The organism is Klebsiella sp. JN_Kp121, assembly GCF_040062145.1.
GTDB lineage: Bacteria > Pseudomonadota > Gammaproteobacteria > Enterobacterales > Enterobacteriaceae > Klebsiella > Klebsiella aerogenes.
In genome coordinates, this window is record NZ_JBEAHX010000026.1 from 57672 (window position 1) to 113127 (window position 55456).

Annotated in this window: 61 protein-coding genes (2 of these 61 only partly in view); 25 read left to right on the plus strand and 36 right to left on the minus strand. The window is 57.7% G+C overall.

Translation table 11 applies throughout. The features are described from left to right. Positions 1 to 283 carry the 5' end (the start) of a FliC/FljB family flagellin gene (locus ABLU86_RS17980; RefSeq protein ID WP_348796253.1) on the minus strand. 1013 nt of this gene lie to the left of the window's left edge, so only the first 283 of its 1296 coding nucleotides appear in the window; its start codon is at positions 281 to 283; its stop codon lies beyond the left edge, outside the window. Positions 284 to 326: 43 nt separating this feature from the next. Then, complete coding sequence (locus ABLU86_RS17985; RefSeq protein ID WP_020079192.1) at positions 327 to 572, minus strand: hypothetical protein; 246 nt, start codon at positions 570 to 572, stop codon at positions 327 to 329. Between ABLU86_RS17985 and fliD the strand changes: the two genes are divergently transcribed. From fliD to ABLU86_RS18005, 4 genes are all read left to right on the plus strand, one after another. Further along, complete coding sequence (fliD, locus tag ABLU86_RS17990) at positions 566 to 1969, plus strand: flagellar filament capping protein FliD (RefSeq protein WP_348796254.1); 1404 nt, start codon at positions 566 to 568, stop codon at positions 1967 to 1969. The two genes, ABLU86_RS17985 and fliD, sit on opposite strands and share 7 nt — an antisense overlap. Before the next feature lie 24 nt (positions 1970 to 1993). Continuing rightward, a complete protein-coding gene (gene fliS / locus ABLU86_RS17995) occupies positions 1994 to 2404 on the plus strand; it encodes a flagellar export chaperone FliS (RefSeq protein ID WP_015704959.1) in 411 nt (136 codons plus the stop codon). After that, positions 2404 to 2811: a flagella biosynthesis regulatory protein FliT gene (gene fliT / locus ABLU86_RS18000; protein WP_015367285.1), complete on the plus strand. Its 408-nt coding sequence runs from the start codon at positions 2404 to 2406 to the stop codon at positions 2809 to 2811. The genes fliS and fliT overlap by 1 nt, the downstream gene beginning before the upstream one ends. A gap of 280 nt (positions 2812 to 3091) precedes the next feature. Beyond that, complete coding sequence (locus tag ABLU86_RS18005; protein ID WP_046884173.1) at positions 3092 to 3877, plus strand: DUF4225 domain-containing protein; 786 nt, start codon at positions 3092 to 3094, stop codon at positions 3875 to 3877. Here ABLU86_RS18005 and ABLU86_RS18010 read toward each other — a convergent pair whose 3' ends face one another. Continuing rightward, on the minus strand, positions 3878 to 4201 hold the full coding sequence (locus ABLU86_RS18010) for a hypothetical protein (RefSeq protein WP_046884172.1): 324 nt from the start codon (positions 4199 to 4201) through the stop codon (positions 3878 to 3880). A gap of 1027 nt (positions 4202 to 5228) precedes the next feature. Then, a complete protein-coding gene (gene fliE / locus ABLU86_RS18015; protein ID WP_015367290.1) occupies positions 5229 to 5543 on the minus strand; it encodes a flagellar hook-basal body complex protein FliE in 315 nt (104 codons plus the stop codon). 299 nt (positions 5544 to 5842) lie between these two features. Here fliE and fliF point away from each other — a divergent pair, with 299 nt between their 5' ends. The 14 genes from fliF to sra all read left to right on the plus strand — a co-directional run bounded on the left by fliF (position 5843) and on the right by sra (position 16903). Next, positions 5843 to 7519: a flagellar basal-body MS-ring/collar protein FliF gene (gene fliF / locus ABLU86_RS18020; RefSeq protein WP_348796255.1), complete on the plus strand. Its 1677-nt coding sequence runs from the start codon at positions 5843 to 5845 to the stop codon at positions 7517 to 7519. Further along, positions 7516 to 8508, plus strand: a complete 993-nt coding sequence (gene fliG / locus ABLU86_RS18025; RefSeq protein ID WP_020079200.1) for a flagellar motor switch protein FliG — start codon at positions 7516 to 7518, stop codon at positions 8506 to 8508. Before fliF ends, fliG begins: the two co-directional genes overlap by 4 nt. Next, entirely contained in the window at positions 8501 to 9202 is a 702-nt protein-coding gene (gene fliH, locus ABLU86_RS18030) for a flagellar assembly protein FliH (protein ID WP_032707713.1), read from the plus strand. The genes fliG and fliH overlap by 8 nt, the downstream gene beginning before the upstream one ends. Beyond that, a complete protein-coding gene (fliI, locus tag ABLU86_RS18035) occupies positions 9202 to 10563 on the plus strand; it encodes a flagellar protein export ATPase FliI (protein ID WP_348796256.1) in 1362 nt (453 codons plus the stop codon). The genes fliH and fliI overlap by 1 nt, the downstream gene beginning before the upstream one ends. A gap of 21 nt (positions 10564 to 10584) precedes the next feature. Next, a complete protein-coding gene (gene fliJ, locus ABLU86_RS18040) occupies positions 10585 to 11031 on the plus strand; it encodes a flagellar export protein FliJ (protein ID WP_348796257.1) in 447 nt (148 codons plus the stop codon). Continuing rightward, complete coding sequence (locus tag ABLU86_RS18045; RefSeq protein ID WP_348796258.1) at positions 11028 to 12206, plus strand: flagellar hook-length control protein FliK; 1179 nt, start codon at positions 11028 to 11030, stop codon at positions 12204 to 12206. Before fliJ ends, ABLU86_RS18045 begins: the two co-directional genes overlap by 4 nt. 162 nt (positions 12207 to 12368) lie before the next feature. Then, positions 12369 to 12857, plus strand: a complete 489-nt coding sequence (gene fliL / locus ABLU86_RS18050; RefSeq protein WP_015367297.1) for a flagellar basal body-associated protein FliL — start codon at positions 12369 to 12371, stop codon at positions 12855 to 12857. Positions 12858 to 12862: 5 nt separating this feature from the next. Next, a complete protein-coding gene (fliM, locus tag ABLU86_RS18055) occupies positions 12863 to 13870 on the plus strand; it encodes a flagellar motor switch protein FliM (RefSeq protein WP_045360126.1) in 1008 nt (335 codons plus the stop codon). Continuing rightward, complete coding sequence (fliN, locus tag ABLU86_RS18060; RefSeq protein WP_015367299.1) at positions 13863 to 14279, plus strand: flagellar motor switch protein FliN; 417 nt, start codon at positions 13863 to 13865, stop codon at positions 14277 to 14279. The genes fliM and fliN overlap by 8 nt, the downstream gene beginning before the upstream one ends. Further along, positions 14279 to 14671, plus strand: coding sequence for a flagellar biosynthetic protein FliO (gene fliO, locus ABLU86_RS18065; RefSeq protein WP_015367300.1), 393 nt, complete (start codon positions 14279 to 14281; stop codon positions 14669 to 14671). Before fliN ends, fliO begins: the two co-directional genes overlap by 1 nt. Before the next feature lie 2 nt (positions 14672 to 14673). Further along, entirely contained in the window at positions 14674 to 15435 is a 762-nt protein-coding gene (gene fliP, locus ABLU86_RS18070; protein ID WP_032714205.1) for a flagellar type III secretion system pore protein FliP, read from the plus strand. A gap of 16 nt (positions 15436 to 15451) precedes the next feature. Then, on the plus strand, positions 15452 to 15721 hold the full coding sequence (fliQ, locus tag ABLU86_RS18075) for a flagellar biosynthesis protein FliQ (protein WP_015367302.1): 270 nt from the start codon (positions 15452 to 15454) through the stop codon (positions 15719 to 15721). Positions 15722 to 15723: 2 nt separating this feature from the next. Further along, positions 15724 to 16506, plus strand: a complete 783-nt coding sequence (gene fliR, locus ABLU86_RS18080) for a flagellar biosynthetic protein FliR (protein ID WP_015367303.1) — start codon at positions 15724 to 15726, stop codon at positions 16504 to 16506. Positions 16507 to 16768: 262 nt separating this feature from the next. Beyond that, entirely contained in the window at positions 16769 to 16903 is a 135-nt protein-coding gene (gene sra, locus ABLU86_RS18085) for a stationary-phase-induced ribosome-associated protein (protein WP_015367304.1), read from the plus strand. Positions 16904 to 17214: 311 nt separating this feature from the next. On the opposite strand, the gene ABLU86_RS18090 is transcribed toward sra, so the two are convergent. Then, on the minus strand, positions 17215 to 18105 hold the full coding sequence (locus tag ABLU86_RS18090; RefSeq protein WP_045365521.1) for a helix-turn-helix domain-containing protein: 891 nt from the start codon (positions 18103 to 18105) through the stop codon (positions 17215 to 17217). Positions 18106 to 18205: 100 nt separating this feature from the next. On the opposite strand from ABLU86_RS18090, the gene ABLU86_RS18095 reads away from it, so the two are divergent. Further along, positions 18206 to 18613 carry an MAPEG family protein gene (locus ABLU86_RS18095; protein ID WP_348796259.1) on the plus strand — a complete coding sequence of 136 codons (408 nt, stop codon included), beginning with the start codon at positions 18206 to 18208 and terminating at the stop codon, positions 18611 to 18613. Positions 18614 to 18615: 2 nt separating this feature from the next. On the opposite strand, the gene ABLU86_RS18100 is transcribed toward ABLU86_RS18095, so the two are convergent. After that, positions 18616 to 19551: a LysR family transcriptional regulator gene (locus ABLU86_RS18100; protein WP_020079210.1), complete on the minus strand. Its 936-nt coding sequence runs from the start codon at positions 19549 to 19551 to the stop codon at positions 18616 to 18618. A gap of 92 nt (positions 19552 to 19643) precedes the next feature. Here ABLU86_RS18100 and ABLU86_RS18105 point away from each other — a divergent pair, with 92 nt between their 5' ends. Then, on the plus strand, positions 19644 to 20123 hold the full coding sequence (locus ABLU86_RS18105; protein WP_015367308.1) for a GNAT family N-acetyltransferase: 480 nt from the start codon (positions 19644 to 19646) through the stop codon (positions 20121 to 20123). Between the two features lie 79 nt (positions 20124 to 20202). Here the strand turns inward: ABLU86_RS18105 and ABLU86_RS18110 are convergent, their stop codons facing one another. Together ABLU86_RS18110 and ABLU86_RS18115 are read right to left on the minus strand one after the other, a co-directional pair. Next, positions 20203 to 21150 (minus strand): hydroxyacid dehydrogenase, encoded by a 948-nt coding sequence (locus tag ABLU86_RS18110; protein WP_348796260.1) that lies wholly within the window; start codon positions 21148 to 21150, stop codon positions 20203 to 20205. Continuing rightward, positions 21147 to 21842 (minus strand): diguanylate cyclase, encoded by a 696-nt coding sequence (locus ABLU86_RS18115; RefSeq protein WP_015704944.1) that lies wholly within the window; start codon positions 21840 to 21842, stop codon positions 21147 to 21149. Before ABLU86_RS18115 ends, ABLU86_RS18110 begins: the two co-directional genes overlap by 4 nt. Positions 21843 to 22008: 166 nt before the next feature. On the opposite strand from ABLU86_RS18115, the gene ABLU86_RS18120 reads away from it, so the two are divergent. Then, positions 22009 to 22725 carry an IclR family transcriptional regulator gene (locus ABLU86_RS18120; protein ID WP_015704943.1) on the plus strand — a complete coding sequence of 239 codons (717 nt, stop codon included), beginning with the start codon at positions 22009 to 22011 and terminating at the stop codon, positions 22723 to 22725. Positions 22726 to 22764: 39 nt separating this feature from the next. On the opposite strand, the gene ABLU86_RS18125 is transcribed toward ABLU86_RS18120, so the two are convergent. The 4 genes from ABLU86_RS18125 to ABLU86_RS18140 all read right to left on the minus strand — a co-directional run bounded on the left by ABLU86_RS18125 (position 22765) and on the right by ABLU86_RS18140 (position 27959). Next, complete coding sequence (locus ABLU86_RS18125; RefSeq protein ID WP_032711338.1) at positions 22765 to 24099, minus strand: MFS transporter; 1335 nt, start codon at positions 24097 to 24099, stop codon at positions 22765 to 22767. Positions 24100 to 24157: 58 nt separating this feature from the next. Then, on the minus strand, positions 24158 to 25426 hold the full coding sequence (locus ABLU86_RS18130; RefSeq protein ID WP_015704942.1) for an MFS transporter: 1269 nt from the start codon (positions 25424 to 25426) through the stop codon (positions 24158 to 24160). Continuing rightward, positions 25416 to 26471 (minus strand): amidohydrolase family protein, encoded by a 1056-nt coding sequence (locus ABLU86_RS18135; RefSeq protein ID WP_020079213.1) that lies wholly within the window; start codon positions 26469 to 26471, stop codon positions 25416 to 25418. Before ABLU86_RS18135 ends, ABLU86_RS18130 begins: the two co-directional genes overlap by 11 nt. Positions 26472 to 26768: 297 nt before the next feature. Then, positions 26769 to 27959, minus strand: coding sequence for an MFS transporter (locus ABLU86_RS18140; protein ID WP_348796261.1), 1191 nt, complete (start codon positions 27957 to 27959; stop codon positions 26769 to 26771). A gap of 170 nt (positions 27960 to 28129) precedes the next feature. Between ABLU86_RS18140 and ABLU86_RS18145 the strand changes: the two genes are divergently transcribed. Further along, positions 28130 to 29011, plus strand: a complete 882-nt coding sequence (locus ABLU86_RS18145; protein ID WP_045360141.1) for a LysR family transcriptional regulator — start codon at positions 28130 to 28132, stop codon at positions 29009 to 29011. Positions 29012 to 29092: 81 nt separating this feature from the next. Here the strand turns inward: ABLU86_RS18145 and ABLU86_RS18150 are convergent, their stop codons facing one another. The 12 genes from ABLU86_RS18150 to flgB all read right to left on the minus strand — a co-directional run bounded on the left by ABLU86_RS18150 (position 29093) and on the right by flgB (position 39708). Beyond that, positions 29093 to 29479: a VOC family protein gene (locus ABLU86_RS18150; RefSeq protein ID WP_047080229.1), complete on the minus strand. Its 387-nt coding sequence runs from the start codon at positions 29477 to 29479 to the stop codon at positions 29093 to 29095. Between the two features lie 190 nt (positions 29480 to 29669). Beyond that, positions 29670 to 30629: a flagellar hook-associated protein FlgL gene (gene flgL / locus ABLU86_RS18155; protein ID WP_020079219.1), complete on the minus strand. Its 960-nt coding sequence runs from the start codon at positions 30627 to 30629 to the stop codon at positions 29670 to 29672. Between the two features lie 21 nt (positions 30630 to 30650). Beyond that, positions 30651 to 32300, minus strand: coding sequence for a flagellar hook-associated protein FlgK (gene flgK, locus ABLU86_RS18160; protein WP_015704937.1), 1650 nt, complete (start codon positions 32298 to 32300; stop codon positions 30651 to 30653). Positions 32301 to 32482: 182 nt separating this feature from the next. Next, the gene (gene flgJ / locus ABLU86_RS18165) at positions 32483 to 33427 is read right to left on the minus strand and encodes a flagellar assembly peptidoglycan hydrolase FlgJ (RefSeq protein ID WP_101739316.1); all 945 of its coding nucleotides are present in this window, start codon (positions 33425 to 33427) and stop codon (positions 32483 to 32485) included. Next, positions 33427 to 34527, minus strand: a complete 1101-nt coding sequence (locus tag ABLU86_RS18170; protein WP_015367323.1) for a flagellar basal body P-ring protein FlgI — start codon at positions 34525 to 34527, stop codon at positions 33427 to 33429. The genes flgJ and ABLU86_RS18170 overlap by 1 nt, the downstream gene beginning before the upstream one ends. A 39-nt stretch (positions 34528 to 34566) precedes the next feature. Then, positions 34567 to 35268: a flagellar basal body L-ring protein FlgH gene (flgH, locus tag ABLU86_RS18175; RefSeq protein WP_015367324.1), complete on the minus strand. Its 702-nt coding sequence runs from the start codon at positions 35266 to 35268 to the stop codon at positions 34567 to 34569. A gap of 82 nt (positions 35269 to 35350) precedes the next feature. Continuing rightward, positions 35351 to 36133, minus strand: coding sequence for a flagellar basal-body rod protein FlgG (flgG, locus tag ABLU86_RS18180; RefSeq protein ID WP_015367325.1), 783 nt, complete (start codon positions 36131 to 36133; stop codon positions 35351 to 35353). Positions 36134 to 36167: 34 nt separating this feature from the next. Further along, positions 36168 to 36923, minus strand: coding sequence for a flagellar basal body rod protein FlgF (locus tag ABLU86_RS18185; RefSeq protein ID WP_348796262.1), 756 nt, complete (start codon positions 36921 to 36923; stop codon positions 36168 to 36170). 12 nt (positions 36924 to 36935) lie between these two features. Next, positions 36936 to 38150, minus strand: a complete 1215-nt coding sequence (gene flgE / locus ABLU86_RS18190; RefSeq protein WP_015367327.1) for a flagellar hook protein FlgE — start codon at positions 38148 to 38150, stop codon at positions 36936 to 36938. A 44-nt stretch (positions 38151 to 38194) separates the two neighbouring features. Continuing rightward, positions 38195 to 38872 carry a flagellar hook assembly protein FlgD gene (flgD, locus tag ABLU86_RS18195; protein ID WP_015367328.1) on the minus strand — a complete coding sequence of 226 codons (678 nt, stop codon included), beginning with the start codon at positions 38870 to 38872 and terminating at the stop codon, positions 38195 to 38197. A gap of 12 nt (positions 38873 to 38884) precedes the next feature. Further along, a complete protein-coding gene (flgC, locus tag ABLU86_RS18200; RefSeq protein ID WP_015367329.1) occupies positions 38885 to 39289 on the minus strand; it encodes a flagellar basal body rod protein FlgC in 405 nt (134 codons plus the stop codon). A gap of 5 nt (positions 39290 to 39294) precedes the next feature. After that, positions 39295 to 39708 (minus strand): flagellar basal body rod protein FlgB, encoded by a 414-nt coding sequence (gene flgB / locus ABLU86_RS18205; RefSeq protein WP_015367330.1) that lies wholly within the window; start codon positions 39706 to 39708, stop codon positions 39295 to 39297. Positions 39709 to 39867: 159 nt separating this feature from the next. Between flgB and flgA the strand changes: the two genes are divergently transcribed. The 3 genes from flgA to flgN all read left to right on the plus strand — a co-directional run bounded on the left by flgA (position 39868) and on the right by flgN (position 41342). Then, on the plus strand, positions 39868 to 40518 hold the full coding sequence (flgA, locus tag ABLU86_RS18210) for a flagellar basal body P-ring formation chaperone FlgA (protein WP_015367331.1): 651 nt from the start codon (positions 39868 to 39870) through the stop codon (positions 40516 to 40518). A gap of 63 nt (positions 40519 to 40581) precedes the next feature. Next, positions 40582 to 40905: a flagellar biosynthesis anti-sigma factor FlgM gene (gene flgM / locus ABLU86_RS18215; protein ID WP_015704933.1), complete on the plus strand. Its 324-nt coding sequence runs from the start codon at positions 40582 to 40584 to the stop codon at positions 40903 to 40905. Between the two features lie 2 nt (positions 40906 to 40907). Beyond that, positions 40908 to 41342: a flagellar export chaperone FlgN gene (flgN, locus tag ABLU86_RS18220; protein WP_015367333.1), complete on the plus strand. Its 435-nt coding sequence runs from the start codon at positions 40908 to 40910 to the stop codon at positions 41340 to 41342. Positions 41343 to 41884: 542 nt separating this feature from the next. Here flgN and ABLU86_RS18225 read toward each other — a convergent pair. From ABLU86_RS18225 to motB, 12 genes are all read right to left on the minus strand, one after another. Further along, positions 41885 to 42289, minus strand: a complete 405-nt coding sequence (locus ABLU86_RS18225; protein ID WP_032707703.1) for a flagellar protein FlhE — start codon at positions 42287 to 42289, stop codon at positions 41885 to 41887. Next, positions 42289 to 44367 (minus strand): flagellar biosynthesis protein FlhA, encoded by a 2079-nt coding sequence (flhA, locus tag ABLU86_RS18230; RefSeq protein ID WP_020079225.1) that lies wholly within the window; start codon positions 44365 to 44367, stop codon positions 42289 to 42291. Before flhA ends, ABLU86_RS18225 begins: the two co-directional genes overlap by 1 nt. Next, positions 44360 to 45511, minus strand: a complete 1152-nt coding sequence (gene flhB, locus ABLU86_RS18235; protein ID WP_015367336.1) for a flagellar biosynthesis protein FlhB — start codon at positions 45509 to 45511, stop codon at positions 44360 to 44362. Before flhB ends, flhA begins: the two co-directional genes overlap by 8 nt. A 149-nt stretch (positions 45512 to 45660) precedes the next feature. Then, a complete protein-coding gene (gene cheZ / locus ABLU86_RS18240) occupies positions 45661 to 46305 on the minus strand; it encodes a protein phosphatase CheZ (RefSeq protein ID WP_015367337.1) in 645 nt (214 codons plus the stop codon). A gap of 10 nt (positions 46306 to 46315) precedes the next feature. Beyond that, on the minus strand, positions 46316 to 46705 hold the full coding sequence (gene cheY / locus ABLU86_RS18245) for a chemotaxis response regulator CheY (protein ID WP_015367338.1): 390 nt from the start codon (positions 46703 to 46705) through the stop codon (positions 46316 to 46318). 71 nt (positions 46706 to 46776) lie between these two features. Beyond that, positions 46777 to 47826, minus strand: coding sequence for a chemotaxis response regulator protein-glutamate methylesterase (locus tag ABLU86_RS18250; RefSeq protein ID WP_042892846.1), 1050 nt, complete (start codon positions 47824 to 47826; stop codon positions 46777 to 46779). Next, positions 47826 to 48698, minus strand: coding sequence for a protein-glutamate O-methyltransferase CheR (cheR, locus tag ABLU86_RS18255; RefSeq protein ID WP_047053067.1), 873 nt, complete (start codon positions 48696 to 48698; stop codon positions 47826 to 47828). The genes ABLU86_RS18250 and cheR overlap by 1 nt, the downstream gene beginning before the upstream one ends. A gap of 28 nt (positions 48699 to 48726) precedes the next feature. Continuing rightward, a complete protein-coding gene (locus ABLU86_RS18260) occupies positions 48727 to 50337 on the minus strand; it encodes a methyl-accepting chemotaxis protein (protein WP_348796263.1) in 1611 nt (536 codons plus the stop codon). An 83-nt stretch (positions 50338 to 50420) separates the two neighbouring features. Further along, positions 50421 to 52091 (minus strand): methyl-accepting chemotaxis protein, encoded by a 1671-nt coding sequence (locus tag ABLU86_RS18265; RefSeq protein ID WP_015367342.1) that lies wholly within the window; start codon positions 52089 to 52091, stop codon positions 50421 to 50423. Between the two features lie 132 nt (positions 52092 to 52223). Further along, entirely contained in the window at positions 52224 to 52724 is a 501-nt protein-coding gene (gene cheW, locus ABLU86_RS18270; RefSeq protein WP_015367343.1) for a chemotaxis protein CheW, read from the minus strand. 33 nt (positions 52725 to 52757) lie between these two features. After that, entirely contained in the window at positions 52758 to 54716 is a 1959-nt protein-coding gene (cheA, locus tag ABLU86_RS18275; protein ID WP_015704929.1) for a chemotaxis protein CheA, read from the minus strand. Then, a protein-coding gene (motB, locus tag ABLU86_RS18280; protein ID WP_348796264.1) for a flagellar motor protein MotB crosses the window boundary here: on the minus strand, positions 54713 to 55456 show its 3' portion. 180 nt of this gene lie beyond the right edge of the window; only the last 744 of its 924 coding nucleotides appear in the window; its start codon lies off the right edge, out of view — the gene reads right to left on this strand; it ends in the stop codon at positions 54713 to 54715. The genes cheA and motB overlap by 4 nt, the downstream gene beginning before the upstream one ends.

The window sequence follows — 55456 nt, forward strand, 5'->3', positions numbered from 1 at the left end:
GACGACGGATGTTCTGCAGGTTATCGTTGACTTCGTTCAGCGCGCCTTCGGTGGTCTGCGCCAGGGAGATACCGTCGTTAGCGTTACGGGAAGCCTGAGTCAGGCCTTTGATGTTAGCGGTAAAACGGTTGGAGATCGCCTGACCCGCGGCATCGTCCTTGGCGCTGTTGATGCGCAGACCGGAAGACAGACGCTCAATCGCCGTGCCCAGGGAAGACTGGGATTTGTTCAGGTTGTTTTGCGCCATCAGCGACAGGCTGTTGGTATTAATTACTTGTGCCATTATATGCATTCCTTACGAGTCAGTTGCGTTCAGTGCAACGTGGTTAAAAGGTTCGGGCTTGCTTGCCCACGGCGTCAACCACCGTCCCTTCTGGTATCGACGTATCCTTTGCAACCTTTAGCCATTTTTTGAAAAATTTTTGCCCCTCCGCCAATGGCGAAAATAACGCGCTTTTTCCCTCTTCTATTACGCCATCGCCTTTTTCACTTTTTCGGTAAACTTTTTCTCCACTGGGCCGATAACGCAATAAGCGAATAACGTCATTAGTAAGGAGAAACACCAATGGCATCGATCAGTTCCTTAGGCATCGGCTCAGGACTCGACCTCAACGGTTTACTGGACAAACTCAGCAAGGCGGAACAACAGCGCCTGACGCCGTATACCACTCAGCAAACCAGCTATAACGCGCAGCTAACGGCTTACGGCACGTTAAAAAGCTCGCTGGAAAAATTCGATAACCTGAGCAAGGAGCTGGCCAAGCCGGAGTTTTTCAACAGCACCACCGCCACCAAGCACGACCAGTTCACCATCACCACTACCAATAAGGCGGTGCCGGGCAACTATAGCGTTGAAGTGCAGAAGCTGGCGCAGCCGCAAACCCTGACCACCCAGGCGACGATTACCGACCAACAAGAGAAACTAGGGACGGCCGGCAATAGCAATCGCTCCATTACGATCACCGCCGGCGACCCGCCGAAAGAGACCACGATTCCGCTGAGCGACGACCAGACCTCGCTGCTGGAGATGCGCGATGCCATCAACGGCGCTAAAGCCGGCGTCACCGCCAGCATCATGCGCGTCGGCGACAATGACTATCAGCTGGCGCTGAGCTCCTCCACCACCGGCGAGAAAAACACCGTGTCGGTGCAGGTGAATAACGACGATAAGCTCGGCGCCATCCTCAACTACGACAGCAGCAGCAACAGCGGCGCGATGAAGCAGACCGTCGCCGGGCAGGATGCGGAGATCGTCGTCAACGGCACCAAAATTAAGCGCAGCACCAACTCGATTGCCGATGCGCTGCAGGGCGTCACCATCGACCTGAAAACCACCACCAAAGCTGGCGAACCGCAAAACCTGGTGATCGGCATCGATAAAAGCGGCACCGCCGAGAAAATCAAAGAGTGGGTCGATAACTACAATTCGCTGCTCGACACCTTCGGCTCGCTGACCAAATACACCCCGGTGAAAAGCGGTGAAGCGCAAAGCGCCAAGAACGGCGCGCTGCTCGGCGATAACACATTGCGCGGCATTCAGTCGTCGATTAAAAGCGCCCTCAGCGCCGCTCAGGACAACCCGGAGCTGAAAGGTCTTGGCAACCTCGGGATCTCAACCAATCCCAAAACCGGCAAGCTTGAAGTCGACAGCACCAAGCTCAATAAAGCGCTCGACGAGAAACCGGATCAGGTCGCCAACTTCTTCGCCGGCAACGGCAAAGACACCGGGATGGCCACCGAAATCCATAATGAAATCCAGAACTATATTAAAGCGGGCGGCATCATCGAGAACTCGACCAAAAGCATCAACACCAATCTCGATCGCCTGAATATCCAGATCGACACTGTTTCCGACAGCATCCAGAACACTATCGATCGCTATAAACAACAGTTTGTTCAGTTGGATACCATGATGTCCAAGCTGAGCAGCACGGGTAACTACTTACAACAGCAGTTCTCGTCCCAGTAACCCTTAATCAGGTAATGAAACAGCATGTATAACCGTAGCGGCACGCAAGCCTACGCACAGGTCAGTCTGGAAAGCAGCGCGATGAGCGCCAGTCCGCACCAGTTAATCGTAATGTTGTTCGACGGGGCGCTTAACGCCCTGCTTCGCGCACGCATCCTGATGAATCAGGGGGATATCGCCGGTAAAGGCCTGGCGCTGTCGAAGGCAATCAACATCATCGACAACGGGTTGAAAAGCGGCCTCGACCACCAGCAAGGCGGTGAAATCGCCGATAATCTGGCGGCGCTGTACGATTATATGAAGCGACGCCTGATGCAGGCCAACCTGCATAATGACGAAGCGGCGATCGTCGAAGTGGTCAAGCTGCTGGAGAATATCGCCGATGCCTGGCGGCAAATTGGGCCAAACTATCAACCTGCTCAGGGTACATTGTGATGGAACGCCAACAGCAGCTTTTAGCCGCCTATCAGCAGATCCATACCCTGAGCAGCCAGATGATTGCCCTGGCACGCGCCGGGCAATGGGAAGCGCTGGTGGAAATGCAGTTTGCCTACGTGACGGCGGTTGAGAAAACCGCCGAGTTTACCGGCAAAGCGGGGCCATCGCTGGCTCTGCAAGAGATGCTCAACGCTAAGTTGAAGCAGATTATCGACAATGAGGGAGTACTGAAAGGGCTATTGCAGCAGCGGATGGAACAATTAAAAACGCTGATCGATCAATCCACTCGCCAGAACGCGGTCAACACCGCTTACGGCCAGTTCGACGATCGCTCGCTCCTGCTTGGCGAACTGCAGTCCGATAATGTGGTAGCCATTAAGAGCAAAAGCGAAGAATTACAATAACAACAACCTTACAGCCTGATATTCCGGCCAGGAAGCGCATGATGGGGCTCGCCAGGGCAATGCTGAGTGTTGCCTGGTAAGCCATCGGCGGGTTTTACAGGAGTGAATAAGCAATAATATATAATCAATTATTTCATTTACGCTTCATACATTCATCAATTAAATATTCTAAACATCGCGCCAGCTAAAATAAGCCACTCACAGGCTTAGGGAAATATGCCTGTAAAATAATCTATGTTATCTTGACCGGGTAAATCTGATATTACTCACGGGATAAAACATGGATGTATTCTTCGGGAAAACGCGTTTTTCCAATTACTTTATGACCATGGCGCAAGCTGAAACTAACGGATTAATGAATACCGCGCAGGCGGTTTCTGCTTATCACCTTCATGATCCCCTGACCCGAATCAGGTTTCAGGAAAGTGTTAAAAGATTTGCCCTTTCACAGATTAACATTATCCGTAATAGCAGTGATGATAAGCAGTGCCAGCAGTGCATTCAAGCAATCAGGCAAGAGCGGGGAAATCTGCTTATTCAGGACAGAATGTTGCGAACCGGTGAAGCCATGCTCACTGCCTCCGTGCGGTTCTACCGGGAAAATGAAAAAGTCATCGGCTATATCATCGACGGAATCGGTGTTGTTCTTGGCGGTATGCAGGTTATCGGAGGAATAGGACTAGTGCTTGGTTCAGTAGGTACCGGAAATGTCATTGGTATTGTAGCTGGAGCAACGCTTGTATTCCATGGGGCGGGAACGATACGAGAGCATTTAGGTAAAGATAATTTTGCGATTAACGCATATCAGGATACAGCCTCCTTTTTAGGATTTGATAAAAAAGTAGGGTTACTAGCCTATCAGGTTGTTGATCTTTCAACGTCACTTTATGGAGCCTTTAAGCTAGCATTAAAACCCGAAGCATGGCGGCTATTTTATTATACCGGACCGGACTTTTATCGAAAAATAACTACGATGAGCGCCCCTGCGTTGGCTCTTAAAGGTGTTTCATCAACGGTAAAAGGAATACAAATAGGCAATACCATATATGAAATTGATAATAAGTAATCACTCGATTTTCAAGTAGATAAGATAAGCTTTAAAAGCCATCGGGAAAGGTGTTAATTTCCAAACAGCAATCAGGATAAAAATAATGATTAGCGGATAAGTAAAATCATTACTTTCGAAGTTAAAAATCCACGAAACGACTATGGCAAAGGCAATACAAACAACAATAACGCCGCCCCAAAAACGTTTTCGTAAACTGTCGATCAAAGTAGCATAGGTTTCATTGTTACTTTCTTGCCGCGTCATGATTTCACGTAAGCGGGCAATCTCTTTATCGGTGAAGCCATGTTCACGAAGATCATCTTCTGTTAGCTGCTTTCCCACGCCAGGCTCCTCCATGCTGGTTATATATTTGTCCAACGTTTCCGACTGAAGATACTCGTTATATCGCTCAACCAAATGCTCAGGTGTCATGCAGACAGCCGGGTTTACCACAGTCCGTGGAATATTGCCCCTGAAGTTGCCAGGGGTCAAGCGCGCGCGTTTATGCCATACAACGATTTCACGCCTGAGCCGCCAGAATGCTGTCAGTTTAAAAGAGATGCGTTACGCTACCGCCCCGCCTTCATCTTCCCAACGGCAGACCATGTGGTACATTTCCCGCTCGTCGTATTCATCGTGGAATCTATTCACAACACCCTCCAGAAGACCGTTAGCCATGCTCTAAGTTTAGTCACTGTTAAGGAGGGAGACAGATCAGAGGAAGTTGAAACGGCGGTTACTCGCTATCCTGTCGCCAGGTTTCATGAAACATCGCTATCGCGACAAAAGCTAAAACGACAAAAAATACAACGGTCTGAAGCCACAGCATAACGCCTCCGCGGAGCAAAATTTGCGCAGATTATTTGCCACCGGGCCGGGAAACGATAGTGAATTGCCATCCAAATTTAAATTTTCACCTTCCGCCGATAATACAAAGCAGATCTTTCTTGTACCTGACGGGGAGATACTAAATAACAGTAGAAACTTTTGGCGCTAAGCCAACGCTAAGGTAACAATCGTCGCAATGGTTCCCCAAAAGACCAACAAACCGAGAAAAATCCCAATCCATACCTTACGCCGCAACTGATAGTCTACTTTTCCGGACATCTGCTATTCCAAATTAGAATTATTTTGGCAAGACCATACAGTTTGTAGTGCTAGTAGTCAGATCGTTTGTGTCGATCGATGAACAGCTATTGATCTGTATCCCCTATCAATAGTAATGATACTTCAGACCCATTCATTCACCGGGTGAAAGAGCAAAATCAATGCAGAGGCGAGCAATTTTTGTAGTTGTCGCCGTAAATAGACAAAACCGCCAGCGTTAGCATAGCGGTTTGCAGGAAGAAATTGCGCCGGGATTGTATAACTAAACCGGCATATTCATGATGTCCTGATAGGCCGCCACCAGCTTATTGCGCACCTGCACGCCCATCTGCAATGAAACCGATGATTTCTGTAAATCGACCATCACATCATTCAGGCTGATGCCCGGCACGCCCAACTCGAAGTTTTGCGCCTGTTGACGCGCGGCCTGCTGGGTATCGCTGATTTTACCCAGCGCGGCGGTCAGTTCACTGGCAAAACTGACTCCCTGCGGTACGCTATTCTGCCCGTTATTTCCCGCCTGAATCGCCATCGCCTGCATCTGTTGCAGTACGCCTTCAATACCCTGAATCGCCATCTTTTCCTCAATACTGTCGTGATCGCCAGGCGCTATTTCACCCTGTACTTCTCCAATGCTGCACACCTTAACACAGCGATTTTTGCTTAAAGCGGTTAATTAGCTGCAAAAAACCCGGCTTATCGGGCAATCAGAATCATCTGATAAGACGAATAATGGCCTGCCCAGAAATGGGAGCGCCGCTATTGAGAAAAGATGTGTATCAGGGAGTCTGTTTTGTCACATAACGCTATCCATACCGTTCGTCAGCACGCCAGCGCGCGTCGCCGCCTGAACGCCAGCGAAGGATACCGCCAACCATGAGTGCCTCGTTATCCGCCGGCGAAAGCCGCGACAACGGCCTGCAGGCCATCTGGAGCCGTCTGCGCGCCAATCCAAAAATACCGCTGCTGGTGGCCGCCTCCGCCGCTATCGCCATTATCGTCGCGCTGCTGCTGTGGGCGAAAAGCCCGGATTATCGCGTGCTGTACAGCAATCTGAACGATCGCGACGGCGGCGCTATCGTCACCCAACTGACGCAGATGAACATCTCCTACCGCTTCGCCGAGAATGGCGCGGCGCTGATGATCCCGGCGGAGAAAGTGCATGAAACCCGTCTGCGTCTTGCGCAGCAGGGGCTGCCGAAGGGCGGCGCCGTTGGCTTCGAACTGCTGGATCAGGAAAAATTCGGCATCAGCCAGTTCAGCGAACAGATTAACTATCAGCGCGCTCTTGAAGGCGAACTCTCACACACTATCGAGTCGCTGGGGCCGGTGCAGAATGCGCGGGTGCACCTGGCGCTGCCGAAGCCCTCGCTGTTCGTCCGCGAGCAAAAGTCCCCTTCCGCTTCTGTCACCCTGACGATGCAGCCGGGCCGTGCGCTGGATGATGGCCAAATCAACGCTATCGTCTATATGGTATCGAGTAGCGTCGCCGGCCTGCCGGCGGGCAACGTCACCGTGGTCGATCAGGCCGGACGCCTGCTGACGCAGTCTGACGGCACCGGGCGCGACCTCAACGCCTCGCAGTTGAAATATGCCAGCGAAGTGGAAAGCGGCTATCAGCGACGCATTGAAACGATCCTGGCGCCGGTGGTCGGCAGCGCCAACGTTCGTGCTCAGGTGACCGCACAGATCGATTTCGCCTCCCGCGAGCAGACCGACGAACAGTACCAGCCGAACCAGCAGCCCGATAAAGCGGCGATCCGTTCGCAGCAAACCAGCAGCAACGAGCAAATCGGCGGACCGCAGGTGGGCGGTGTTCCTGGGGCGTTATCCAACCAGCCGAGCGCGCCGGCCACCGCGCCGATTGAAACCGCTAAACCGGCGGCCAATAACGCCAGCAACGCGACCAACACCCGTAGCGCCGCGGCCAACAGCGGCCCGTTAAGCACCCGACGCGACGCCACCACCAACTACGAACTCGATCGCACCATCCGCCATACCCAACAAAAAGCCGGGACGGTGGAGCGTCTGTCGGTCGCCGTGGTGGTGAACTACAGCCTCAACGCCGACGGCAAAGCGCAGCCGATGAGTAAAGAACAACTGGCGCAGATTGAAGCGCTGGTGCGCGAAGCGATGGGCTACTCCAGCAGCCGCGGCGATAGCCTGCAGGTGGTCAATACGCCATTTACCGACAATCAGATGACCGGCGGCGAGCTGCCGTTCTGGCAGAGCCAGGCGTTTATCGATTTGCTGCTCGAACTGGGACGTTATCTGCTGGTGCTGCTGGTCGGCTGGGTATTGTGGCGCAAGCTGATTAAGCCACAGCTGCAGCAGCGTCAGGCCGCACAGCAAGCCGCGGTCGCCGCCGCCAGCGCGCCGATCGCTAAAGCGAACGACAGCCATAAACCAAGCAATGAGGAGCTGGCGCTGCGCCGTAAATCGCAGCAGCGCGTCAGCGCAGAAGTCCAGAGCCAGCGCATCCGCGAACTGGCGGATAAAGATCCGCGGGTCGTCGCTCTGGTAATCCGCCAATGGATGAGTAACGAACTATGAGCCTGACCGGAACCGATAAAAGCGCCATTTTACTGATGACGCTGGGCGAAGACCGCGCGGCGGAGGTGCTCAAGCACCTCTCCTCCCGCGAAGTCCAGCTTTTGAGCGGCACCATGGCCGGCATGAGCCAGGTCTCGCATAAACAGCTCGGCGAGATCCTGTCTGAATTTGAAGACGATGCCGAACAGTTCGCCGCCCTGAGCGTCAACGCCAGCGACTATTTGCGTTCGGTGCTGGTGAAAGCGCTGGGCGAAGAGCGTGCCGCCAGCCTGCTGGAGGATATTCTCGAATCCCGCGAAACCACCTCCGGGATGGAAACGCTCAACTTTATGGAGCCGCAGAGCGCCGCCGACCTGATCCGCGATGAACACCCGCAGATCATCGCCACCATCCTGGTACACCTCAAGCGCGGCCAGGCGGCGGATATTCTGGCGCAGTTCGATGAGCGCCTGCGCAACGACGTAATGCTGCGTATCGCCACCTTCGGCGGCGTGCAGCCGGCGGCGCTGGCGGAGTTGACCGAAGTACTCAACAACCTGCTCGACGGCCAGAACCTCAAGCGCAGCAAAATGGGCGGAGTGCGTACCGCCGCCGAGATTATCAACCTGATGAAAACCCAGCAGGAAGAAGCCGTTATCGACGCGATGCGCGAATACGATGGCGAGCTGGCGCAGAAGATTATCGACGAGATGTTCCTGTTCGAAAACCTGGTGGAGGTCGACGATCGCAGTATCCAGCGCCTGCTGCAGGACGTGGACAACGAATCGCTGCTGATTGCTCTGAAGGGCGCCGAGCAGCCGCTGCGCGAGAAGTTCCTCAAAAACATGTCCCAGCGCGCGGCCGATATTCTGCGCGACGATCTCGCCAACCGTGGGCCGGTGCGCATGTCGCAGGTGGAAAACGAACAGAAAGCGATTCTGCTGATAGTCAGACGGCTGGCGGAGAGCGGCGAAATGATTATTGGCGGCGGCGAGGACACCTATGTCTGATCGCATTAATTCCATGCCCTGGCAGCCCTGGTCACTCAACGACCTCGGCGACACGGCGCCAGCTTTCGAACCACCGCTACCGACGTTGGATAACGAAGCCTTGCAGCCTGACGCTCAGGCGGAACTGCAGCAGCAGCTTGCCGCCCTGCGCCTGCAGGCCGAGCAGCAAGGTCAGCAATCCGGTTATGCCGATGGCCAGCAAAAAGGCTATGAAGCCGGATTTCAGCAGGGACTTGAGGAGGGCCGCCAGCAGGGACTGCTGGAAGCACAGCAGCAGCAACAGCCGCTGACCGACCACTGGCAGCAGCTGGTGAGCGAGTTTCAGCACACCCTTGATGCGCTCGATTCGGTCATCGCCTCACGCCTGATGCAGCTGGCGCTAACCGCCGCGAAACAGGTGCTTGGCCAGCCGCCGGTCTGCGACGGCACTGCCCTGCTGACGCAAATTCAACAGTTGATCCAGCAAGAACCGATGTTCAACGGCAAGCCGCAGCTGCGCGTACACCCGCAAGATTATGAGCGCGTTGAACAGCAGCTAGGCACCACCCTCAGCCTGCATGGCTGGCGGCTGCTGGCGGACGGCGATCTGCATCCCGGCGGCTGTAAGGTCAGCGCCGAGGAGGGCGATCTCGACGCCAGTCTCGCCACCCGCTGGCACGAATTGTGTCGCCTCGCCGCGCCGGGAGATCTGTGATGACCGCCCGTCTCGGCCGCTGGCTGAATTCGCTTGAAGCGCTGGAGCAGCGTATCGCCCGTACGCCGACCGTACGACGCTATGGCCGTCTGACCCGCGCCACCGGTCTGGTGCTGGAGGCCACCGGCCTGCAGCTGCCGCTCGGCGCAACCTGCCTTATCGAGCGTGACGGCGGCGGCGGCGTGCAGGAAGTGGAAAGCGAAGTGGTCGGCTTTAACGATCAGCGGCTGTATCTGATTCCGCTGGAAGAGGTCGAAGGGATTGTGCCAGGGGCGCGGGTTTACGCCCGCAGCGCGGCGGACGGCCAGCACGCTGGTAAACAACTGCCGCTGGGCCCGGCGCTGCTGGGACGCGTGCTCGACGGCGGCGCCAGACCGCTTGACGGTCTGCCCGCGCCGGAAACCGGCTATCGCGCGCCGCTGATTACCGCGCCGTTTAACCCGCTGCAGCGTACCCCTATCGAGCAGGTGCTGGACGTCGGCGTGCGCACCATCAACGGCCTGCTGACCGTTGGGCGCGGCCAACGTATGGGACTGTTCGCCGGCTCCGGCGTCGGTAAAAGCGTGCTGCTGGGCATGATGGCGCGCTACACCCAGGCCGACGTTATCGTCGTCGGCCTGATCGGCGAACGCGGCCGGGAAGTCAAAGACTTTATCGAGAATATTCTCGGCGCCGAAGGCCGCGCGCGTTCAGTGGTGATCGCCGCCCCGGCGGACGTATCGCCGCTGCTGCGCATGCAGGGCGCCGCTTACGCCACCCGCATCGCCGAAGATTTTCGCGATCGCGGCCAGCACGTGCTGCTGATCATGGATTCGCTCACCCGCTATGCGATGGCGCAGCGTGAAATCGCGCTGGCGATCGGCGAACCACCGGCTACCAAAGGCTATCCGCCATCGGTATTCGCCAAACTGCCGGCGCTGGTTGAACGCGCGGGCAACGGTATCAGCGGCGGCGGTTCGATCACCGCCTTCTATACCGTACTTACCGAAGGGGACGATCAGCAGGATCCGATCGCCGATTCGGCGCGCGCGATCCTCGATGGTCACGTGGTGCTGTCCAGACGGCTGGCGGAGGCCGGTCACTACCCGGCCATCGATATTGAAGCCTCGATCAGCCGCGCGATGACGTCGCTTATCGATGACGAACATTATCGCCGGGTACGCACCTTTAAACAGATGCTGGCCAGCTTCCAGCGCAACCGCGATTTAATAAGCGTCGGCGCCTATGCCGCCGGTAGCGACCCGCTGCTGGATAAAGCCATTACCCTGTATCCGCAAATGGAGACCTATCTGCAGCAGGGAATTTTCGAGCGCTGCGGTTATGACGAAGCCTGTCTGCAGCTACAGCAGTTGATTGTTTAACGCCATCGGAGACGCCACGCGATGAAAGCACAGTCCCCTTTGATTACCCTGCGCAATCTGGCCCAGAAGGCCGTCGAACAGGCGGCGCAGCGTTTGGGCCAGGCGCGCCAGGCGCAACAGGCTGCCGAGCAACAGCTGACGATGCTGCTGAACTATCAGGACGAGTACCGGCAAAAGCTCAACAGCACCCTTTCTGGCGGCATGGAAAGCTCGCGCTGGCAGAACTACCAGCAGTTCATTGCCACCCTCGAACAGGCTATCGAACAACAGCGCCAGCAGCTTCTGCAGTGGGGGCAAAAGGTGGATCACGCCGTGAAGCAGTGGCAGGACCATCAGCAGCGGCTGAACGCCTACGATACCCTGCACACGCGCGCGCAAAACGCCGAGCTGCAGTTGGAAAACAAACGCAATCAAAAATTGATGGATGAGTTCGCGCAACGCAGTACACAAAGGAATACCGCTTCATGAATCTCAATGCTTTGCCCGCCCTTAGCCTACCCGGCGACGCCAGCGCCCTGGCGGATCTGGCGCTCGATGACGCTCAGCTGTCATCTGCCTTTGCGCAACTGCTTGGCGCGCGCTTCACGCCCGCGCAAAGCGGCACGCTGCCGCCGGCGGCGCTGAGCGCCGACGATGAAAGCGCCCCGCCGCTAAGCCGTAACCAGCTTAACCAGCTGCTGGCCGCGCTTGGCGAACGCGGCGCGCTGCTGGTCAATGCGCTACCGGCATCGGCGGAAAACGCCGTCGACGCAACAGCGAAAAAAGAGGATACGCGCCCGGATACGCCGCCGCTCAGCGAGGCGAAAACTTTAGATCCGGCGACGCTGCAGGCGCTGTACGCCATGCTGCCGGCGGCAATCGTCGCCCCGCCGCCGCAGACCGCGCTACCGCAGGCTCAACAAGCTGCGACCAGCGGCGATAAAACCGCGCTCCACATCGGCAACGCAGCTATTCAGCATGTCGCGAACCTGCCGGAAGGCGAAGCGGCGGCGAAGCCGCAGCCGGGCACGGCTCCCCTTAGCGGGCAAAATCTGCCTTCTCATGTTGCGCAGACCGCGACCACGCCGCAGCACGATATGGCCGAACATCCGGCGGAGAATACTCCGGCGCAGCCAGCCGCCGTCGCTCTCGCCGCCGCCAGCCCCAGCCAAAGCGCCACGCCCACCAACGCGCTGGTAACCGCGCCGCCGACGCCGCAGCTTAATGCCCAGCTCGGCAGCCCGGAATGGCAGCAGGCGCTGAGCCAGCAGGTGCTGATGTTCCACCGCAACGGCCAGCAGAGCGCCGAACTGCGCCTGCATCCACAGGAACTGGGGGCGCTGCAGATCACCCTGCAGCTCGACGATAAACAGGCGCAGCTGCACATCGCTTCCGCACACGGCCAGGTACGCGCGGCGGTCGAGGCGGCTATGCCGCAGCTACGTCACGCGCTGGCTGAGAGCGGAATCAACCTCGGTCAGAGCAGCGTTGGCGGCGAGGCGACGCCGCAGTGGCAGCAGCAAAACGGTAACGGTGAAGGCCGCGCCAGCTACGCGGAACGCCATGGCGGCGGCAGCGATGCCACGCCGATTGAGCCAGTCAGCGCCCCGGCAGCCCTGCAGCGAATGGCCAACCAGCTCAACGGCGTCGATATTTTCGCCTGAGGGGCGCTAAACGGCCAATCTGGCCCCCATTTGCCCGTTTATTCCGGCTATTGCCTCGCGCGTTAGCCGCGATAATACCTTTATATGTCATACGTGCGGCGCCGCCGCGCGTGATGCCCGTCAGCAACGCGGCGGGCGGAACAACAGGAATTTGATTTGGCTATGTCTCAAAACTCCCTTCCGGCAACCGCGCCCAAACGCCCCTTACTGATCATCCTGCTGACGATCGTCGCCGTGGCCGCCTGTGCTGCCGCAGGTTACAGCTGGTGGCTGCTGCAACAGCGCGACGGCGGCGCGCAAACCGCCATCGAAAAGGAAAAACCGCCCGCGCCGCCGGTATTTATGCCGCTGGATACCTTCACCGTCAATCTGGTGACCCCGGACAACGATCCGGACCGCGTACTGTATATCGGCCTGACGCTGCGCCTGCCGGATGAAGCAACCCGCCGCCAGCTTAATGATTTCCTGCCGGAGGTACGCAGCCGCCTGCTGATGCTGCTCTCGCGTCAGGAGGCCGGTCATCTGGCCAATGAGCAGGGCAAACAGCAGCTGGTCGCGCAGATCAAAGAGACGCTGAGCGCGCCGCTGGTTAAGGGACAACCGAAGCAGGTGGTCAGCGATGTGCTGTTCACCGCCTTCATACTGCGGTAATCACCATGGGCGATAGCATTCTTTCACAGGCAGAGATCGACGCCTTGCTCAACGGCGACAACACGGGCGATGAGCCCGAGAAGGTTGTCGGCGGTAAAGAGAGCGAGGTTAAGCCTTACGATCCGAATACCCAGCGCCGCGTGGTGCGTGAACGCCTGCAGGCGCTGGAAATTATCAACGAGCGTTTTGCCCGACAGTTCCGCATGGGATTGTTCAACCTGTTGCGCCGCAGCCCGGATATCACCGTCGGACCGATTAAAATTCAGCCGTACCACGAGTTTGCCCGCAACCTGCCGGTGCCGACCAACCTTAATCTGGTACACCTGAACCCGCTGCGCGGCACGGCGCTGTTTGTCTTCGCGCCGAGCCTGGTATTTATCGCCGTCGATAACCTGTTCGGCGGCGACGGGCGTTTCCCGACCAAGGTCGAAGGCCGCGAATTCACGCCCACCGAACAGCGGGTCATCAAACGCATGCTGCGCCTGGCGCTGGACGCCTACGGTGACGCATGGAGCGCAATCTATAAGATTGACGTCGAATATGTGCGTGCGGAAATGCAGGTCAAATTCACCAACATCACCACCTCGCCGAACGATATCGTGGTGACCACGCCATTCCAGGTGGAGATTGGCGCGCTAAGCGGTGAATTCAATATCTGTATTCCTTTCGCCATGATTGAGCCGCTGCGTGAACTGCTGACCAATCCGCCGCTGGAGAATTCCCGCCAGGAAGATAGCCAGTGGCGCGAAACGTTGGTCAAGCAGGTGCAGCACTCTGAGCTGGAGCTGATTGCCAACTTCGTCGATATCCCGATGCGCTTATCGAAAATACTTAAGCTGCAGCCAGGCGACGTTTTACCGATAGATAAACCGGATCGCATTATCGCCCATGTCGACGGCGTGCCGGTGCTGACCAGCCAATATGGCACCTTAAACGGGCAGTACGCCCTTCGTGTTGAACACTTGATTAACCCTATTTTGAATGCTCTGAGTGAGGAACAGCCCAATGAGTGATCCTAAGCAACCGTCTGGCGCAGGAAAGGAATCCGTAGACGATCTGTGGGCTGATGCGCTTAATGAACAGCAGTCGTCTGAGAAATCCAGCGCCACCACCGATGGGGTGTTCAAATCGCTGGAGGCCCAGGATGCGCTCGGCAGCCTGCAGGATATCGATCTGATCCTCGATATTCCGGTGAAGCTGACCGTTGAACTGGGGCGCACCAAAATGACGATTAAAGAGCTGCTGCGCCTGTCGCAGGGATCGGTTGTCGCGCTGGATGGCCTGGCGGGCGAACCGCTGGATATCCTGATCAACGGCTATCTGATAGCCCAGGGCGAAGTGGTGGTGGTGGCCGATAAATTCGGCGTGCGCATTACCGATATCATTACCCCGTCCGAACGTATGCGTCGGTTGAGCCGCTAATGACCGCCCCCGTTACCGTGCAGGCCAGCCAACCGGTTACCGAAACGGCAATATCCGGCGGCTCTGCGCTCATGCAGGTAAGCAGCGCGCTCGGCGCGATTCTGCTCCTGATCCTGCTGGCCGGTTGGTTGTTCCGCCGTCTCGGCTTTGCGCCGCAGGCGCGCAACGGCCGGTTGCTTAACCTGCGCGCCAGCTGCCAGGTTGGCCAACGCGAGCGCGTGGTGGTGGTAGAAGTCGATAATACCCTGCTGGTGCTGGGCGTCACCGCCCAGCAGATCACCCCGCTTCATCAGTTCCCGGCGCCGCCGCGTGATGAAGATAACACGGCGGTCACGCCTGCTAACGACTTCCGCCAGCTGATGCAAAACGTCCTCAAACGCCCGGAAAAATAGCCATGTTCCCTACTCTGTTCGCTTGCCTTCGCCGTCGGGCGCCGTGGCTCGCCGCCGCGTTACTGCTGCTGAGCCCTACCGCCTTCGCACAGCTGCCGGGGCTTATCAGTCAGCCGCTGGCTAACGGCGGCCAGAGCTGGTCGCTGCCGGTGCAGACGCTGGTGCTATTGACCTCGCTGACCTTCCTGCCGGCGATGCTGCTGATGATGACCAGTTTTACCCGCATTATCATCGTACTGGGTCTGCTGCGTAACGCGCTGGGCACGCCTTCCGCGCCGCCGAACCAGGTGATGCTCGGGCTGGCGCTGTTCCTGACCTTCTTTATCATGTCGCCGGTGTTCGACAAGGTCTATCAGGAGGCGTACCTGCCCTTCAGTCAGGACAAGATCGGCCTTGATACGGCGCTGGATAAAGGCGCGCAGCCGCTGCGCGAATTTATGCTACGCCAGACGCGCGAAAGCGACCTGGCGCTGTACGCTCGTCTGGCCAACCAGCCGCCGCTGGCCGGGCCGGAGGCGGTACCGATGCGTATTCTGCTGCCCGCTTACGTCACCAGCGAACTGAAAACCGCCTTCCAGATTGGTTTTACGGTGTTTATTCCGTTCCTGATTATCGATTTAGTGGTCGCCAGCGTGCTGATGGCGCTGGGGATGATGATGGTGCCGCCGGCGACGATCTCGCTGCCGTTTAAGTTAATGCTTTTTGTGCTGGTGGATGGCTGGCAGCTGCTGCTGGGCTCGCTGGCGCAGAGCTTCTATTCCTGAACCGCGGAGAACAATCATGACGCCGGAATCCGTGATGGCCATTGGCACCGAAGCGATGAAGGTCGCCCTGGCGCTGGCCGCCCCGCTGCTGCTGGCGGCGCTAATCAGCGGGCTGGTGGTCAGCCTGCTGCAGGCCGCCACCCAGATTAACGAGATGACCCTATCGTTCATCCCCAAAATTCTCGCGGTAGTGGCGACGATTATTATCGCCGGACCGTGGATGCTGAACCTGCTGCTGGACTATATGCGCACATTATTCAGCAACCTGCCTAATATTATCGGCTAGCCGTGATCCCCTTTGACAGCGCCCAGCTTAGCGAATGGCTCAGCCAGTATTTCTGGCCGCTGCTGCGTATTCTGGCCCTCATCAGCACCGCGCCGGTGTTGAGTGAAAAGCAGATAAGCAAAAAGGTAAAAATCGGCCTCGGCGGCCTGATTGCGATACTGATCGCCCCAACGCTGCCCGCCAACACGATCCCCATTATCTCTGCTGCCGGTTTATGGCTGGCGATTCAGCAGATCCTGATCGGCGCGGCGCTGGGGCTAACGATGCAGCTGGCTTTCGCCGCGGTACGCCTCGCCGGCGAAGTCATCGGCATGCAGATGGGGCTATCGTTCGCCACCTTCTTCGACCCCAGCGGCGGCCCCAATATGCCGGTGCTGGCGCGGCTGCTGAACCTGCTGGCAATGCTGCTGTTTTTAAGCTTTGACGGCCACCTGTGGCTGATCTCGCTGCTGGCCGACAGTTTCCATACCCTGCCGATCCAGAGCCAGCCGCTGAACGGCAACGGTTTCCTGGCGCTCGCCCAACTGGGTTCATTAATCTTTATCAACGGTATGATGCTGGCGTTACCGCTGATTTGTCTGTTGCTCACGCTCAATATCGCCCTGGGTCTGCTCAACCGTATGACGCCGCAGCTATCGGTATTCGTGATCGGTTTCCCGGTGACCATGACCTTTGGCATTATGACCCTCGGCATGATGATGCCGATGCTGGCCCCCTTCTGCGAACACCTGTTTGGCGAGATGTTCGATCGCCTGGCGGCCGTTATCGGCGGTATGACGTTTTAACCTTGCCGTTATTTCCCTCTTTTTCGCCGGACAAAATGGCAATAAAAACCGTTTACTGGGATAAAAGCCTGGAAAAACGTTTTTATTGCTACTAAGGTCCGAATGTTCATAGCGGCTTGAATTAAAAAATAGCCACCCTACAATAAAGCCTGAATTTAATTGTTAGTGAATTTTATTTTTTAGAAAAATTGAAACCTCGGGAAACGCAGAATATTTTCATGCGTGGGTTTAGTGCATCTTTAATAAAATAAGGAGCGACATCATGATTAAGGCGAAAGGTAACCGTATAGCGCGGCGCATATTAGGCCTGCCCCACTGGGAAAGTAACCGATTTAAAATCGTGCTGGCCGACACTGCAGCTGGCGGAAAATGGAAAGTGGTGAAGAAAAAGAAATAATCCTGACTGGCAATTGATCTATTCGCAACATAATTCCAAATTGCACAGTGCGGTAGCCCCGGTAAGCGCTAGCGCCACCGGGGATTTTGAGGCCACCCACACAGGCAGTTTCAGTTCGCAATGGTACGTTCCGTAGGTCGGGTAAGGCGTTAGCCGCTACCCGACAAAAATATTCCTGCCGGTTTCCATTCTAAATTTGACCATCAAAGATATAGATATTGCCTGATTCGGAAAAATAAAAGAGTTAATAATATAGTCAAGGAAAAACAACGCCTCTTTACTCTATAATTGCTTTCTTTAAACGAATACGCTCACACAGCATGACGCAGCGCCCGTATTCCCTTTCCAGTCTGACGACGCAGCAGCGCAAGCAGCGTTGACACCTCCGAATAACCCACGTCAGCGGTAATCGTCTCAATATCTTTCCCCTCGGCAAGCAGCTGCTTTACTCGTTCGACCCGCAATTGCTGAAAAAAAGCCAACGGTGATTTCCCCAGCGCGGCTTCCATTCTGCGCTGTAAGGTGCGCGGATGCACGTTAAGCGCACCGGCGGCCGCCTGCAGGGAAAATCCCTGCGCCAGATGCGCCCGCGACCAGTGCTCAAAGCGGTTGATCAGGTCATCGGCATGCTGAGGATAACCTGCCGGCAGGCGTGAAACCTGAGGATGGCGGATATCAGCCGCCATCGCTGTCGTCAGCAAATCCGCAAGCGGCGGGCTGCTCTGGCGAATCAGCCACAGCGCCAGCTCCACATGGCCCATCATAGCGCCGGGAAGCATTGGCGGGGCCGCATTGAGCCATGACGTTGTGGCGGCCTGCTCATTGAGCAAACGGCTATCAGCCAGGATGAAGGTATTTAAACAGGCAGCGGCAATTTTAACGCCGTGCTTCGCCATGTTTTGCAAAAACCGCTTAGCGGCAGCAATATCGTGCCAGCCATCCGGTGGCGATTGTCGTGCGTGAACGTTGATCGCCGGCACCACAATCCAGTCGGGATAATCCAAACCCGATGCCTGATGAGCAGGAATACTCAGCCCATGGGCTGATTTAACCTGCCCGGTCATTGCAATCATTTGCACATCAAAGCGAGAAATATTCATGCTCTGGCGTCGCGCCATATCATTGGCCGCGGCGAACGTATCCAGCAACGTCGCTAAGCCGGTGTCGAAAACGCCATCCAGAGCCAGAATATTTATCTTCATGTCGTTAATGGTATTGAAATTGTCATTTTTGCATATGGTTCTATTTTAACCTTAGCCATAGACTTTCCTCTATCGTTATTAATTACCAGAGCCAAATAACATGAAAAATAACCCTGAACTGCTTATCCTTACGTTAATTTGTCTGCTAACGGTTATGATGTGGATCCCCTATATTATTGCCAGAGCCACGCGTGCTAACGTCGCGCCCGCAGCGGGTAATGGCCATTCGCCATCAACCGATCCGACGCCCTGGGCGCAGCGTGCGCAAAAGGCGCACGCCAACGCGGTAGAAAACCTCGTTATTTTTGCCCCACTGGTTGTGGCCGCCGCGTTGCTAAACGTCAATAACGCCATAACGTTAATTGCGGCTACAATTTATTTGCTCGCGCGCATCGTCCATTATATTGCGTATACCGCCGGGATCCCCGTTATCCGGACTCTCGCCTTTCAGAGCGGTTTTGTCGCGACGGTTACTATTGCGATAGTTATTTTAAGTTCGGTTTTTTGAGGTTAAAAACTCCCGGCATTCTCTGCCAACGCCAGGCTTTGTAGCGCCGTCTTCAGCCATTTGGTTGCCCCTCGCTGCCCGCCGCGTTTATGGGAAAAGATCTTCACGGTGAACGGGCTGATGGCGAACGGCAAAGGAAAAATTGCGATCGGGGCGGCATGAAGGAACTTCTCGGCGGCATAACGAGGAATCGCCATTAACAGATCGCTTTGCGCCACAATAAACGGCGCGCTAAGCATTGAGGGGGTTTTGAGCGCTATCTGCCGGGTATAGCCTAATTCCTGCAGACGTAAATCCAACACCCCCTGCTTTTCGTTCCACGGCGTGACCACCAGATGGCGCGCGGCGAGATAATCCGCCAGCGTCAGCGCCGTGCGACGGGTATGGCTGATAACCACATACTCATCCTCAAACCAGTCAATTTCCTCGAGTTCATGATGACGAATATCTTCAGCGGTGCTGAAGCCCAGCGCCAGATCCACCTCCCCCGCCAGTAGCTCCGTCAGCGCCGGGCTATGTGGCAAATAACGGAGCTCAAAACGCAGACCCGGCGCTTCATGCTGCAGCTTTTGCATTAGCGCAGGGAAAATGCATAACGCGGTGAAATCGGTAATGGCTATCTGGATACGCTCTGTGCTGTCGGCGGCACTAAATTCTGGCTGTCGCGTGAGTTCCTGATTAAGCAATTTCAATACTGAAGCGATGGAGGGCGCGAGCTGCGTGGCATAGACGCTCGGGCACATCCGATGCCCTTCGCGAAAAAACAACGGATCGTTCAGCGCCACGCGCAGCCGCGACAGCGCGTGGCTCAACGCGGAGGTACTCATCGCCAGCTCATCGGCGGCGAGACGAACGGAACTGTGGCGATAGATGGCATCAAAAACAAGCAACAGATTGAGATCGAGGCGTCTGAGCGCCGGATGCATAATATTCATCATTGGGTGATTTCATTGCACTTAATTCTTCTGACAATACCCCCTATGCTTAGCGTCATCAATATCATTAACGTGTGAATACGACAGGAAAAATAATGAGTATTACGATTCGACAGGCCCGTCCGGACGATGCTTCTGCCATCTACAACATGATTTATGAGCTGGCGGTGTATGAAAAAGCCCCGCAGGAAGTGGTCACCACCCCCGACGAGATCCGCGAAACCTTATTTGGCGACGACAGTAAGACCGAAGCGCTGATCTGCGAAATTGACGGTAAAACGGCGGGCTATGCCGTGTTCTTCACCAGCTATTCAACCTGGCTCGGACGCAACGGTATTTATATGGAAGATTTGTATATCTCACCGGATTATCGCGGCCAGGGCGCGGGTCGAGCGCTGCTAAAAACCATTGCCCGGTATGCGGTTGCGCGCCGCTGCGGACGCCTTGAGTGGAGCGTGCTGGACTGGAACCAGCCGGCCATTGATTTTTACCTCAGTATTGGCGCCGCGGCGCAAAGCGAATGGATACGCTATCGCCTCGATGGCGAAGCGCTGGTTAATTTTGCGGAGCAATAACATTGGTTACAGCATCACTCAGCTTGCTCTTTGCAAAAAGCACAGCAGCCCCGAAAGAGCGGAGCTGCTGACAGGCAAGTTAGTACGCTGTTTCAGTCTGCGATGAATCCTGCACTACCTGTAGAATATTGGCCGCGGCGGCGGTACCCATTTTGACGTAAGAGGCGTCGCTTACGCCGCCAACGTGCGGAGACAGAATGACATTTTCGACCCGCTCCCAGATGTGCGGCGTAGTGAGTGGTTCGCTGTTAAAGCTATCAAGCGCCGCCCAGCGCAACGCCCCCCCTTTTAATGCCGCTGCCAGCGCTGCATCGTCGATTAATCCGCCCCGCGCGGTATTAACCAGGATGGCGCCGGGTTTACACTGTGCCAGCGTAACGGCATTTATCATTCCCCGATTTTGCGGCGTTAAGGGACAATGAATGGAGACAACATCAGCCTGCGCGAGAAGGTCTTCGAGTACATCAACACGTTCGCATCCGGGAGGAACCGTGGCGGCATAAGGATCGTAAGCCAACACCTTCATACCGAAGGCGCCGGCAATTTTCGCCACCCGACTGCCAATCGCCCCCAGACCAATCAGCCCCAGCGTTTTGCCTTCCAGTTCGAGCGATTTATGCGTCGATTTATCCCAGTGCCCTTCGCGCAGGCGGCGGTCAAGCGGAATGATTGACTTGGCACAGGCCAGAATTAATGCCCAGGCGTGTTCTGAAACCGCCGCGGCGTTAGCGCCTGTCGCCGCGCGAACCATGATGCCGCGCGCCGCCGCCGCTTCGACGTCAATGACATCAATGCCGCTGCCATGCTTGGAAATGACCTTCAACGCCGGAGCGGCATCCATCACAGATGCCGTAATCTTGCCATAGCGCACTAATATGGCGACCGGATTATGCTGCTGACATAATGCTATCAATTGGTTTTCTGTTGGTTGGCGGCCAGCAAACACGAGCTCATAATCTTCCAGCATGCCGAGCGCCGCTTCGGCCAAATCGCTGCCGGTTACCAGTACGACTTTTTTAGCGCTCATGGCAATGCCTCCCCTTCGCTCAGCATACCCGCCTGACGCAACGCATTCTCCAGCCAGTGTGGGCGAAGATCGCCATCGTGGATAGCCGACAGACGTTTGACTTCCCCTTCCAGTTTACCTTTCGCCAGCTCAATGATGGTGCCTACTTCATCGCGGGGGATAACCACCACGCCGTCAATATCCCCTACCACCAGGTCACCCGCCTGCACCGCGGCGCCCGCGACCGATATAGCATGATTGACCCGGCCTGGAATGAACTTGGTTGGACCACACGGATTAAGACCGGCTGCGAAAACAGGAAAGCTTTGTTTACTTAAGGTTTCAGCATCGCGAACCGCGCCGTCAATGATGATACCTGCGATGCCGCTGGCCTGCGCCTGCGTGGCCATGATCTCACCCAGTAAAGCGCAGGAGAGATCGCCCTTGCCGTCTATCACTAACACATCGCCAGGTTTGGCGACGGCCATCGCCGCGTGAATAGCCAGATTATCTCCCGGACGGACCTCTACGGTAATCGCCGGGCCGGCCACAGCCATGTTTGGCGCCAGTGGCTTGATACGGCCATGTAATGTGCCGCGGCGTCCGGCTACGTCGGCGAGAATCGCCGCCTGATATTCAGCGGCCTGACGGACCTCCTCCGCGCTAACGCGCTCAATATCCACATTGATTAATTTCTGTTGTGATGCAGGCATGGTTAGTCTCCATTTGTTTTACTATGTACAACACGGATGTACTATATAAAACAACTATACGAGCATTGCTTCTCTTTTCGCCAGCGCTGAGAGCGTGTTTGTGATGTAAACACGATGTTAATCACAAAATTCAGGTACAATTTTGTTCGGCCAAAAGGAGAAAATGATGGGGAATGAAGGCGTAATTGCCGTTGAAAAGGCGCTCGCTTTACTGGATTGCTTCCGGCCCGGTAATGACAGCCTGACGTTAACTGAGCTGGCCCAGCTTTCGGGATACCACAAAACCACCGTTTATCGCTTAATGAATTCGCTTGAGCGTATGAACTACATTATCCGGCATGATGATGGCACCTATACGCTCGGCCACCGTCTGCTCTATCTCGGCAAGCTTTATGAGCAATCATTTCAGCTTGCGAGAATTGTACAACCGGAATTGCAGGCGCTGTCTCAGGCCTCCAGTGAAAGCGCGAGCTGGTATGTGATAGAGGGCGGCCAACGCCTGTGTCTGTTCCGCGCCGAAGCGTCAGAGGGATTACGCCATAGCAACCTGCCCGGCAGTCAATTTCCACTGGATGGCTCCGCTATCAGCAAAGTTTTACGTCATTGGGGACTGGGTGAGGCGCTTTCGGAAGACGAAGAAACGCTGCCGTTCTATACCTCTGGCGCGCGCGATCCGCACACCGCGGCCTTCGCGATGCCGGTTTTTGGCGTCCACGATAACCCCATCGCGGCACTGGCGCTGACAGGACCGTCATCGCGTCTGACTGCGGACCGCAAAGAAAGCGGCCTCAGCCAGCTAATGCGCGAGACGGCCAACCGCCTGTCGATCAAGTTAGGAGCCAGTAAATCCTTCTGCGAAACGTTTTACGATATAAAAGAATAACGTATGTTGAAAAGGCGGGAAAAACCCCGCCTTTGCTTATTAATGGGTGACCGGTTTTTCCTGACCGGCAGGCTGCGAGTAACGGCGTCCCATGATCAGCACCGCGATACCGCCTGCCAGGCACAACCCAGCCAGTGGTAGCATCGCCAGCGTATGGCTTCCTGTCTGTTCGCTAATCACACCATAGGCATTCACCATCACCACTCCGCCAATCAGATTAGCTATCGCGCCGATTGCCGCCAGCCCCGCGGCGGCTGAGGTGCTGCTCATCCAGCCTGAGGCCAGCGCCCAGAATGGCCCCTTCGCCGAATAAGCGCCAATTAATATGGTACTGAGAATAACAATGGTAATCGGCAGCGAGAGATTGATGAACGCCGCGAACACGCCAGCCGCAATCATAAAGAGGGTGAGAGCCGTGTGCCAGCGACGTTCATTAGTGCGATCCGAACTCCGACCCCAGACAATCATCAGCACCGAGGCCAGGCCATAGGGGATAGCATTAAGCAGCCCGGTAGTCAGGTTATCAAGATGGAAAGACTTCAGTAGCTGTGGAGACCAGACGCTAAGCGTGGTGCCAGCAGACGACGCGCCGGCATAAATCAGCGCCATCAGCCAGATTTGGCGGTGCTTCAACAGCTGCCATGTGCTGATGTGGCCGATCTGTTTCTGCTGTTGACGCTCTGCCTGAAGGGTGTTTTCCAGCCACGCTTTCTGCCGCTCGTTCAACCAGCCAGCCTGATGTGGGCGGTCCCGCAGGATAAAAAATGCGGCTATCCCCAGCAGCACCGCAGGCAGCCCCTCAATAATGAATAACAGATGCCAGCCGCGCAGCCCAAACCAGCCATCCAGCGTCAGGATCAAACCTGAAAGCGGTGAACCGATAAAGTTAGCCAGCGGAATGGCCACCATAAAAGAGGCAATAATACGCGCCCGGTAACGCGAAGGGATCCACCAGGTAAGATAGAGCACCACGCCCGGGAAAAAGCCCGCTTCCGCCGCTCCCAGCAGAAAACGCACGATATAAAGGGAGGTTGTATTTTGCACCAACGCCATGCACATCGATACCACTCCCCAACTGATCATTATCCGCGGGAGCCACAATCGCGCGCCCACCTTCTGCATCGCCAGGTTGCTGGGTACCTCAAATATAAAGTAGGCGACAAAATATAAGCTGCTGGCGAAGCCAAAAGCCGCCTTGCTCAGGCCCAGATCTTCATTCATCTGTAGCGCAGCCATACCTATATTGCCCCGGTCAATAATCGAGACCAGATAGCTTACGACCAGAAAAGGCAGGATGCGCCAGATAACCCGCCGCATGGTCTCTTTTTCCAGCGCATCGTTGTCGATAGCGCTATTCGGTGATTGATCGGTCATTGTTTCCTCGCAGGGTTTCATTATGTTTATCAGGAAAACGATGTAGAGATATCATGCCTTACTTCAGCTTGACGCCTCTGGTTTCTGGCGCCAGCCACACCACCACCATTGCCGCCAGGAAGGCGACCACGGTAGTCGCCAGTCCCGCAGTGAAACCGCCGGCGCTGGCCACAGCGCCGATGAGCAGGGGCGCGATAAATCCGCCCAGCCGGCCTCCGTTGTAGGCGAGCCCCATCAGGAAGCCACGCGATGACGTGTCTCCGATGATTTCTGCAAGGAATGGTCCAGATCCGGCAAAAATCCCGTTAACACCAAAACCAGCCATGAAAATCGCCAGCATCAGAATGAAGGGTTGAGTGGTCACAAGGTAAAGCGCGACGGCAATGGCGCCCGTTAACAGATAAATCAGGAACATCGGACGGCGTCCCCATTTATCCGCCAGTACTGAAAAGACCAGAAAACCTGCGATCGCCCCGACCTGCAGCGCGAGCACAAATTTCAGGCTATGTAGAAAATCCAGATGTTTTACTTCTCGTAGATAGGTGGGTGTCCAGGTAAATACCCCCCAGAATAGATACTGAATAAAGAAGATAAAGACGAAAGCCAGCAGTAGGCCTTTCAGATTGTGTTTGCCCAGCTTCGAGGCAGGTTGAGTGCGCTTAGCTTTCCCCTGCTGTCGTGCAAGCCAAACCTGTGATTCCGGCGTGAACCAGGCCACCACGCTCATAATGAATACCGGCAGCGCGCCGATCATAAACAGATAGCGCCATGCGCCCTGCTCCAGGCCGCCGTTAACCGAGCTCACGATTGCCGTCAGGCTGATAGCCAGAATAGCGCCAACGGGTAAGCCCATTTGCATCAAAGCGCCGCCGCGCGCGCGCCGCTCTGGCCGCCAGGTTTCAGCAATCAGCGCCGCACCTGACGTCCACATTCCGCCCATACCCAGCGCACCGCAAAAACGCAAAAGTGCGAAATGCTGTTGATCGTGCGTAAAGGCTAACAGTCCGGAAAAGAGTGAATAGATGGCGATACAGGTCATGGCCGTTTTTACCCGACCAATTTTATCGGCGATAAAACCAAACAGGATCCCGCCGATGATCTGTCCACCGGCCGTGACGCTGATAAACAGTCCAAGTTCGCTTTTATTCACGCCAAACACCACTCCTAATACCGGCAATAATAATGAGAGTAGAAATGAGTCGTAGCTTTCAAATGCCCAGCCAAGGCCGCCAAGCGCCAGCGTTCGTTTCTCAGCCACGTGCTGAGGCAAAGCGTCAGGCGTCGCTTTAGTCGCAGTAAACTGCTTGAGCTCGCTTTTACTGGTCATTGATATTCTCCACAGAAGTTATCCGGTAGCAGGTTGCGGCAGTGCGCCAGAACAACTGCGCCTGTTCATCAGGGGAAGCCTGTTGCGCCAGGCGTTTGCAGGCGTTCCAGAAGACGCCGTAGCTGAACATGCCTTTGTCGACCGGAAAGTTACTCGCAAACATGCAGCGTTCCGCACCGAAAAGAGCAATGATGGTCTCAAACCACGGTTGCCATGCCTGTGCCAGCATTTGCGAATCCGGCGGCGTTTCTGCCGCTGCGAAGGGAAATCCCCTGACCGTCATACCAAATCCGCTAATTTTTACGCATACGTTCGGCAGTTCCGCCAGATGTCGCATACTGCTTCGCCACTGCTGAAACATGTCAGGATCTCTTTCTGAATAAGGCCCTACGCCGACAGGCCCGCCGCAGTGATCGAGCACAATCTGTAGCGTTGGTATTTGCCGCGCCAGCTCGGCAATTTCATCCAGTTGCGTGTGATAAACCCACACATCAAGCGACAATCCATTTTGTGCGAGGCAGGCAGCGCCCCGGCGGAACGGTTCGCTCAGGGCCAGTCCTGCCGGTGGTGTAACCGGGCTGGACGTGACCCGCGGATCCGGATGCCAGGCCAGTGGATTACGCATTCCGCGCAACCGCCCGCCTGATAAAGCCAGCGCACTCTCGATGGCAGGCTGCATCGCATCGCCCGCCAGCAAGCTCAGGCCGCCGATGATGGCTTCACATCCAAGAGCGTTTGCATAATGTCCGCTGGCGAACATCGCGGCTATCCCGCTGGCAAACTCAATTTCACCAAGCGGTTTCAACGTTTCCGGCCCGTGGCGACGCAGCATAGAGCGGCATTGCACGTAGACCGAGGAGAAAACGCGATGCCCTGAGGTCTGGATATCGTCGCTGAACTCATGGGTGAGATAGCGTCCGGTTTGCCGATCCCAGAGATGATGATGCGCATCAATAATGGGCAGCTCGGGTTGTAGTGGCGGCTCACGATGTAACGCAAGCCACTCGTTTCTGACCGCAAGATGCGGTGCGGTAACGATCTCCATGAACACCTCGCAATTGTTGTACTACGTACAACCGTGTTTTATTTTACAAAACTACTATAACGAGGCTGGCGTGTTTTTATCCAGTTAACGATTGGTTTAAATGATGTAAATAAGAGGTGAATCACAGATGTTTTAAAGTCGCTAAAGACGGAGAACGTTGAGAAAAAACAAAAACAATTTAATTTCAATAAGTTATAATGTTATGCCACTCATCGCAGCCAGGTATCTGGCAAACCTTACGTCTGCCAGACCCATTCACTCTGTCCATTTACGGATGACTATTCGATGAGTAAAGCGTTATATCGCCCTGGGGCTTTTCAGCTTCCAGACCAGCGCCATACCGCAGATCATCGCCACCGCCGCCAGTAACGGCAGTGACGAAAGGCCAAGCTTTGCCGATACCAGGCCGCCGACAAGCGCGCCAGTACCGATGGCGGCATTGAAAATGGCGACGTAGATCGCGGATGCCGGCTGCGTCGCCTCCCCTGCGCTACGCAACAGCCAGGTTTGCAAACCAACGAACACGATAGCCATGCCCGCGCCCCATACGCCGAGCAATACCGCGACGAACCAAACAGGAAGTGCTGACCCACCCCTGATACTCAGCATCCCCAGCGCGCCTGAGCTGAGCAGCAGTGATGTCATAATCAGCACTCGGATATGTCGATCGATGAGTTTGCCGGCGATGAGATTTCCCAGCAGCCCGGAAAGTCCTGACATCAATAACAGCGCGGAAATCGTTGATGTCGGTATACCACGGGTTTGCGTTAGCAACGGCTCAAGATAGGTGAAGGCAGCAAAATGCGCGGAAATAATGCAAGCTGTAGCGCCGAACAATGAAAGCAGTAGCGGATTTTTAACTATCCCAATGTAAACCTTCAGCCTCAACGGCTGCGGAGCCGCCAGCGTGGGAAGCGTCCAGAGCAAAGCCACGGCGGTGGCTAATGAGAGCAGTGAAATCGCACTGAATGCCTGTCGCCAGCCGACCATGTCGGCAATAAAGCTCGATAGCGGCACGCCCAGCACGCTGGCCGCCGAAACACCGGCGAAAATCACCGAGGTGGCCAGCCCCAGTTTATCAACCGGTACCAGTTGTACCGCCACGGTGCCTATTAGCGCCCAGAATGCGCCATGCGCCAGCGCCCCTGTCATCCGCGCCGTCATAAACGTCTGCATGGTGTGCGACTGCGTCGCCGCCAGACAAGAAAATGCGAGGATTAACATCAATACAATCAATAGCGCCTTCCGTGAAATCCGGGCGGGGATCGCGCCGGCCAGTAAAGCGGCCAGCGCGGCCACCCAGCCATAAGCGGTGACGGCAAGACCCGCTCCCGCCTGCGACTGATGCAAATCGTTCGCCAGCGCGCTGAGCATACCGACCGGCGCCAGTTCGCTGGTCACAATCGAAAATGCGCTGACTCCCAGCGCAGCTACGGCGAGCCATGCGCGCACTGGCGTCGGATTGGCCTGTAAAACGAGGTCGTTCATGTCTTCTGTATCCCTGAGTAAATGGCTAAAAAAGAGTTGGCTTGCCTGATACGGTTGAAGTTCCGCGTCGTTGCTTATTGCCTTCTCTTGAGGTGAAGTGCAGTATCATTCCAGGAGAAGTGATAAAACAGACATGAAAACGGAGAGCCGTTTTCCAAAAATGGAAAATAATGAAAGCAGATTTTAACTGGGATGATACGCGGATTTTTCTGGCTGTGGCCCGCTCAGGTACGCTAAGCGGCGCGGCAGAAACTATGGATATGGGCATCGCAACCCTGTCACGAAGACTCGACCGGCTGGAAAAATCATTGGCCGTCCCCCTTTTCAGCCGGCATCAAAGCGGCTACCGGCTAACGGATGATGGCGAGGCGCTGCTGGCGCGAGCAGAGGCGCTTGAGCATGCAGGGCTCGCTTTTGGCGAGACGGCGAGGCTGCAGGGGAACGTGGCCGGACTGGTCCGGCTGGCTACCTCGGACAACCTGGCGGCGCATTTTATTCTGCCTTCACTCAACGGCTTGATGGAAAAATATCCCGACCTGCGGGTCGAGGTGCTCAGCGGCGTGCAATCCGTCAACCTGCATCGACGGGATGCCGATTTAGCCATTCGAATGGTCAAACCGGAAAGCGGCAACCTGACGCTGAAGCGTCTCGGGAAGGTGGGGTTTGGTCTGTACAGCGCCGATACCGGACTAGCAGGCTCTACTGACGTCGCGTTCAACCATGCTCAGTACATTGGCTGGCCAGAATCACACCAGCATCTGCCCGCCGCGCGCTGGATAACTCGGACGCTTCGCGGCAGGCCGTGCCGGGTGGAAGCCAACACGCTGCTGGCGCAGCTGTCGGCGGTCTCAGCCGGCCTGGGGTTGGGCGTGTTGCCACACTTTATGGCGCGGAAAAATGGCCTGCAGTGCGTGAATGCGGATATCGGCGTCGACCAAACCCTATGGCTGGTGATGCATTCCGATTTAGCCCATTCGCGGCGCGTCAGAGTGGTGGCCGATCATTTAATTGCCCTGTTTGATGAGATTAAAGATCAGCTGACATCGCCATAACTTTGTAAGCGCTCGCCGCCAGATACAGCCCAGACAGCCATGGTCTGCGAAGGCAGTACCATGAAATTGAGGCGCAAGTCTTTATCCCCACGCCTTATTCTGGAGCACCACCCTATAGCCATCTGGATCAACGAACGTTTGGCCATTGATATCCCAATAAGGGTTAAAAGAACTCGTCATGCTGAAACCTGCTTCGCGCATTCTGGCGCAAGCATCTGACCACGCCTTCTTATCCGGATAATACAGCACGAGTAGATCCTCCTCCGTCTGCAAGGGTTGTACTGGATGATACTGGCACCAGGTGAATTCTATATGCCAGCTCAATTCCTCTCGCCCTAACATTATTCCATTAAAACCATCGTGATCGTTGAATTCAGCAATTTTGTGTAAGCCCAATCCCTGACAATACATCAAACAGGACCTTGCAAGATCGGTGACGGGTTTGGCGATACGCATATGAGTAAACATCCGGAATTCTCCTTGAGAGGATATGGTGTGAGGGTTGGGATCCGGTTTGAGTTTACACGCTATGATGTGGTGAATTTGTCGCTGAGAGCCCCCCACTTCCGCCTGATAAAAAAAGGGCACCTCACCCCGCGTACACAGAGAGAACGGGATGTGGTGCCAAGGTGCTAAATGAAAAAGTGGTTATTCGTGATTAGCGATTCATCTGAAACAGCGACATGCCCTGCATATCGCTGAAGGTTTTATAAGATGCCTGCAGCGCCGCCTGCTGCATAAAATAAGAAGAGATGGATTGCGCCAGGTCGGCATCGGTCAGGGCGCTCATCTGCAGCTGGTTGGTCATATCACGCTCTTTACCGATGCTATCGAGCTGATCCATTTCCTGCAGCTGGTTACCCAGCTCGGCGCGCACGCTCAATACCTTGTTGTAGGAGTTATCGAGGCCGCGGTTGGCCTTCGCCAGCGCATCGTTCACCTGCTGTTTGGTGGCGTCATCGGCCCCCTGCAGCGGCGTTTTCAACGCCTCCAGCGCAATATCGATACTGGCGAACACATCGGCGACCGGCGCGCTGCCGTCCGGCTCCGGCTTCGGATTGCTGGTCAGCGCCATAAATACCGAATTACCGGTATGGCCGATGGTCATCGTACGGTTGGCGTCAACCTTCTGTTCCACGGTTTTATTGCCGCCCTGATAGCTAATCTTGCCGTTAGTATCGACAAACGGCGGCTTATCATTCTCATAGCCGCCAAACAGGTAGCGTCCGTTGCCATCGGTACTGTTGGCCTGGTTGAGCAGTTGATCCTTCAGCCCCTGTAGCTGGGTCGCCAGCGAATCGCGGTCGTTATCGCTCTCGGTGCCGCCGGCATTAACGATCAGCGCCTTGATATCAGAAATCGTCGAGGTGGCTCCGGAAAGCACGGTCTCTTCCATCGATACGCTCTGGCGGGCGAAAGTGCGCGCCAGGGTGTACTGATTGTTCTCGGCCTGCGATTGCGACAGCATCACCGCCCGCGATGCCGCCAGCGGATCGTCGGAGGGATTAATCACCTTCTTGCCGGTTGAAAGCTGCTCGGCGGCCTTCATAAACAGCGACTGATTGCCGGTGATGCCGGTCATGTTCTGTTGGTACATCATGCTGGTGCTCATGCGCATGCTGTCAGTTCCTCAATACAATCAACGAATATTCAGCAGCGCGTCGAACAGCGAGCTGGCGGTCTGGATCACCTGGGCGTTCGCCATGTAGTACTGCTGGAAACGCAGGAGCTCGCCATACTCTTCGTCGAGGTTTACCCCGGAGAGCGACTGCTGTTGACGGGCCAGTTGGGTGACGATACTGGACTGCGATTCGCTGCTCACCTTCGCGGCGGCGGTCTGGTTGCCCACGCCGCTGACGATCCCGGCGTAGGCGCCGCTGAGCGTCGCTTTGCCATCCACCAGGTTTTTGGTCTGCAGATCGAGCAGTTTTTTAGCGTTATCGTTATCGCCGCGGCCGCTGTCATCTTTACCGGCGGCGGCGATTTTCGCTGAATCGGTAATCGCCACTTTCAGGTTGCCCGCCACGTCGCTGACCGGCTTCACCGTAAAGCTATCTTTCTGCTGCGGGTTGCCATCAATACTGACTTCGAGACCATCAAAACTCAGCGTCGGGTTACCGTCTGCATCTTTACCGGCGGTGGCGTTGACTTTGACGTTGTCCGGCAGACGGCTGACCTGCCAGTTGGCGCCGTCATACTCTACGCGGTAATCGTTGGCTTTTACCTTGCTGGTATCGGTATACGACACCGACAGCGAGGCATCGCCGGTATTGCGCGTGTTATCAACCACCCGCGCGCCGCTGAAGCTGAAGAAATCGCCCCCCTGCTCACCGTTGAGATCGAAGCCCTCGCGGTGTTGCTGGTTAAAGCTATCGGCCATCGCCAGCGCCAGTTGGCCGAGCTGATTGCGCACGCCGTCCAGCGTCTCGCTGCGAAAACGCAGCACGCCGCTCAGGCTGCCGCTGGTGATCTGCCCTTCCGGCACTTCGCTGGCGCCGCTGCCGCGGTTATAGCCGAGAGTCAGGCGCGAAGGGTCGCTGCTGGAAGGGATCGCTTCCACCTGATAGCTGTTGTTGCCCTGCACCAGGGTCAGGCCGTTGGCGAAGGAGACGGTATAGGCGTCGCCGTCCTGCTGGGTTACCTGAACGCCCACCAGTTGGTTGAGTTCGCTGACCAGCTGATCGCGCTGATCGAGCAGCGCGTTCGGTTCGCCGCTGGCGCTGCCGCGCAGACGGGTAATCTCATCGTTAAGACGGGCAATCTGCTGGCTATAGCTGTTAATCTGCTGGGCAGTGTCATTAATCTGCTGATTAACGCCGCTATCCATGTCGCGCAGATATTTATCGGTATTATTAAACTGGTTGACCAGGCCGTTAGCCTTGCCCAGCACCGTCTGGCGCGCCGCGTCGTCGCCGGCGTTGCTCACCAGGTTCTGCAAATTGGTGAAAAAATCCTGCAGGCTGCCCGACAGGGTATTAGTTTTGCTGGCCAGCAGATTATCGATCTGCGAAATCTTTTCGTAGTAGGCGTTCTGCGAACCGGCCGCGCTCTGCGCGCCGCGCAGCTGGTTGGTGATGAACTGGTTATATTCGCGGTTCACGCTGGTCACGGTCACGCCGTTACCGATAAAACCGTTCATAGTGGCCAGGCCGCCGTTTTGGGCCAGAATCGCCGTCTGCCGGTTATAACCCGCTACGTTGTAGTTAGAGATATTGTTGCTGACGGTACTGAGCGCCACCTGCGCCGCATTCAGTCCGCTCATCGCCGTATTGATTAAGCTATTGGACATCAGGGTTCCTTATGCTGCCAAGTCAATTCGCTCAGCTTGCCCTTGTTATCGGCCGGAGAAGTAAAAACTTGAGTAAATCTGCCTGCAAAATTCCGCAGCCGCTTTTATGCCGGATGGCGCTACGCTTATCCGGCCTACGCGCTGTGCGATTTGGTAGCCCGGAGAAGGCGCGACCTCCGAACCTAGAACAGATCGTTAATATCCGCGGCATAGGCTTTCACCGCCTGCGCCCCGGCGTGCTTCATCTGCTGAATCACGCTGACCAGCTTGCTGGCGTACTGCGGGTCGGTGGCGTAACCTGCGCGCTGCAGCTCGTGCGCCGCCTGCTCCGGAGTGGAGGCTTCGGCAACCGAGGCATAGCGCGGGTTGTTGGTCAGCAGCTTGACGTAATCAGCAATCGCCGAGAAGTAGGAATCGTAGACGCGGAATTTGGCCTTCACCTTCTTCGCCACCCCCTGTTCAAATTCAGTGGTGGTGATCTCGGTAACCGGCCCCTTCCAGTTGCCCCCGGCTTTAATACCAAACAGGTTGTAGCTCGGCGAGCCGTCGGCGGTCGGGATTTCGCGCTGCCCCCAGCCGGATTCCAGCGCCGCCTGGGCGACAATCAGCTGATGCGGGATCCCGCTCTGCTCGCTGGCGGCGCGCGCCGGCATTGACAGACGGGCAACGAAATTGCCGTTGTTGAGCGATAGCGGCGCGGCGGCCGGCGGCGCTTTCGGCACCGCCCGGCGGATCATCTGCTCCAGCGCCTGATTCGGCAGCGTCTGCAGCACCTCATTATCCAGCGCTATCGGCGCGGTGCCCGCCGTTTCGCTGGGGACCGCGTTGGCGTTGGTCATCTGCTTGACCATCATGTCGGCCAGCCCTAATCCCTTTTGCGACATCTGCTGAGCAATCTGCTGATCGTACATCGAGGTGTAGAGCCGGGTCTGGTCGCTGCTGAGTACGCCATCCTGCGGTAGCGCGGCGCGCATGCTCTTTAGCATCATCTGTACAAACATGCCTTCGACCTGCTGCGCCACCTGCTTGAGGTTGCCCTGCGGATCGGCGGCGGCATCGCGCTTCAGGCCGTTCAGCGCCTGGGCGTCATAGGCGGCGCCCGACATCGCCATAACATCGCTGGCCATTAGATAATTTCCAGTTTGGCGCGCAGGCAGCCGGCGCTTTGCATGGCTTGCAGAATCGACATCAGGTCGATTGGCGTCGCTCCCAGCGCGTTCAGCGCGCGCACCACATTGTTGAGGTTGGCGCTGGCGTTGATTTTCTGCAGTGAACCGCCCTGCTGCTGCATTGAAATCTGGGTATTCGGCGTCACCACCGTCTGACCGCCGCCAAACGGCGTCGTCGGCTGGCTGACGCTGGTTTGTCTGTCGACCACCACCGACAGGTTGCCCTGAGCCACCGCGCAGGAATCAAGGATCACCTCGCGATTCATCACCACCGAACCGGTACGCGAGTTGATGATCACTTTGGCGTCCATGGCGCCAACGTTAACGTTGATATTCTGGATCTCGGCAAGGAAACGCACCTGCGAGCTATTGCCCTGCGGCACCAGTACCTGAATGGTGCGCGCATCGAGCGGCGATGCGGTGCCGCCGCCGCGCTGGCGGTTAATCGCATCGCTAATCTGCTGCGCGAGGGTGAAATCTTCATCATTGAGCTGCAGGTTGAGCACCCCGCCGCTGCCGAACGTGGTCGGCAGTTCGCGCTCGATGGTGGCGCCGTTGCTGATGCGTCCGCCGGCCAACTGATTGACCTGTACGCTGCTGCCGCCCGCCGCCGCGCCGGCGCCGCCCACCAGCACGTTGCCCTGCGCCAGCGCATAAACCTGGTTATCCACCCCTTTGAGCGGTGTCATCAGCAAGGTCCCGCCGCGCAGGCTTTTGGCGTTGCCCATTGATGAGACCACCACATCGATATTCTGCCCCGCGCGCGCGAAAGGCGGCAGCTTCGCCGTGACCATCACCGCGGCGACGTTCTTAAGCTGCATGTTGGTGCCCGGCGGCACGGTAATGCCGAGCTGCGATAGCATGTTGCTCAGGCTTTGGGTGGTAAACGGCGTTTGCATGGTCTGGTCGCCGGAGCCGTCGAGCCCCACCACCAGGCCGTAGCCGATTAAGGCGTTATCTCGCACGCCCTGTACCGTCACCAGATCGCGAATACGCTCCGCCGTCGCCGGTAAGCTGGCCGCGCCGATTAATAGCGCAATGATGAGTTTTTTAACCATGTGAATCTCTTTTCAGTAACAGCGCAAATGGCCCGCTCATTAGTACGGGGAGACGTTGAGGAAGAACCGCTGCAGCCAGCCCATCGTCTGCGCTTCATTGATGTAGCCGTTGCCGACATACTCGATGCGCGCGTCCGCCACCTGCGTTGAGGTAACCGAGTTGCTACCGCTGATGGTGCGCGGGTTAACTACCCCGGAGAAGCGGATGAACTCGGTGCCCTGGTTAATGGCGATCTGTTTTTCCCCCACCACGTGCAGGTTGCCGTTGCTCAACACCTGATTAACGGTGACGGTAATGGTGCCGTTGAAGGTGTTATTGGCGTTCGCCCCGCCTTTACCGCCGAAACTGTTATCGCCGGAAATATCCATATCGGCGCGGGCGTTGCCCAGCAGGCCGTCTAAGTAGCGCGGCGCGGTGGCGACGCCAAACTTGCTGGAACCGTTACGGCTGGCATTGGCGGAAGAACTCTTGCTGGCGCTGACGTTTTCCTGCAGCACAATAGTCAACGTGTCGCCAACATTGCGCGGGCGGCGGTCTTCAAACAGCGGCTGATAGCCGTAGTTCATCGGCTGCGCGGCCTGAAAAATTGAGCCGTTCGGTACCGGCGCGGTCGGCGGCGCGGGCTGCGCCGAGGTCGAGCCATCGACCAACGGTTTATGCGGAATGTACGCGCAGCCGCTCAGCGTCAGCATCACCATGCCCGCCAGCAAGCGTTGTCCCTGGCGCGGCAGGGTGGCCATCGAATGTGTGGTTACCACGGGGTATCGCCTTTGTTACACCAAAAAAGCGACGGGCGCGGCAGGCGACGCCCGTCATCAAACATTACAGCTGGGTCAGTTTCTGCAGCATCTGATCCGACGTCGAAACCGCTTTGCTGTTGATCTCATAGGCGCGCTGGGTCTGGATCATATTAACGAGCTCTTCCGCCACGTTGACGTTAGAGGTCTCGACATAACCCTGGTAGAGCATACCGGCGCCGTTCAGGCCCGGCGTGCTCTCATTCGGCGCGCCGGAGCTTTCAGTTTCCTGGTACAGGTTCTCACCCACGCTTTCGAGGCCGCTGTCGTTAATAAAGGTGGTTAACGTCAGTTGCCCGACCTGCTGGGCGGCGGTCTGACCCTGCTGGGTGACGCTCACGATGCCATCGCGGGCGATGGTAATGGTCAACGCGTTGGCCGGAATAGTGATTGCCGGCTGCACCTGGAAGCCGCTGGCGGTCACCAGTTGGCCGTTCTGATCGATCTGGAACGAGCCGTCGCGGGTGTAAGCCTGGCTGCCGTCCGGCAGCAGCACCTGGAAGAAGCCCTGGCCTTTAATCGCCACGTCTTTGCTGTTGTTGGTCTGCGACAGGTTGCCCTGGCTATGCAGACGCTCGGTGGCGACCGGGCGCACGCCGGTACCGATCTGCAGGCCGGAAGGCAGCGTGGTCTGCTCGGAGGACTGCGCCCCCGGCTGGCGCATGGTCTGATACAGCAGATCTTCAAACACCGCGCGCTGGCGTTTAAAACCGTTGGTGCTGACGTTCGCCAGGTTGTTGGCGATCACGTCCATATTGGTCTGCTGCGCATCAAGACCGGTTTTCGCAATCCATAAAGAGGGAATCATTGGTTATTTCCTTTGGCCACGGGCCGACTGGCTATCAGCTGACTGACAGCAGAGAGTTCGCCCGCTGTTCGTTCTCATCCACGCTGTGGATGACCTTCATTTGCATTTCAAAGCGACGGGCGTTGGCAATCATATCGACCATGGTTTCCATCGGCTTGACGTTACTGCCCTCCAGCACGCCCGGCATGACCCGCACCTGCGGGTCGTTGGCCAACAGATTGCCGCGGCGCTGCTGGGTTTCCGGGGTCAGGCGGAACAGGCCGTCATCGCCGCGCATCACTTCGCGCGCATCGGCTTTCACCAGCTTCAGGCGGCCAATCTGCGCGATGGTGTTCGGTGGGTCACCGGGGTTCAGCGCCGAAATGGTGCCGTCGGCCGCGATAGTGATTTCCGCCGATGGCGGTACCTCAATCGGCCCGCCGTCGCCCTGCAGCGGCATTCCCTGCACCGTCAACTGACCGTTAGCCGAAACCTGAATGCTGCCGTTGCGGGTATAGGCTTCGCCGCCGCCCGGCAGGCTGAGCGCCAGAAAACCGTCCTGCTGCAGCGCCACGTCCAGCGGGCGCCCGGTGTAGTTCAGCGCCCCCTGGCTCATATCGGCGCCCGGCGTCGAGGCCGCCACCAGCGTGCGGGTGTCGAGGCTCGGCCCGTCAACCGGCACCGCGCGCAGCGCGGCGAGCTGGGCGCGAAAGCCCGGCGTCGAGGCGTTGGCGAGATTGTTGGCGGTAATCGACTGTTGCTCCAGCGTCTGGCGCGCGGCGCCCATCGCGGTATAAATCGCGTGATCCATAACTCAGTTCCGTTAGCGCAGGCTGACCAGCGTCTGCAGGATCGAATCCTGCGTCTTGATGGTCTGGGCGTTGGACTGATAGTTACGCTGGGCGACAATCATGTTCACCAGCTCCTGGCTCAGGTCGACGTTGGAAGACTCCAGCGCGCCGCTGGTCAGCTTGCCAAAACCGCCGCCGCCGGAGAGTCCCACCCGTGGCTGGCCCGAGGCGCCGGTCTCCTGCCAGACGTTATCGCCCTGTGACGCCAGCCCTTCCGGGTTGGAGAAGTTGGCCATCACAATCTGCCCCAGGACCTGGGTCTGCTGGTTGGAGTAGATACCAACGACGGTACCGTCATCGTTAATCTGGAAGTTGGTGTATTCACCGGCGGCATAACCATCCTGCGCCACTTTACTCACCGAATCGCTACCGACGTTCTGCTGCATACTACCGGCGAAGCTGAGCGTGAAGTTCTGCGCCGGGGCGCCGTCTTTCGCGCTCATTGGAATGGTCATACTGAACTCGCCCGCCTGGCCGTTAACGCTGACCAGGTTGCCGCTGGTATTGAACTCCATGGTGCCAGCGCTGACCGCAGCCGCGCTGCCGTCCTGGGTATAGACCTGCCATTTGTTATCGTCGGTTTTCACGAAATAGGCGTTGATGTTGTGGGCGTTACCCAGCGAATCGTAGGCGGTGATGGTGTTGACGTAGTTATAGCTGTCCTGCTTCGCCGGGTCGAAGGTCTTGTTCTCCGGCACTTTATGCGTCGACTTCAGATTGGCGACCATTTCGCCGGAAGTCGACGCTTTGGCGTTCATCATCCCTTCCGGAATGCTCAGCGGTACCGGGTTGGCGCCCTGTTGAATGGTCGGCGGCGTGCCGGCGGCCGGATAGCCGGTCAGCTGCAGCCCCTGCATATTGGTCAGATTGCGGTTTTCGTCCAGCTTAAACTGGCCGTTGCGGGTATAGAAAATGCCGCCGTCTTTATCCTGCATGCGGAAGAAGCCGTTGCCGTTAATCGCCACATCCAGCGCGCGGCTGGTGCCGGTAGTGGTGCCGCCTTTAAAGTTCTGGGTGATCCCGGAAACTTTAACCCCCAGCCCGACCTGCGAACCGGCGAACATATCGGCGAACGACACGCTGCCGGATTTAAAACCCGCGGTCGCGGAGTTAGCGATATTGTTGCCAATCACGTCGAGATTGGTGGCCGCCGCATTTAAGCCGCTGACTGCCTGAGAAAAGGCCATGTTACTCTCCAAATATTGAGGATATCGATAAAATCAGGTGCGAATTACAGGATCTGCCGCACTTCTTCGAGACTGGCGTTACCGGCAAGGCCGAGATCCAGCTTCGCGCCGTTGCTGTCGTTAATCACGCCGTTAACCATGCCGAAGTGCAGGCTACGCGCCACCAGCTGCTCGCCGTTGCCCTTGGCGTTAATCGCCACTTTATAGGCGCCGTCCGGCGCGGCGGTACCATCATCCAGCGAGCCGTCCCAGGTGAAGGCGTGCACCCCGGCGGTGAGGCCGCCAATCTCAATGGTCCGCACCACCTGGCCGTTGGCGTTGGTGATGGTTGCCGTCACCTGGTCGGCGGCGCGCTCCAGTTCGACGCCAAACGGCGTGGTGCTGACCTGGCCTTCTTTGCTGCCGACCAGAATGTTATTACCCGGTACCATCACGCCGTGGCCGATCAGCGCGCTGGCCTGCAGCGACTGGTTGCTGTTGATCTGCCCGGAGATCGCGCCAAGGGTGGTGTTGAGTTTTTCGATGCCTTGTACGGTATTAATCTGCGCCAGCTGCGAGGTCAGCTCGTTGTTTTGCATCGGGTTGGTCGGGTCCTGATTTTTCAACTGCGCCACCAGCAACGTCAGGAAGCTGTTATGCAGATCCTGGCTGGTGCTGCTTTTGCTGGCGGAATCAAGAACCGCGTTATTGGTCGATTCATTGGTGGTTGCGGCGATAGCCATCGGGAGCTCCGGTTACTGACCCAACGTCAGGGTTTTCATCATCATCGACTTAGTGGTGTTGAGCACTTCGACGTTGGCCTGATAGCTGCGGGAGGCGGAGATGGTGTTCACCATTTCGCTCACCACATCGACGTTCGGCATCCGCACATAACCCTTAGCATCGGCCAACGGGTTGCCCGGTTGATAAACCATCCGCGCGGGCGCCGGGTCATCGACCACCTGCGAGACGCGCACGCCGCCGGTCTGCTGCCCTGGCGCCGCGGCCACTTCGAACACCACCTGCTTCGCGCGATAGGGTTCGCCATCCGGGCCGGTGACGCTATCGGCGTTGGCCATATTGCTGGCGCTGACATTCATCCGCTGTGACTGGGCCGAGAGCGCCGAGCCGGAGATATCAAAAATATTGAGTAAAGACATTGGCCTTATCCTTGTTGCAGCACCGACATCATCCCTTTGATCTGACCGTTGAGCAGCGTCAGGTCGGTCTGATATTTCAGGCTGTTGTCAGCGAAGTTGGTGCGTTCACGATCCATGTCCACCGTGTTGCCGTCCATCGACGGCTGGTCCGGCACCCGGAACAGCAGATCCAGCTCCGGCGGCTGCATGGTCTGCGCCGGAATATGACGCGCCGCCGTCAGGTTCAGCGCCATGCCGTTGCCGTTTACCCGCCCCTGTTGCAGGACTTTATTCAGTTGGCTGGCGAAATCGATATCCCGCGCCTGATAGCCCGGCGTGTCTGCGTTGGCGATATTGGCGGCCAGTATTTCCTGGCGCTGGGCGCGCAGGTTCAGCGCCTCCTGGCCAAAACGCAGAGCAGCGTCCAGTTTGTCGAGCATGCTCCCTCCGCAAGGTTAGAATTTGGAGCCGACAGCATAAACGCCCCCTGCGCCAACCTATCGCGGGAATAGGGGCAAAATGGGCCGCTATTTATCTGTTTAGTCCCTCGGGGCAGCCGTTACACTTAACCCCTTTCCGGGTGGCGTGAGGGGAACGCGATGAAAAGTAAAATCCTGCTGGTCGGCCTGCTGTGCAGCCTGAGCGCCCGCGCCGACACGCTGGCGACGCAAATCGAAAGCTTCATTAAAAGCAAATTCAACGATAATGCCGTGCAGGTGAAAGTGCTGGTGCGCACGCCGCCCGCTCAGTGGCCGCCGTGTGAATTACCGCAGCTGTCGCTGCCGCCCAATGCGCGAATCGGCGGCAATATCAGCGTCTCCGCCCGCTGCGGGCAGGAGCGGCGGTTTATTCAGACCCAAGTGCAGGTATTTGGCCGTTATCTGGCGGCGGCGCGCGGTATTAGCGGCGGAACGCCGCTGACCCCGGCGGATGTGGTGCTAAAATCAGGCAGGCTCGATACCCTGCCGCCGCGTACGCTGACCGACAGCAAAAAAGCGCTGGGCGCGGTGACGCTGCGGAATATCAGCCCAGGCCAACCGCTGACGCTCTCTATGTTGCGTCGCGCGTGGGTGATCAAAGCCGGTCAGCCAGTGCAGGTCATGGCCGAGGGGGACGGCTTTAGCATCAGCGGTGCCGGTAAGGCGATGAATAACGCGGCAGCCGAAGATAGCGTGCGCGTGCGCATGGTTTCCGGCAAAATCGTCAGCGGTATCGCCGGGGAGGATGGATCCATCCGTATTACGTTATAAAAAAGTAAAGGTTTGCCAGCCCCTGCCGATAACCCCATTAGAAACCCATTTTGGAGATGGACCATGAGTATCGATCGCACCCAGCGGTTACAGCCGGTTTCCACGGTGCAGCCGCGTGAAACCCCGGCCGACAACCCGCTTCAGCCGCGCAAGGCCACCGCGGCGGAAACCGCCGTTAGCGCCACCAAAGTGAAACTGAGCGATGCGCAGGCGCGGCTGATGCAGCCGGGCACCCAGGATATTGATATGAACCGGGTCGAGGCTATCAAACAGGCGATTCGTAGCGGCGAGCTGAAAATGGACGCGGGCAAAATCGCCGATGCCCTGCTGCAGGATGCGCACAACGATATCCAGCGCCTTGCCGGTAGCAAAACAGATAAGGCCTGATGATGGACAGATTACGCACTCTGCTGGATAAACTGGCGGAAACCCTGCGGGCGCTGGATGACGTGCTGGCGCAAGAGCAACAATTGCTGTGTGCGGATGAACTGCCCGGCGTGGCGCTACAGCGCGTCACCGATAGCAAGAGTCAACTGCTGGCGACGGTGGCCTGGCTTGAACAACAGCGCCCGGCGCTGGAAGCCAACCTTGCGCTACGCGCGCCTTACCAGGGCCATGAAAGCTTCAGCGAACGCTGGCGGCAGATCCAGCAGTTAAGCCAGAGCCTGCGTGAAAAGAATCAGCATAACGGCCTGTTGCTCAATCAACAGATCGCCCATAACCAGCAGGCGCTGGCAATTCTTAGCAAGAATAATAAATCGCTGTACGGGCCGGACGGTCAGTCGCGCGCCGCCAGTCTGCTGGGCCGTAAAATCGGCGTCTGACACCCTTTCTCTGTATTTCCCCCATGGCGACGGTTATCCGTAGCGCCGTTTTTTGTCAGGTGGCGCTACGCTTACCTGACCTACGCCGGCATGTGATCTGTAGGCCCGCGCAAGCGCAGCGCCGCCGGGCAATAACCGCGGGTAACGAGCCATTTTCGCGCCGGATGGCGGCTGCGCCTTATCCGGCCTACGGTCCGTGCTATTGTGAGCTTAAGATCTCTATCTTGTCCCCATGGCTACTGAAACTGCCGGTGTTGGTGGCCTCAAAATCGCTGAGACGTTCCCGGAAGGCCGGGGCAGCCCGCATGGATGCGGGCTGAGGGCCGTGTTTTGCACGGACGCTGCCTCGGCCCGACCCGAAGCCTGCCGGGATAAGTCGAAGGTACCACGAAGTGGCGATTTTGGCGGCCAGAGCCCGGGGGTACAGGGGGCGGCGGCGATTGGCCGCCCCCTGTGCGCTCCCTGCGCCAGGAGAGACATAACGCGGAAGACATTTCGGGAGCGCAATGTGCTCTGTATTAATACAAAACTTTCCCCCGCGACTACTGATAATTAACGATAACCTGATTGGCAATCGCCCGCAGCGGCGGGTTTAACGGCCCGCGGGTCTGTACGGAGTAGACAAAACGCAGCGGCCCATCTGCCGCCTCGCCTGCCAACGCGTGGCTGGTGCCGCTGGCGCTGGTCAGCGGAATACAGCGATTCAGGCTACATAAATGTACCTGCAGCCCCGCCGGCTCCGCTGACAGCAGACGATAGCGCCAGCTAACGGTCTCGATGCGCGCATTGCCGCCAGGCAGCGTATTGGGCGGCAGCAGCGCGGCGGAAGAATCACTCATCCCGCCCTGTTCAAGGGTGACGCCGGGCCCTTCGGCAATCCATGAGCCCGATGCCGCGCCGGCGGTAACCGGCAATAAAAGGCAAAATAAAGGAAGATAGCGCGTCATCAGGCCGCTCCAATGGTTGAGGTCATACGAATCTGGCGATCGTCGTTGATCTCCAGGTTGGAAAGCACCGCCATCTGCGGCAGGCTACGGCGCAGGAAGCGCGCCAGCAGCGGGCGCAGCGCGTGGTTAACCAACAGCACCGGCGGCGCGCTGAGCATCTCCTGGCGCTGCAGCGCCTGCCGCGCCTGCTCCAGCAGGCGGTCGGCAAGCCCCGGTTCGAGACCGCCGCCGCCCTGCAGCGCCTGCAGCAGCAGTCGTTCCAGTTGGGTATCCAGGCCGATAACCTGAATTTCACCATTGCCAGGGAACCACTGCTGGGCAATCGCCCGCCCCAGCGCCACGCGCACGACGGTGGTCAGCTCGTAAGGATCGCTTTGCGTCGGCGCATGTTCCGCCAGCGTCTCGATAATGGTACGCATATCGCGGATCGATACCCGCTCGGCCAGCAGATTCTGCAACACCTTATGCAGCGTGGTCAGCGATACCACGCCCGGTACGAAATCTTCGGTCAGCTTCGGCATCTCCTGCGACACACGGTCGAGTAGCTGCTGCGTCTCCTGGCGGCCAAACAGTTCGCTGGCGAACTGGCCGATGAGGTGGTTGAGATGGGTCGCCACCACCGTACTGGCCTCCACCACCGTATAGCCCTGAATTTGCGCCTGCTCGCGCAACGCGCTATCAATCCACACCGCCTCCAGACCGAAGGCCGGATCGATAGTTTTATCCCCCGCCAGCTCGCCGATAGCGTTGCCGGGGTTGATCGCCAGCCAGCGCCCAGGCTGCGCTTCGCCGCTGCCGATTTCCACGCCTTTCATCAGAATGCGGTAGCGGGCGGGCGCCAGTTCGAGGTTATCGCGGATATGCACCACCGGCGGCAGATAGCCCATCTCCTGGGCGAATTTCTTGCGGATACCGCGGATACGCCCCAACAGCTCGCCATTTTGCTGAAAATCGACCATCGGAATCAGCCGGTAACCCACTTCCATGCCCAGCGGATCTTCCAACTGTACGTCCGCCCAGCTGGCTTCCGCGGCCTGGGTATTCTCCTGCACGATGGGTTCGTCGGCGGCTTTCGGCGCCTGTTTTTCGCGCCCGCGCAGCCACCAGGCCAGCCCGAGCAACGCGGCGGTAAACAGCAGGAAAACCAGGTTCGGCATCCCCGGCACCAGCCCCAGCAGCCCAAGTACCGCGGCACACAGCAGCATGACCTTTGGGTTATTGAATAGCTGGCCGACCATCTGTTCGCCGACATCCTGATCGGTCGCCACCCGGGTCACGATGACCCCGGCGGCGGTAGAGATCACCAGCGCCGGGATTTGCGCCACCAGCCCGTCGCCGATGGTCAACAAGGTGTAGCTTTCCGCCGCCGCCCCCAGCTCCATACCATGCTGCACCACGCCGACCAGCAGTCCGCCGACCACGTTAATCACCATAATCATTAGCCCGGCGATGGCATCGCCGCGAACAAACTTGCTGGCGCCGTCCATCGAGCCGTAGAAATCGGCTTCCTGCGTGACTTCCGCGCGGCGTTTTTTCGCCTCTTCTTCACCGATAAGCCCGGCGTTCATGTCGGCATCGATCGCCATTTGCTTACCCGGCATGCCGTCGAGTACGAAACGCGCCCCCACTTCGGCGATACGCCCGGCGCCTTTGGTGATAACCATGAAGTTGATCAGCACGAGGATGATAAACACCACGATACCAATGGCGAAATTACCGCCGACCAGGAAGTGACCAAAGGCCTCCACGACCCGCCCCGCGGCGGCGGCCCCGGTGTGCCCTTCCATCAAAATGATGCGCGTCGAGGCGACGTTGAGCGACAGGCGCAGCAGCGTCGAGAACAGCAGAATGGTCGGAAACGCGGCGAAGTCCAGCGTGCGCTGGGTAAACATCGCCACCAGCAGCACCATGATCGACAACGCGATGTTGAAGGTGAAAAGCAGGTCGAGGATAAACGCCGGCAGCGGCAGCACCATCATCGACAAAATCAGCAGGATCAGGATCGGGCCGGCCAGAACCTGCCATTGCGTATCTTTAACATTCCCCGGCAAACGCAGCAGGGAGGCCAAATTAGCCATCAGAGTCACTCTCTTTTGCAAAATCCAGTGCTTCCGGCACCGGTAAACGTTGAGGTTTTTTCGGGATCAGGCCGCCCTCGCGCCGCCAGCGGCGCAGCTGATAAACCCAGGCCAGCACTTCGGCGACCGCGGCATAGAGGGTGGCGGGAATATGCTGGCCAATCTCGCTATGGCGATAGAGCGCGCGGGCCAGCGGCGGCGCTTCGAGCATCGGAATACGGTGTTGCGCTCCCAGTTCACGAATGCGCAGCGCAATCTCCCCCGCCCCTTTAGCCAGCACCTTCGGCGCGCTCATTTTTTTATCGTTGTACTGTAGGGCGACGGCATAGTGGGTGGGGTTAGTGACTATCACGTCCGCTTTCGGCACATCGGCCATCATCCGCCGCTGGGCAATCGCCCGCTGCTGTTGACGGATCCGCCCTTTAACATGCGGGTCGCCTTCCTGATCTTTGAATTCGTCGCGGATATCCTGTTTGGTCATCTTCAGCTTTTTGAAGTGGCTCCACAGCTGATAAAAAACGTCAAACGCCACCATCGGCGTCAATCCGAGCACCACCAGAAATCCGCAATAGAGGATCATCTGCAGCGCATTGGCCAACGCGTCGAGCGGCTGTTGGGTCATCAAATGCAGCATCGCCGCCCAGTTGTGCCACAGGTACAGCCCGGTTACCCAACCGACCAGCGTGGCTTTGAGGATCCCTTTTAACAGCTCCGCCAGTACCTGAGTGGAGAACATGCGTTTCAGACCGGAAAGCGGATTCAGCCGTTTAAGATCGAATTTGAGCGACTTGGTGCTGAATAAAATGCCGCCAAGCAGCATCGGCGCGGCCAGCGCCACCAGCACCAGCCCGGCCATTACCGGCAGCAATGCCAGCACCGCCTGACGCAGCAGCATTCCCAGCTGGCGCAGCATTTGTTTGTCATTGCTGACCATCCCGTGGTCAAAGTGCAGGCCCTGCGTCAGCATCTCCGCCAGTTGGCGAGTGATATTGCTGCCGGACATCAGGATAATGGCGAGCCCGGCCACCAGCATCAGCACCGAGGTCAGCTCGCGCGAGCGTGGGATCTGGCCCTCTTCACGCGCCTTCTCCAACCGGTGGGCGGTGGGGGCCTCGCTTTTTTCCAGATCGCTGTCTTCCGCCAAGCCTGCAGTTCCTGTGTCGGGAGGGTAAAGAATGGCGGTCAGCATGCCAAAAAAATGGCGAAGTCATTGGCGGAACAACGGCGAAAAAGAGGGGTTATTTCATGGATGAGGGAAAAGCGGCAGGGGCGCAGCGACTGCGCCCCGCCTGGTCAGAAACCGAGACTATCGAGCAGATCGTCAACCTGCGCCTGGTTGGCGATGACGCCGACGCCATTCTGGTCAAGCTGCGGGCCGTTGAGCAGGCTATCGTTGGCCCGTTTCTCTTTCACCGGCGGTTCCGGCATGTTTTCCATCAGCACCATCAGCAGCTGCTTTTCAATTTCCTGCACCACGTCCATCATGCGCTTGATAACCTGACCGGTCAGGTCCTGGAAATCCTGCGCCATCATGATTTCCATCAGTTGGGCGTTGGTAAAGGAGGTATGGCCCGGCACCTGATCCAGATACTCACGGGTGTCGGTCACCAGCGCGCGCGCGTCGTCCAGTTCGATCGGATTAGCGAACCACTCATCCCAGCGCGATTTTAGCGCGCTGGCGCCGGACTCCAGTTCGGCCTGGCGCGGCTGCGCCGCCTCCACGCAGCTCAACGCCCGTTCCGCCGCCTGCGCCGTCATGGTGACAACGTAATCAAGACGGTCGCGGGCATCCGGGATCGCCTCGGCCGCCTGGGCAATCGCCTGATCGAGCCCCAGCTCGCGCATGCTGTCGCGCAGCATACGGGTGAGCTGGCCGATACGGGAGATTATCTCTCCCGCGGTCGCTGCATCGCTGGCAGGCATTGGAATCTCTCTCATCGCCCTCTCCTTACATGCCCAATTTTTCAAAAATCTTGTTGAGCTTTTCTTCCAGCGTCGCCGCCGTAAAAGGTTTCACCACATAACCGCTGGCGCCTGCCTGCGCGGCGGCAATAATATTTTCTTTTTTCGCTTCCGCCGTCACCATCAATACCGGCATCGCCGCCAGCGCGGCATCGGCACGAATGGTCTGCAGCAGCTCCAGGCCGTCAACGTTAGGCATGTTCCAGTCGGAGACCACGAAATCAAAGCTGCTGGCCCGCAGCTTATTTAGCGCGTCCGCGCCATCTTCCGCCTCTTCGACGTTGTTGAAGCCGAGCTCTTTAAGCAAATTTCTGATGATACGACGCATGGTGGAAAAGTCGTCGACGACCAGAAAACGGAGATTCTTATCTGCCATTACTACCCCTGAACAGTGTCATTTTTAACTCACTTCACACCACGCCGCCGGGACTTCCCGGCTGCGTGAATTTAAATTCGCAGCGCCTGGCCGCCGGCGATCTGCGCCAGCATGCGTTGGCTCATGCGCTCCAGTTCAACCACTTCGTTGACCCCACCGCTGGCGATGGCCTCGCGCGGCATGCCGAACACCACGCAGCTCGCCTCACTCTGCGCCAGGGTATAAGCCCCGGCGCGATGCATCTCCAGCATCCCCTGCGCGCCGTCGTTGCCCATGCCGGTGAGGATCACCCCCACCGCATTGCGCCCGGCGTGGCGGGCCACCGAGCGAAACAGCACATCCACCGAGGGACGATGGCGATTTACCGCCGGGCCGTCGTGCAACTTGACCTGATAGTTAGCGCCGCTACGCACCAGCTCCAGATGGCGATCCCCAGGCGCAATATAGGCGTGTCCCGGGAGCACGCGTTCGCCCTCTTCCGCCTCTTTCACCGTGATCTGGCACAGCTTATTCAACCGTTCGGCGAACGAGCGGGTAAATCCCGGCGGCATATGCTGGGTGATCAGCAGCGCCGGACTGGTGGCCGGCAACGGTTGTAGCACCTGACGAATCGCTTCGGTGCCGCCGGTGGAAGCGCCAATGGCGATCAGCTTCTCGCTGCTCAGCAGCGGTCCGTGGCTTAAAATGGCCGGCGGCTGGTCATTGGCGCGCTGCGGCAGCCGCGCCCGCGCGGCGGTGCGGATCTTTTCGCCTATCAGTTCGCTGTAGGCCAGCATGCCTTCGCGGATCCCGAGCTGCGGTTTGGTGACGAAATCCACCGCCCCCAGCTCCAGCGCGCGCAGGGTAATTTCCGAACCTTTACCGGTCAGCGATGAAACCATCACCACCGGCATCGGCCGCAGGCGCATCAGCTTTTCGAGGAAATCGAGGCCGTCCATGCGCGGCATTTCGACGTCCAGCGTCAGCACCTGTGGGTTAAATTTTTTGATCAGATCCCGTGCGACCAGCGGGTCCGGGGCCACCGCCACCATCTCCATATCGGCGTGGCCATTGACGATCTCAGTCATCAACTGGCGCATCAGGGCCGAATCATCAACACATAACACTCTGATTTTACTCATCACTTCTCCTTGGTCAGCCCATATACGGTCTGTCCACGCAGGTAGAAATCCCGGCTGATCTGGCTGAAATTCTCGGAGTGACCGGCAAACAGCAGCCCCCCCGGTTTAAGCAAGGGGACAAAGCGGCGCAGGATGCGCTCCTGCGTCGGTTTATCGAAATAGATCATCACGTTGCGGCAAAAAATCGCGTCGAACGGCCCCGGCAGCGCCCACTCCGCCGCCAGCAGATTCAGCGGCTGGAAGTTGACCCGCGCCGCCAGCTCCTGACGCACGCGCACCAGCCCCTGATACGGCCCGGTGCCGCGCAGAAAATAGCGCTGCATCTGCCCGGCGGTCAGGGTACGCAGATCTTCATGGCGATAAATCCCCGCTTCCGCTTTCTCCAGCACCTGGGTGTCAATATCGCTGGCCCAGACCTGGCAACTGCCCGCACGTTCCCCGAGCGCATCGCCGAGCGTAATGGCGATGGAATAAGGTTCTTCGCCGGTCGAGGCGGCGGTGCTCCACACGCTATAGTTCCCGGGACGCGAGCGCGCATGCTCCGCCAGAATCGGAAAGTGGTGCGCCTCGCGAAAAAAGGCGGTCAGGTTGGTGGTCAGCGCATTGATAAACGCCTGCCACTCGGCGCTGTGCGGGTCGCTTTCCAGCAGCGCCAGGTAGTCGCCGAAATCATGAATGCCCAGCAGACGCAAACGGCGCACCAGCCGGTTGTACACCATCTCGCGCTTATGCGCCGCCAGCACGATCCCGGCACGCTGATAGATAAGCTGGCTGATGCGGCGAAAATGCGCGTCGGAGAGCGGCAGACGCTGAGCCATCTGCGCCAGCGCCGATCCGCTTTCACGCGCCGCGGTTGATGTCGTCTGCTTCATGCCGACTCACCGGCAAAATACGAGCGGTTTATGCGGTTTGACAATCCAGGGTCTCCTTTACCGTGGATGAGGTTTCCGGCGCGACGAAGTTGTCGTCCGCCAGACGGAATACCGCCACTGCATCAGCGAGGGTAATCGCCTGCTCTTCCAGCGCAGCGGCGGCGGAAGCCGATTCCACCACCAGGGCGGCGTTCTGTTGCGTGACCTGATCCATCTGGGTAACCGCCTGCGTCACCTGCTCAATGCCGCGGCTCTGCTCATCGGAGGCGGAGGCGATTTCGCCCATGATGTCGGTCACCCGGGTTACCGAGCGCACGATGTCCTGCATGGTGGCGCCGGAATTTTCCACCAGCACCGAGCCGTGTTTGACGCGGCTGACGGATTCATCGATCAGTAGCTTAATTTCTTTTGCCGCCTGGGCGCTGCGGCTGGCCAGGTTGCGTACTTCACCGGCCACCACCGCAAAGCCGCGCCCCTGTTCACCGGCGCGCGCCGCCTCCACCGCCGCGTTAAGCGCCAGAATATTGGTCTGGAAGGCGATGCCGTCGATGACGCTGGTAATGGCACCGATTTTTTGCGAACTGTTGGCGATGTCGTGCATCGTGGTGACCACGTCATCCGCCAGCTCGCCGCCTTTGGCGGCGGTGGAGGAGGCATCACGCGCCAGCTGCGATGCCTGGCGGGCGTTATCGGCATTCTGTTTTACCGTCGCCGTTAGCTGCTCCATACTGGCGGCGGTCTCTTCCAGCGAAGCCGCCTGTTGCTCGGTGCGCGAGGAGAGATCGTTGTTGCCTTCTGAAATCTCCTGCAGGCCGATAAGAATCGACTCCGCGCCGTCGCGCACCGCGCCGACGGTACCAATCAGCGACTGTTGCATGCGCTGCAGGCTGGCAAATAGCTGGCTGATTTCGTTACGCCCATAGACCTCAATCGGTGCGGAAAGATCGCCGCTGGCGATACGTTCGAAATGGCCGTGAATAATATTCAGCGGCTGCACCAGCATGGTTCGCAGCCACCACATCGCGCTGAGGGTGACCACCAGCAGCATCAGCACCGCCCCGGCAACCAACCAGATTGACCAGCCGTAGGCCTGCTGGCTGGAGGCGCTGGCTTCATCGGTCGTCGCCTTCGCCAGCTGCAGATATTGCACAAAGTCGGCCTCAAAGCGGTCCTGTATTTTCTGCGTCGGCTGGTCCATAAAGGCCTGCAGGTTGCGATTTTCGAGGAACACGATCAGTTCGCGCAGCGCGCCGCGTAGATTCTCGTAGCTATCGCGCGTGGCATCGGCCAACTGCTGTTCCTGCTCATCCGCGCGAGGCGTGTCGAGGAACTGGTTAAAATAGAGATCGGCTTTTTGCAGCGAGCTGCGGGCGCCGCCCATCAGCGCATCCACCTGCTCCTGCGGCACCTTCAGCGCCGCGCGGGTACCGGCGCGGTTAAGGGTATTTCTCGCCTGTAACAGCGATACCCAGCTCAGGCTAAGCGCATCGCGCTGCTGGCTACTGACGGTAATACGTTCAAGATTGTGGTTGTCGGCGCGTAGCGCGACGTAAGAGAGCCCGGTGCTGATCAGTTGCATGATGCAAAAGGAGATCAGCAGCAGGAAAAGACTGGTAGAGATACGGATTCGGTTAAACATAGCAATCTCCTTGGTAGCCGGTCTCGGCCGGCTTACAACGCAAGAGAGGCCGCCGCGTGTAGGGATGCGGCGGCCGGTACCCGTTAGAACGTCTCCCAGTTATCCTGGTAGTCGCTGGCGCTGGTTTTTTTATGCGTAGCGATGGCGGCAGGCGCGGTTTTATTGCTGACCGGCGCTTTATACTCTTCCTGCCCTTCCGACTTCAGGCGGAAGACGGCAACCGACTGCGTCAGCAGGCTGGCCTGCTCTTCCAGCGCGGCGGCGGCCGAGGCCGACTCCTCCACCAGCGAGGCGTTCTGCTGGGTGACGCGATCCATTTCCGCTACCGCCTGGCCGACCTGGTCGATACCGCGGCTCTGTTCATCGGAAGCAGAGGCGATTTCGCCCATGATGTCGGTCACGCGGGTGACCGCATTGACGATATCGCCCATGGTGTCGCCGGCGCTTTCCACCAGTACCGAGCCCATATCCACACGGTTGACCGAGTCTTCGATCAGCGCTTTGATCTCTTTGGCCGCCTGGGCGCTGCGCTGCGCCAGGTTGCGGACTTCACCCGCCACAACCGCGAAGCCGCGACCTTGTTCACCCGCTCGCGCCGCTTCTACCGCGGCGTTAAGCGCCAGGATGTTAGTCTGGAAGGCGATACCATCGATAACGCCGGTGATATCGGCAATTTTCTGCGAGCTGCTGGCGATGTCGTGCATGGTTTCCACCACGTTGGCCACCACTTTGCCGCCCTTCTGCGCGGTTTCGGAGGCGCTCAGCGCCAGTTGGCTAGCCTGACGCGCGTTTTCGGCGTTCTGTTTCACCGTCGCTGTCAGCTGTTCCATACTGGCGGCGGTCTCTTCCAGCGATGCCGCTTGCTGTTCGGTGCGCGAAGAGAGATCGTTGTTCCCGGCGGCGATTTCCGATGCGCCGCTATAGATGGCATCCGCCCCCTGACGCACGCCGCTTACCGTTTCGATAAGCTCGTTCTGCATGTGCTTGAGGCTGGCGGCCAGCACGCCGATTTCATTACGGCTGGTCACCGGAATAGGCTGGGTCAGATCGCCGGACGCGATCCGTTTGATGTGTTCAATCATGCGGTTCAGCGGGCGCACCAGGATATGGTGGATGCCCATCCACACGCCGACGATCGCCGCCAGCACCACGATGATGACTACAATTAAGGTCCAGATCGCCGAGCTATAAGAGCTGTTGCTAGCGTCAACGGCAATTTGATACAGCTTGCCGTTTTGCTGCAGATAGGCGTTATAGGTCTGCTCGAAATCGTCCTGGTATTTTTGCGTCGGCTGGTCGAAGAAGGCGTTGATTTTACCCTCGCCCAGCAGCTGGATCAGTTCCGACAGCGCGCCGTACAGGATGCCATACTGCTGCTTAAGCTTTTCCGTCGCCTGAGGATCCTGACGCGGGTCCTGCGGGATTTTTTCATAGGCGGTGTAGTTGCGCTCGGCGCGCGCCAGCTCTTCTTTCGCTTTCGCCAGCAGCTCGTCGATAGTCGCGCCGCTGCCGATTTTGTTGGTATCCATCATGTAGCGGATCCCTGCGCGGTTCAGGGAGTTACGCGCCTGCAGCAGATCGACCCGACTTTCACTCAGCAGCAACTGCTGCTGACGGATGGTTTGCAGGACGGTAAAGTTCTCTTTATCGCTTTTCAGCGACGAAAAAAACAGACCGCCCGATATCAGCTGCAATGCGCCAAATAGCACCAGCACTAATAAAAGACTGGTGACGACCTTAATACGATTAAACATGTTTCCCCTTCCTGGAAGCCTGAACGGCCAGGCTTTACGTATGTGACTGAAAGGGTTATCGGCGTACGGGAGGGGAACTTTATGCCAGGCGGGGACTATTTTTACCGGGCGCGACCGGGCGCGCCCGATTGCTTAGTGGCTTTTGGCGACGTTATCGACCAGCGCCATCTCTTCGCTGCTGAGCAGCTTTTCGATATCCACAAGGATCAACATGCGCTCTCCGAGCGCGCCAAGACCGGTGAGATATTCGGTCGCCAGCGTCACTGCGAATTCCGGCGCCGGGCGGATCTGTTCGGCGGTAAGAGACAACACGTCGGAGACGCCGTCGACCACAATCCCCACCACCCGCTGGCCGAAGTTAAGCACGATAACCACCGTGTTTTCATCATAAGAGACGCCCTGCTGGGCGAATTTTACCCGCAGGTCGATAATCGGCACGATCACCCCGCGCAGATTGGTGACGCCTTTGATGAAATCCGGGGTGTTGGCGATCCGCGTCACCTGGTCATAGCCGCGGATCTCCTGCACTTTCAGAATATCGATGCCGTATTCTTCATTGCCGAGGGTAAAGATTAAAAACTCCTGACCTACCGTTTCGCCAGCCAATTTGCTGACGGTTGCTAATCCTGCCATGGTCTGCACCTGTTAATTTGATGAGATGAGTCGTTATGCGGCCGCTGCGCTCAGCAGCTTTTCCCGATTGAGCATTTGCAGCGCCGACACGTCGACGATCAGCGCCACGCTGCCGTCGCCGAGGATCGTCGCCGCGGAAATTCCCGGCACTTTGCGGTAATTGCTTTCCAGGTTTTTCACCACCACCTGGTGCTGGCCGATCAGTTGATCCACCAGCAGCGCATAGCGGCGGCCGGCGCTTTGCAGAATCACCACGATGCCCTGAGTGGCCTCGGTTTTCGCCCCGGCGACATCAAACACCCGGTAGAGCTCCACCAGCGGTAGATACTCGCCGCGAACCTGCAGCATCCGCTCGCCGCCGGCCATTGGATGCAGGTCTTCGGCCTGCGGCTGCAGCGATTCCATCACCGCGTTGAGCGGCAGAATAAAGACCTCTTCATTGACCTTGACCGACATGCCGTCGAGGATGGCGAGCGTTAGCGGCAACAAAATACGAATCGAGGTCCCTTTGCCCGCACGGGAATGGATTTCTACGTGACCGCCCATCTCCTGAATATTCCGTTTCACGACGTCCATGCCGACGCCGCGGCCAGAGACGTCGGTCACCTGTTCCGCGGTTGAAAAGCCCGGCGCAAAAATAAGCATTCCGACCTCTTCATCACTCATGCTGTCGCTGACCGCCAGCCCCTGCGCCGCCGCTTTGGCGAGAATTTTTTCGCGATTGAGCCCGGCGCCGTCATCGATCACTTCGATGCAGATATTGCCGCCCTGATGTTCAGCGGACAGAATGAGATTGCCCACCTCAGACTTACCTGCCGCCAGACGGGTTTGCGGATCTTCAATACCGTGGTCGAGGCTATTGCGCACCAGGTGGGTTAACGGGTCGATAATGCGCTCGATCAGGCTCTTATCAAGTTCGGTGGAGCTGCCCTGCAGCGTCAGTTCCACCTGCTTATTGAGCTTGCCGGCCAGGTCGCGTACCAGCCGCGGGTAGCGGCTGAATACATATTCCATCGGCATCATGCGAATCGACATCACCGATTCCTGCAGGTCGCGAGCGTTACGTTCCAGCTGGCTCATGCTGTTGAGCAGATCGCCATGCGTCACCGGATCCAGGTTACCCGAGCGCTGCGCCAGCATGGACTGGGTGATCACCAGTTCGCCGACGAGGTTAATCAACTGGTCAACTTTCTCTACCGCCACGCGAATACTGGTCGATTCGCTGGCCTTCGCTCTCGGCGCTTTCGGCGGCTCGACGACAGCAGGCTGCGGTTGGGCGACCGGCGGCGGCACAACTTCGGCCGATGGCAATGGTTTAGCGGCAGTGGTTGGCGGCGTGGTAAAGCTGATCTGTTCCGGCTCAAGAACGAAACAGAGCACCGCGCAAATATCTTCTTCGCTGGCGGTGGTCAGCAGGGTCACCTCAAGGCTATTGTCAGTTTGCTGCGGATCATGTACCTCGCCGAGATTGCCAAGCTCTTCCAGCATCAGCGGAATTTCATTGGCTTTAAGCCCGGTTAAACTCACGCGCATACCGCCGGCGACGGCCGTCGGCGCAGGCTGGGCCACGACGGGCGGCGCGGCTGGCGCGTCCTGCTGCTGCGCTTCCAGCGCCAGCTGCCGCAGCGCCTGGCAGATATAGTCAAAGCTCTCAGCGTCAGGCTGCTGCGAGGTTTTATAGGCGTCCAGTTGCTCCTGCATAATATCTTTGGTTTCCAGAAACAGATTGATAATTTCGGTGCTCAAGCGCATCTCCTCGCGCCGGGCGCCGTCGAGCAGGTTCTCCAGCAGATGGGTGGTTTCCTGCAATACGGAAAAGCCAAACGTCGCCGCGCCGCCTTTGATCGAGTGCGCCGCGCGAAAAATAGCGTTTAGCGGTTCGATATCGGGGGCCTGCGGATCCAGCTCCAGCAGGTGTTGCTCCATGTCTGCCAGCAGCTCATCTGCTTCATCAAAAAAAGTCTGATAAAAAGCGCTAATATCCATGCTCATGGGGTCACCTCAGGGTGTGAATCGCGGTTAACCGGCGCGGGCGCGACCAGCTTTGGCAGCGTATCCGGCTGGCTAATCTCCAGCGCATTGCTTTCGCCATTTTCATGTTCGATGCTCTGCTGGGTCTCTTTGTTAAGCACCAGTACGGTAATGCGGCGGTTGATGGCATCATCGGCGCCGTGCTGTTTCAGGCTAATGGTCGCCGCCATACCAACCACCCGCAGCACCTTCCCTTCCGCCAGCCCGCCGGCGATCAGCTCGCGGCGCGAGGCGTTGGCGCGATCCGCCGACAGTTCCCAATTGCTGTAACCACGTTCGCCGCTGGCGTAGGGGATGTCATCGGTATGCCCGGCGAGGCTTATCTTGTTCGGCAAATCATTGAGGATTGGCGCAATCGCTCGCAGGATATCGCGCATATAGCTTTCCACCTGAGCGCTACCGGTTTTAAACATCGGCCGATTCTGGCTATCGATAATCTGAATGCGCAGTCCTTCGTCCATCATGTTGATCAGCAGATGCGGACGTAGCGCCTTCAGGCGCGGGTCTGACTCAATCAACTGATCGAGCTTGTCACGCAGTTTGTTTAGCCGTAGCTCTTCGGCACGTTTATCCGCGGTATTGATCTGCTTGCTGACTAACCCGACTTCACGGGTCGGGTCTTCGCCGCCGCCGGGGATCGGGCTGCTTTCCGAGCTGCTTTTATCGCCGCTGGTGAGGGCGACTTTCAGCGGCGTACGGAA

Coding starts and splice junctions, on each gene's coding strand:
- fliD (WP_348796254.1), top strand. CDS start 566: ATGGCATCGATCAGTTCCTTAGGCATCGGCTCAGGACTCGACCTCAAC.
- ABLU86_RS17985 (WP_020079192.1), bottom strand. CDS start 572: ATGCCATTGGTGTTTCTCCTTACTAATGACGTTATTCGCTTATTGCGT.
- fliS (WP_015704959.1), top strand. CDS start 1,994: ATGTATAACCGTAGCGGCACGCAAGCCTACGCACAGGTCAGTCTGGAA.
- fliT (WP_015367285.1), top strand. CDS start 2,404: ATGGAACGCCAACAGCAGCTTTTAGCCGCCTATCAGCAGATCCATACC.
- ABLU86_RS18005 (WP_046884173.1), top strand. CDS start 3,092: ATGGATGTATTCTTCGGGAAAACGCGTTTTTCCAATTACTTTATGACC.
- fliE (WP_015367290.1), bottom strand. CDS start 5,543: ATGGCGATTCAGGGTATTGAAGGCGTACTGCAACAGATGCAGGCGATG.
- fliF (WP_348796255.1), top strand. CDS start 5,843: ATGAGTGCCTCGTTATCCGCCGGCGAAAGCCGCGACAACGGCCTGCAG.
- fliG (WP_020079200.1), top strand. CDS start 7,516: ATGAGCCTGACCGGAACCGATAAAAGCGCCATTTTACTGATGACGCTG.
- fliH (WP_032707713.1), top strand. CDS start 8,501: ATGTCTGATCGCATTAATTCCATGCCCTGGCAGCCCTGGTCACTCAAC.
- fliI (WP_348796256.1), top strand. CDS start 9,202: ATGACCGCCCGTCTCGGCCGCTGGCTGAATTCGCTTGAAGCGCTGGAG.
- fliJ (WP_348796257.1), top strand. CDS start 10,585: ATGAAAGCACAGTCCCCTTTGATTACCCTGCGCAATCTGGCCCAGAAG.
- ABLU86_RS18045 (WP_348796258.1), top strand. CDS start 11,028: ATGAATCTCAATGCTTTGCCCGCCCTTAGCCTACCCGGCGACGCCAGC.
- fliL (WP_015367297.1), top strand. CDS start 12,369: ATGTCTCAAAACTCCCTTCCGGCAACCGCGCCCAAACGCCCCTTACTG.
- fliM (WP_045360126.1), top strand. CDS start 12,863: ATGGGCGATAGCATTCTTTCACAGGCAGAGATCGACGCCTTGCTCAAC.
- fliN (WP_015367299.1), top strand. CDS start 13,863: ATGAGTGATCCTAAGCAACCGTCTGGCGCAGGAAAGGAATCCGTAGAC.
- fliO (WP_015367300.1), top strand. CDS start 14,279: ATGACCGCCCCCGTTACCGTGCAGGCCAGCCAACCGGTTACCGAAACG.
- fliP (WP_032714205.1), top strand. CDS start 14,674: ATGTTCCCTACTCTGTTCGCTTGCCTTCGCCGTCGGGCGCCGTGGCTC.
- fliQ (WP_015367302.1), top strand. CDS start 15,452: ATGACGCCGGAATCCGTGATGGCCATTGGCACCGAAGCGATGAAGGTC.
- sra (WP_015367304.1), top strand. CDS start 16,769: ATGATTAAGGCGAAAGGTAACCGTATAGCGCGGCGCATATTAGGCCTG.
- ABLU86_RS18090 (WP_045365521.1), bottom strand. CDS start 18,105: ATGAAGATAAATATTCTGGCTCTGGATGGCGTTTTCGACACCGGCTTA.
- ABLU86_RS18095 (WP_348796259.1), top strand. CDS start 18,206: ATGAAAAATAACCCTGAACTGCTTATCCTTACGTTAATTTGTCTGCTA.
- ABLU86_RS18100 (WP_020079210.1), bottom strand. CDS start 19,551: ATGATGAATATTATGCATCCGGCGCTCAGACGCCTCGATCTCAATCTG.
- ABLU86_RS18105 (WP_015367308.1), top strand. CDS start 19,644: ATGAGTATTACGATTCGACAGGCCCGTCCGGACGATGCTTCTGCCATC.
- ABLU86_RS18110 (WP_348796260.1), bottom strand. CDS start 21,150: ATGAGCGCTAAAAAAGTCGTACTGGTAACCGGCAGCGATTTGGCCGAA.
- ABLU86_RS18115 (WP_015704944.1), bottom strand. CDS start 21,842: ATGCCTGCATCACAACAGAAATTAATCAATGTGGATATTGAGCGCGTT.
- ABLU86_RS18120 (WP_015704943.1), top strand. CDS start 22,009: ATGGGGAATGAAGGCGTAATTGCCGTTGAAAAGGCGCTCGCTTTACTG.
- ABLU86_RS18125 (WP_032711338.1), bottom strand. CDS start 24,099: ATGACCGATCAATCACCGAATAGCGCTATCGACAACGATGCGCTGGAA.
- ABLU86_RS18130 (WP_015704942.1), bottom strand. CDS start 25,426: ATGACCAGTAAAAGCGAGCTCAAGCAGTTTACTGCGACTAAAGCGACG.
- ABLU86_RS18135 (WP_020079213.1), bottom strand. CDS start 26,471: ATGGAGATCGTTACCGCACCGCATCTTGCGGTCAGAAACGAGTGGCTT.
- ABLU86_RS18140 (WP_348796261.1), bottom strand. CDS start 27,959: ATGAACGACCTCGTTTTACAGGCCAATCCGACGCCAGTGCGCGCATGG.
- ABLU86_RS18145 (WP_045360141.1), top strand. CDS start 28,130: ATGAAAGCAGATTTTAACTGGGATGATACGCGGATTTTTCTGGCTGTG.
- ABLU86_RS18150 (WP_047080229.1), bottom strand. CDS start 29,479: ATGTTTACTCATATGCGTATCGCCAAACCCGTCACCGATCTTGCAAGG.
- flgL (WP_020079219.1), bottom strand. CDS start 30,629: ATGCGCATGAGCACCAGCATGATGTACCAACAGAACATGACCGGCATC.
- flgK (WP_015704937.1), bottom strand. CDS start 32,300: ATGTCCAATAGCTTAATCAATACGGCGATGAGCGGACTGAATGCGGCG.
- flgJ (WP_101739316.1), bottom strand. CDS start 33,427: ATGGCCAGCGATGTTATGGCGATGTCGGGCGCCGCCTATGACGCCCAG.
- ABLU86_RS18170 (WP_015367323.1), bottom strand. CDS start 34,527: ATGGTTAAAAAACTCATCATTGCGCTATTAATCGGCGCGGCCAGCTTA.
- flgH (WP_015367324.1), bottom strand. CDS start 35,268: ATGGCCACCCTGCCGCGCCAGGGACAACGCTTGCTGGCGGGCATGGTG.
- flgG (WP_015367325.1), bottom strand. CDS start 36,133: ATGATTCCCTCTTTATGGATTGCGAAAACCGGTCTTGATGCGCAGCAG.
- ABLU86_RS18185 (WP_348796262.1), bottom strand. CDS start 36,923: ATGGATCACGCGATTTATACCGCGATGGGCGCCGCGCGCCAGACGCTG.
- flgE (WP_015367327.1), bottom strand. CDS start 38,150: ATGGCCTTTTCTCAGGCAGTCAGCGGCTTAAATGCGGCGGCCACCAAT.
- flgD (WP_015367328.1), bottom strand. CDS start 38,872: ATGGCTATCGCCGCAACCACCAATGAATCGACCAATAACGCGGTTCTT.
- flgC (WP_015367329.1), bottom strand. CDS start 39,289: ATGTCTTTACTCAATATTTTTGATATCTCCGGCTCGGCGCTCTCGGCC.
- flgB (WP_015367330.1), bottom strand. CDS start 39,708: ATGCTCGACAAACTGGACGCTGCTCTGCGTTTTGGCCAGGAGGCGCTG.
- flgA (WP_015367331.1), top strand. CDS start 39,868: ATGAAAAGTAAAATCCTGCTGGTCGGCCTGCTGTGCAGCCTGAGCGCC.
- flgM (WP_015704933.1), top strand. CDS start 40,582: ATGAGTATCGATCGCACCCAGCGGTTACAGCCGGTTTCCACGGTGCAG.
- flgN (WP_015367333.1), top strand. CDS start 40,908: ATGGACAGATTACGCACTCTGCTGGATAAACTGGCGGAAACCCTGCGG.
- ABLU86_RS18225 (WP_032707703.1), bottom strand. CDS start 42,289: ATGACGCGCTATCTTCCTTTATTTTGCCTTTTATTGCCGGTTACCGCC.
- flhA (WP_020079225.1), bottom strand. CDS start 44,367: ATGGCTAATTTGGCCTCCCTGCTGCGTTTGCCGGGGAATGTTAAAGAT.
- cheZ (WP_015367337.1), bottom strand. CDS start 46,305: ATGAGAGAGATTCCAATGCCTGCCAGCGATGCAGCGACCGCGGGAGAG.
- cheY (WP_015367338.1), bottom strand. CDS start 46,705: ATGGCAGATAAGAATCTCCGTTTTCTGGTCGTCGACGACTTTTCCACC.
- ABLU86_RS18250 (WP_042892846.1), bottom strand. CDS start 47,826: ATGAGTAAAATCAGAGTGTTATGTGTTGATGATTCGGCCCTGATGCGC.
- cheR (WP_047053067.1), bottom strand. CDS start 48,698: ATGAAGCAGACGACATCAACCGCGGCGCGTGAAAGCGGATCGGCGCTG.
- ABLU86_RS18260 (WP_348796263.1), bottom strand. CDS start 50,337: ATGTTTAACCGAATCCGTATCTCTACCAGTCTTTTCCTGCTGCTGATC.
- ABLU86_RS18265 (WP_015367342.1), bottom strand. CDS start 52,091: ATGTTTAATCGTATTAAGGTCGTCACCAGTCTTTTATTAGTGCTGGTG.
- cheW (WP_015367343.1), bottom strand. CDS start 52,724: ATGGCAGGATTAGCAACCGTCAGCAAATTGGCTGGCGAAACGGTAGGT.
- cheA (WP_015704929.1), bottom strand. CDS start 54,716: ATGAGCATGGATATTAGCGCTTTTTATCAGACTTTTTTTGATGAAGCA.